This window comes from Methyloceanibacter superfactus, assembly GCF_001723305.1.
Lineage (GTDB): Bacteria > Pseudomonadota > Alphaproteobacteria > Rhizobiales > Methyloligellaceae > Methyloceanibacter > Methyloceanibacter superfactus.
The window spans coordinates 56429-111983 of sequence record NZ_LPWF01000027.1 but is presented as its reverse complement, the minus strand read 5'-3'; the positions used below and the strand labels follow the sequence as shown (position 1 = coordinate 111983).

General features: G+C 65.2%; 53 protein-coding genes, 2 tRNA genes and 13 pseudogenes (1 of these 68 only partly in view). 39 read left to right on the top strand and 29 right to left on the bottom strand.

Going from position 1 to position 55555, the window contains the following annotated elements:
• Positions 1 to 33: 33 nt before the first annotated feature.
• From AUC69_RS10330 to AUC69_RS10320, 4 genes and pseudogenes are all read left to right on the top strand, one after another.
• Positions 34 to 1267, top strand: a pseudogene (locus AUC69_RS10330) (cysteine desulfurase).
• Positions 1268 to 1281: 14 nt separating this feature from the next.
• Positions 1282 to 1428, top strand: a complete 147-nt coding sequence (locus AUC69_RS17485; RefSeq protein WP_158008082.1) for a hypothetical protein — start codon at positions 1282 to 1284, stop codon at positions 1426 to 1428.
• Entirely contained in the window at positions 1425 to 1772 is a 348-nt protein-coding gene (locus AUC69_RS10325) for an SUF system Fe-S cluster assembly protein (protein WP_069442084.1), read from the top strand. The genes AUC69_RS17485 and AUC69_RS10325 overlap by 4 nt, the downstream gene beginning before the upstream one ends.
• Positions 1773 to 1817: 45 nt before the next feature.
• Positions 1818 to 2198 carry a HesB/IscA family protein gene (locus AUC69_RS10320; RefSeq protein WP_069442083.1) on the top strand — a complete coding sequence of 127 codons (381 nt, stop codon included), beginning with the start codon at positions 1818 to 1820 and terminating at the stop codon, positions 2196 to 2198.
• Between the two features lie 68 nt (positions 2199 to 2266).
• Here AUC69_RS10320 and AUC69_RS10315 read toward each other — a convergent pair whose 3' ends face one another.
• Positions 2267 to 3853, bottom strand: a complete 1587-nt coding sequence (locus AUC69_RS10315) for a DEAD/DEAH box helicase (RefSeq protein ID WP_069442082.1) — start codon at positions 3851 to 3853, stop codon at positions 2267 to 2269.
• A 327-nt stretch (positions 3854 to 4180) separates the two neighbouring features.
• Here AUC69_RS10315 and AUC69_RS10310 point away from each other — a divergent pair, with 327 nt between their 5' ends.
• Positions 4181 to 4654, top strand: coding sequence for a methyltransferase family protein (locus AUC69_RS10310; protein ID WP_069442081.1), 474 nt, complete (start codon positions 4181 to 4183; stop codon positions 4652 to 4654).
• Positions 4655 to 4672: 18 nt separating this feature from the next.
• Here the strand turns inward: AUC69_RS10310 and parE are convergent.
• Positions 4673 to 6685 (bottom strand): annotated as a pseudogene (gene parE, locus AUC69_RS10305) (DNA topoisomerase IV subunit B).
• A 164-nt stretch (positions 6686 to 6849) separates the two neighbouring features.
• Positions 6850 to 8735, bottom strand: a pseudogene (locus AUC69_RS10300) (PhoX family protein).
• Positions 8736 to 8941: 206 nt separating this feature from the next.
• Between AUC69_RS10300 and AUC69_RS10295 the strand changes: the two are divergent.
• Together AUC69_RS10295 and AUC69_RS10290 are read left to right on the top strand one after the other, a co-directional pair.
• Positions 8942 to 9495: pseudogene (locus tag AUC69_RS10295) on the top strand (thioredoxin family protein).
• Between the two features lie 105 nt (positions 9496 to 9600).
• Positions 9601 to 9897, top strand: coding sequence for a hypothetical protein (locus tag AUC69_RS10290; RefSeq protein WP_141700734.1), 297 nt, complete (start codon positions 9601 to 9603; stop codon positions 9895 to 9897).
• Positions 9898 to 10072: 175 nt separating this feature from the next.
• Here the strand turns inward: AUC69_RS10290 and glnA are convergent, their stop codons facing one another.
• Positions 10073 to 11482: a type I glutamate--ammonia ligase gene (gene glnA / locus AUC69_RS10285; RefSeq protein WP_069442079.1), complete on the bottom strand. Its 1410-nt coding sequence runs from the start codon at positions 11480 to 11482 to the stop codon at positions 10073 to 10075.
• Between the two features lie 101 nt (positions 11483 to 11583).
• Complete coding sequence (locus AUC69_RS10280) at positions 11584 to 11922, bottom strand: P-II family nitrogen regulator (RefSeq protein WP_069442078.1); 339 nt, start codon at positions 11920 to 11922, stop codon at positions 11584 to 11586.
• Positions 11923 to 12373: 451 nt separating this feature from the next.
• Here AUC69_RS10280 and AUC69_RS19755 point away from each other — a divergent pair, with 451 nt between their 5' ends.
• The 11 genes and pseudogenes from AUC69_RS19755 (at position 12374) to AUC69_RS10235 (ending at position 20366) form a co-directional block, all read left to right on the top strand.
• Positions 12374 to 13210: an NAD(P)H-hydrate epimerase gene (locus tag AUC69_RS19755; protein WP_141700733.1), complete on the top strand. Its 837-nt coding sequence runs from the start codon at positions 12374 to 12376 to the stop codon at positions 13208 to 13210.
• Between the two features lie 154 nt (positions 13211 to 13364).
• Positions 13365 to 13727 carry an ADP-dependent NAD(P)H-hydrate dehydratase gene (locus AUC69_RS19750; RefSeq protein ID WP_425283527.1) on the top strand — a complete coding sequence of 121 codons (363 nt, stop codon included), beginning with the start codon at positions 13365 to 13367 and terminating at the stop codon, positions 13725 to 13727.
• A gap of 231 nt (positions 13728 to 13958) precedes the next feature.
• The gene (locus tag AUC69_RS10270; RefSeq protein WP_069442077.1) at positions 13959 to 14915 is read left to right on the top strand and encodes a tetratricopeptide repeat protein; all 957 of its coding nucleotides are present in this window, start codon (positions 13959 to 13961) and stop codon (positions 14913 to 14915) included.
• Positions 14821 to 15531, top strand: a complete 711-nt coding sequence (locus AUC69_RS17480; RefSeq protein ID WP_069442076.1) for a tetratricopeptide repeat protein — start codon at positions 14821 to 14823, stop codon at positions 15529 to 15531. Before AUC69_RS10270 ends, AUC69_RS17480 begins: the two co-directional genes overlap by 95 nt.
• A gap of 27 nt (positions 15532 to 15558) precedes the next feature.
• Entirely contained in the window at positions 15559 to 16287 is a 729-nt protein-coding gene (locus AUC69_RS10260; protein WP_069442075.1) for a (5-formylfuran-3-yl)methyl phosphate synthase, read from the top strand.
• A 37-nt stretch (positions 16288 to 16324) separates the two neighbouring features.
• On the top strand, positions 16325 to 16732 hold the full coding sequence (locus tag AUC69_RS10255; RefSeq protein WP_069442074.1) for a dihydroneopterin aldolase: 408 nt from the start codon (positions 16325 to 16327) through the stop codon (positions 16730 to 16732).
• A gap of 3 nt (positions 16733 to 16735) precedes the next feature.
• A pseudogene (locus AUC69_RS19745) lies at positions 16736 to 17209 on the top strand (amino acid kinase family protein); the annotation flags it as partial.
• A 199-nt stretch (positions 17210 to 17408) separates the two neighbouring features.
• Positions 17409 to 18809, top strand: coding sequence for a DUF6513 domain-containing protein (locus tag AUC69_RS10250; protein ID WP_069442073.1), 1401 nt, complete (start codon positions 17409 to 17411; stop codon positions 18807 to 18809).
• A 19-nt stretch (positions 18810 to 18828) separates the two neighbouring features.
• Complete coding sequence (locus AUC69_RS10245; protein WP_069442072.1) at positions 18829 to 19398, top strand: DUF447 domain-containing protein; 570 nt, start codon at positions 18829 to 18831, stop codon at positions 19396 to 19398.
• A gap of 122 nt (positions 19399 to 19520) precedes the next feature.
• Positions 19521 to 19841: a c-type cytochrome gene (locus tag AUC69_RS10240; protein ID WP_069442071.1), complete on the top strand. Its 321-nt coding sequence runs from the start codon at positions 19521 to 19523 to the stop codon at positions 19839 to 19841.
• Positions 19842 to 19946: 105 nt separating this feature from the next.
• Complete coding sequence (locus tag AUC69_RS10235; RefSeq protein ID WP_069442070.1) at positions 19947 to 20366, top strand: CBS domain-containing protein; 420 nt, start codon at positions 19947 to 19949, stop codon at positions 20364 to 20366.
• A gap of 91 nt (positions 20367 to 20457) precedes the next feature.
• Here AUC69_RS10235 and AUC69_RS10230 read toward each other — a convergent pair whose 3' ends face one another.
• The gene (locus AUC69_RS10230) at positions 20458 to 21519 is read right to left on the bottom strand and encodes a GlxA family transcriptional regulator (RefSeq protein WP_204377314.1); all 1062 of its coding nucleotides are present in this window, start codon (positions 21517 to 21519) and stop codon (positions 20458 to 20460) included.
• A gap of 114 nt (positions 21520 to 21633) precedes the next feature.
• On the opposite strand from AUC69_RS10230, the gene AUC69_RS10225 reads away from it, so the two are divergent.
• Positions 21634 to 22212: an OsmC family protein gene (locus AUC69_RS10225; RefSeq protein ID WP_069442068.1), complete on the top strand. Its 579-nt coding sequence runs from the start codon at positions 21634 to 21636 to the stop codon at positions 22210 to 22212.
• Positions 22213 to 22338: 126 nt separating this feature from the next.
• Here the strand turns inward: AUC69_RS10225 and AUC69_RS17475 are convergent, their stop codons facing one another.
• The 3 genes and pseudogenes from AUC69_RS17475 to AUC69_RS10210 form a co-directional block, all read right to left on the bottom strand.
• Complete coding sequence (locus tag AUC69_RS17475) at positions 22339 to 22476, bottom strand: hypothetical protein (protein ID WP_158008081.1); 138 nt, start codon at positions 22474 to 22476, stop codon at positions 22339 to 22341.
• Positions 22477 to 22832: 356 nt separating this feature from the next.
• A pseudogene (locus AUC69_RS10215) lies at positions 22833 to 23997 on the bottom strand (acyl-CoA desaturase).
• A gap of 98 nt (positions 23998 to 24095) precedes the next feature.
• On the bottom strand, positions 24096 to 25112 hold the full coding sequence (locus AUC69_RS10210) for a hydantoinase/oxoprolinase family protein (RefSeq protein WP_158008080.1): 1017 nt from the start codon (positions 25110 to 25112) through the stop codon (positions 24096 to 24098).
• An 84-nt stretch (positions 25113 to 25196) separates the two neighbouring features.
• Here AUC69_RS10210 and AUC69_RS10205 point away from each other — a divergent pair, with 84 nt between their 5' ends.
• The gene (locus tag AUC69_RS10205) at positions 25197 to 26000 is read left to right on the top strand and encodes a HisA/HisF-related TIM barrel protein (protein WP_083239317.1); all 804 of its coding nucleotides are present in this window, start codon (positions 25197 to 25199) and stop codon (positions 25998 to 26000) included.
• A 74-nt stretch (positions 26001 to 26074) separates the two neighbouring features.
• On the opposite strand, the gene fae is transcribed toward AUC69_RS10205, so the two are convergent.
• From fae to AUC69_RS10160, 9 genes and pseudogenes are all read right to left on the bottom strand, one after another.
• On the bottom strand, positions 26075 to 26584 hold the full coding sequence (gene fae / locus AUC69_RS10200; RefSeq protein ID WP_069442065.1) for a formaldehyde-activating enzyme: 510 nt from the start codon (positions 26582 to 26584) through the stop codon (positions 26075 to 26077).
• 207 nt (positions 26585 to 26791) lie between these two features.
• Positions 26792 to 27648, bottom strand: a pseudogene (locus AUC69_RS10195) (triphosphoribosyl-dephospho-CoA synthase).
• 103 nt (positions 27649 to 27751) lie between these two features.
• Positions 27752 to 28288, bottom strand: coding sequence for an ATP-grasp domain-containing protein (locus tag AUC69_RS17990; protein WP_204377313.1), 537 nt, complete (start codon positions 28286 to 28288; stop codon positions 27752 to 27754).
• Between the two features lie 49 nt (positions 28289 to 28337).
• Positions 28338 to 28577, bottom strand: a complete 240-nt coding sequence (locus AUC69_RS17985) for a hypothetical protein (RefSeq protein ID WP_204377312.1) — start codon at positions 28575 to 28577, stop codon at positions 28338 to 28340.
• 18 nt (positions 28578 to 28595) lie between these two features.
• On the bottom strand, positions 28596 to 29558 hold the full coding sequence (gene mch, locus AUC69_RS10185; RefSeq protein ID WP_069442064.1) for a methenyltetrahydromethanopterin cyclohydrolase: 963 nt from the start codon (positions 29556 to 29558) through the stop codon (positions 28596 to 28598).
• A complete protein-coding gene (locus AUC69_RS10180) occupies positions 29500 to 30585 on the bottom strand; it encodes an ATP-grasp domain-containing protein (RefSeq protein ID WP_141700732.1) in 1086 nt (361 codons plus the stop codon). Before AUC69_RS10180 ends, mch begins: the two co-directional genes overlap by 59 nt.
• 165 nt (positions 30586 to 30750) lie before the next feature.
• On the bottom strand, positions 30751 to 31647 hold the full coding sequence (locus AUC69_RS10175) for an NAD(P)-dependent methylenetetrahydromethanopterin dehydrogenase (RefSeq protein WP_069442062.1): 897 nt from the start codon (positions 31645 to 31647) through the stop codon (positions 30751 to 30753).
• A 125-nt stretch (positions 31648 to 31772) separates the two neighbouring features.
• On the bottom strand, positions 31773 to 32126 hold the full coding sequence (locus AUC69_RS17470; protein WP_342018572.1) for a hypothetical protein: 354 nt from the start codon (positions 32124 to 32126) through the stop codon (positions 31773 to 31775).
• A 652-nt stretch (positions 32127 to 32778) separates the two neighbouring features.
• Positions 32779 to 33129 (bottom strand): nuclear transport factor 2 family protein, encoded by a 351-nt coding sequence (locus AUC69_RS10160; protein WP_280136640.1) that lies wholly within the window; start codon positions 33127 to 33129, stop codon positions 32779 to 32781.
• Between the two features lie 145 nt (positions 33130 to 33274).
• Between AUC69_RS10160 and AUC69_RS10155 the strand changes: the two are divergent.
• The 6 genes and pseudogenes from AUC69_RS10155 (at position 33275) to pabB (ending at position 40049) form a co-directional block, all read left to right on the top strand.
• Positions 33275 to 33660 (top strand): annotated as a pseudogene (locus AUC69_RS10155) (4a-hydroxytetrahydrobiopterin dehydratase).
• Between the two features lie 108 nt (positions 33661 to 33768).
• Positions 33769 to 34833: a molybdopterin-binding domain-containing protein gene (locus AUC69_RS10150; protein ID WP_141700731.1), complete on the top strand. Its 1065-nt coding sequence runs from the start codon at positions 33769 to 33771 to the stop codon at positions 34831 to 34833.
• Positions 34833 to 35342, top strand: a pseudogene (locus AUC69_RS19030) (amidohydrolase family protein); the annotation flags it as partial. The gene AUC69_RS10150 and the pseudogene AUC69_RS19030, both read left to right, overlap by 1 nt.
• 107 nt (positions 35343 to 35449) lie before the next feature.
• On the top strand, positions 35450 to 37378 hold the full coding sequence (fhcD, locus tag AUC69_RS19375) for a formylmethanofuran--tetrahydromethanopterin N-formyltransferase (RefSeq protein ID WP_342018569.1): 1929 nt from the start codon (positions 35450 to 35452) through the stop codon (positions 37376 to 37378).
• A complete protein-coding gene (locus AUC69_RS10135; RefSeq protein WP_083239315.1) occupies positions 37375 to 38178 on the top strand; it encodes a formylmethanofuran dehydrogenase subunit C in 804 nt (267 codons plus the stop codon). Before fhcD ends, AUC69_RS10135 begins: the two co-directional genes overlap by 4 nt.
• A gap of 323 nt (positions 38179 to 38501) precedes the next feature.
• On the top strand, positions 38502 to 40049 hold the full coding sequence (gene pabB, locus AUC69_RS10130; protein ID WP_083239314.1) for an aminodeoxychorismate synthase component I: 1548 nt from the start codon (positions 38502 to 38504) through the stop codon (positions 40047 to 40049).
• Between the two features lie 140 nt (positions 40050 to 40189).
• Here pabB and AUC69_RS10125 read toward each other — a convergent pair whose 3' ends face one another.
• The 4 genes from AUC69_RS10125 to AUC69_RS10115 all read right to left on the bottom strand — a co-directional run bounded on the left by AUC69_RS10125 (position 40190) and on the right by AUC69_RS10115 (position 41798).
• Complete coding sequence (locus tag AUC69_RS10125; RefSeq protein ID WP_069442057.1) at positions 40190 to 40654, bottom strand: hypothetical protein; 465 nt, start codon at positions 40652 to 40654, stop codon at positions 40190 to 40192.
• Between the two features lie 23 nt (positions 40655 to 40677).
• Entirely contained in the window at positions 40678 to 41196 is a 519-nt protein-coding gene (locus tag AUC69_RS10120) for a hypothetical protein (protein ID WP_069442056.1), read from the bottom strand.
• Between the two features lie 68 nt (positions 41197 to 41264).
• Positions 41265 to 41441 carry a hypothetical protein gene (locus AUC69_RS17465; protein WP_158008079.1) on the bottom strand — a complete coding sequence of 59 codons (177 nt, stop codon included), beginning with the start codon at positions 41439 to 41441 and terminating at the stop codon, positions 41265 to 41267.
• Positions 41442 to 41543: 102 nt separating this feature from the next.
• Positions 41544 to 41798, bottom strand: coding sequence for a hypothetical protein (locus AUC69_RS10115; RefSeq protein WP_141700730.1), 255 nt, complete (start codon positions 41796 to 41798; stop codon positions 41544 to 41546).
• An 82-nt stretch (positions 41799 to 41880) separates the two neighbouring features.
• Between AUC69_RS10115 and AUC69_RS10110 the strand changes: the two genes are divergently transcribed.
• Complete coding sequence (locus AUC69_RS10110; protein WP_069442054.1) at positions 41881 to 42846, top strand: AEC family transporter; 966 nt, start codon at positions 41881 to 41883, stop codon at positions 42844 to 42846.
• Between the two features lie 12 nt (positions 42847 to 42858).
• Here AUC69_RS10110 and AUC69_RS10105 read toward each other — a convergent pair whose 3' ends face one another.
• Both AUC69_RS10105 and AUC69_RS18540 read right to left on the bottom strand, forming a co-directional pair.
• Positions 42859 to 43389, bottom strand: a complete 531-nt coding sequence (locus tag AUC69_RS10105; protein ID WP_069442053.1) for a sigma-70 family RNA polymerase sigma factor — start codon at positions 43387 to 43389, stop codon at positions 42859 to 42861.
• Between the two features lies 1 nt (position 43390).
• Positions 43391 to 43519, bottom strand: coding sequence for a NepR family anti-sigma factor (locus tag AUC69_RS18540; protein ID WP_158008078.1), 129 nt, complete (start codon positions 43517 to 43519; stop codon positions 43391 to 43393).
• 346 nt (positions 43520 to 43865) lie between these two features.
• Here AUC69_RS18540 and AUC69_RS10100 point away from each other — a divergent pair.
• Positions 43866 to 44674 (top strand): annotated as a pseudogene (locus AUC69_RS10100) (response regulator).
• 16 nt (positions 44675 to 44690) lie between these two features.
• Here AUC69_RS10100 and AUC69_RS16335 read toward each other — a convergent pair.
• Both AUC69_RS16335 and AUC69_RS10095 read right to left on the bottom strand, forming a co-directional pair.
• Positions 44691 to 44843 (bottom strand): annotated as a pseudogene (locus AUC69_RS16335) (DUF3309 family protein); the annotation flags it as partial.
• Positions 44844 to 44980: 137 nt separating this feature from the next.
• Positions 44981 to 45178: a CsbD family protein gene (locus AUC69_RS10095; RefSeq protein ID WP_069442052.1), complete on the bottom strand. Its 198-nt coding sequence runs from the start codon at positions 45176 to 45178 to the stop codon at positions 44981 to 44983.
• Positions 45179 to 45367: 189 nt separating this feature from the next.
• Between AUC69_RS10095 and AUC69_RS10090 the strand changes: the two genes are divergently transcribed.
• The 3 genes and pseudogenes from AUC69_RS10090 (at position 45368) to AUC69_RS10080 (ending at position 47490) form a co-directional block, all read left to right on the top strand.
• Complete coding sequence (locus AUC69_RS10090) at positions 45368 to 45712, top strand: response regulator (protein ID WP_069442051.1); 345 nt, start codon at positions 45368 to 45370, stop codon at positions 45710 to 45712.
• Between the two features lie 118 nt (positions 45713 to 45830).
• A pseudogene (locus tag AUC69_RS10085) lies at positions 45831 to 45985 on the top strand (DUF1328 domain-containing protein).
• A gap of 68 nt (positions 45986 to 46053) precedes the next feature.
• Positions 46054 to 47490 carry a sensor histidine kinase gene (locus tag AUC69_RS10080; RefSeq protein WP_069442050.1) on the top strand — a complete coding sequence of 479 codons (1437 nt, stop codon included), beginning with the start codon at positions 46054 to 46056 and terminating at the stop codon, positions 47488 to 47490.
• Between the two features lie 5 nt (positions 47491 to 47495).
• Here AUC69_RS10080 and AUC69_RS10075 read toward each other — a convergent pair whose 3' ends face one another.
• The gene (locus AUC69_RS10075; RefSeq protein WP_158008077.1) at positions 47496 to 48398 is read right to left on the bottom strand and encodes a YegS/Rv2252/BmrU family lipid kinase; all 903 of its coding nucleotides are present in this window, start codon (positions 48396 to 48398) and stop codon (positions 47496 to 47498) included.
• Between the two features lie 188 nt (positions 48399 to 48586).
• Between AUC69_RS10075 and msrB the strand changes: the two genes are divergently transcribed.
• Positions 48587 to 49090, top strand: a complete 504-nt coding sequence (gene msrB / locus AUC69_RS10070) for a peptide-methionine (R)-S-oxide reductase MsrB (RefSeq protein ID WP_069442048.1) — start codon at positions 48587 to 48589, stop codon at positions 49088 to 49090.
• A gap of 228 nt (positions 49091 to 49318) precedes the next feature.
• On the opposite strand, the gene AUC69_RS10065 is transcribed toward msrB, so the two are convergent.
• Positions 49319 to 49394, bottom strand: a tRNA-Asn gene (locus AUC69_RS10065).
• A 167-nt stretch (positions 49395 to 49561) separates the two neighbouring features.
• Here AUC69_RS10065 and AUC69_RS17085 point away from each other — a divergent pair.
• Both AUC69_RS17085 and AUC69_RS10055 read left to right on the top strand, forming a co-directional pair.
• Complete coding sequence (locus AUC69_RS17085; protein ID WP_244500201.1) at positions 49562 to 49834, top strand: hypothetical protein; 273 nt, start codon at positions 49562 to 49564, stop codon at positions 49832 to 49834.
• Positions 49835 to 49886: 52 nt separating this feature from the next.
• Positions 49887 to 50378: a DUF6790 family protein gene (locus AUC69_RS10055; protein WP_069442047.1), complete on the top strand. Its 492-nt coding sequence runs from the start codon at positions 49887 to 49889 to the stop codon at positions 50376 to 50378.
• Positions 50379 to 50400: 22 nt separating this feature from the next.
• Here AUC69_RS10055 and AUC69_RS10050 read toward each other — a convergent pair.
• Positions 50401 to 50474: transfer RNA gene (locus AUC69_RS10050), tRNA-Cys, on the bottom strand.
• A gap of 207 nt (positions 50475 to 50681) precedes the next feature.
• Between AUC69_RS10050 and AUC69_RS10045 the strand changes: the two genes are divergently transcribed.
• From AUC69_RS10045 to AUC69_RS10030, 5 genes and pseudogenes are all read left to right on the top strand, one after another.
• A complete protein-coding gene (locus tag AUC69_RS10045; protein ID WP_069442046.1) occupies positions 50682 to 51362 on the top strand; it encodes a protein-L-isoaspartate O-methyltransferase family protein in 681 nt (226 codons plus the stop codon).
• A 167-nt stretch (positions 51363 to 51529) separates the two neighbouring features.
• Positions 51530 to 52999 carry a TolC family outer membrane protein gene (locus AUC69_RS10040; RefSeq protein ID WP_158008076.1) on the top strand — a complete coding sequence of 490 codons (1470 nt, stop codon included), beginning with the start codon at positions 51530 to 51532 and terminating at the stop codon, positions 52997 to 52999.
• A gap of 735 nt (positions 53000 to 53734) precedes the next feature.
• On the top strand, positions 53735 to 54307 hold the full coding sequence (locus AUC69_RS10035) for a hypothetical protein (RefSeq protein ID WP_069442044.1): 573 nt from the start codon (positions 53735 to 53737) through the stop codon (positions 54305 to 54307).
• Entirely contained in the window at positions 54304 to 54438 is a 135-nt protein-coding gene (locus AUC69_RS16325) for a DUF2497 domain-containing protein (protein WP_083239307.1), read from the top strand. The genes AUC69_RS10035 and AUC69_RS16325 overlap by 4 nt, the downstream gene beginning before the upstream one ends.
• A 76-nt stretch (positions 54439 to 54514) precedes the next feature.
• A pseudogene (locus AUC69_RS10030) lies at positions 54515 to 55555 on the top strand (valine--tRNA ligase); it runs 1689 nt beyond the window's last position.

Here is a 55555-nt window from a genome sequence, read left to right as displayed (position 1 = left end):
TACGCCACCGGTCAACACCAAAGCGGCCAAGACATCCGCGCCGTCGATGCGCCGTTCGACCTCGACGCTATCCGCGCCGACTTTCCCATTCTGGCCGAGACGGTCCACGGCAAACCGCTGACCTATCTCGCAACGGCGCCTCGGCGCAAAAGCCGCAAAGCGTGATCGATGCCGTCAGCAACGCTTACGGCCACGAATACGCCAACGTCCATCGCGGGCTCCACCATCTGTCGAATCTCGCCACCGCCAATTTCGAGAAGGCGCGCGAGACGGTGAGGGGCTTTCTCACGCGCGGTCGGACGAGGAGATCGTCTTCACCCGCAACGCCACCGAGGCGATCAATCTCGTGGCCTCGTCGTTCGGGCGCCCGCGCATCGGCGCCGGCGACGAGATCCTGCTCACCATCATGGAGCACCACTCCAACATCGTGCCTTGGCATTTCATCCGCGAGCGGCAAGGCGCGGTACTGAAATGGGCGCCGGTCTCCGACGACGGCGACTTCCTGCTCGACGAGTTCGAGAAGCTGATCACGCCGCGCACCAAAATGATCGCCGTCACCCAGATGTCGAACGTGCTGGGCACGATCGTGCCGGTGAAGGAGATCGTGCGCATCGCCCATGCCCACGGCATCCCCGTGCTCATCGACGGCGCCCAAGGCGCGGTGCACATGCCCGTCGACGTGCAGGACCTCGATTGCGATTTCTACGTCTTCACCGGCCACAAGCTTTATGGTCCGACTGGCATCGGCGTGCTCTACGGCAAGAAGGCGCTGCTGGAGGCCATGCCGCCGTATCAGGGCGGGGGCGAGATGATCGGCTATGTCACCACCGACGAGGTGACCTACGGCAAACCGCCGCACCGCTTCGAGGCGGGGACGCCGGCCATCGTCCAGGCCATCGGGCTCGGCGCGGCGATCGACTATGTCGAAGGCATCGGCCGCGAGGCCATCAAGGCTCATGAGGATGCGCTGCTGGCCTATGCCATGGAGCGCCTCGGCGAGTTGAATTGGTTGCGGATTTTCGGCCGGGCCAAGGACAAGGGCAGCATCATCTCCTTCGAGGTGGAGGGCGCCCATGCTCACGATGTGAGCACAATTCTCGACCGGCACGGCGTCGCGGTGCGCGCCGGCACCCATTGCTGCGAGCCTCTGCTGGCCCGCTTTGGCGTAACCTCGACATGCCGTGCCTCATTCGCCATGTATAATAGCTTCGAGGAAATCGACCGGCTCGTGGACGCACTGCGCAAGACCCGTGAGATGTTCGCTTAAACTCGGTGACTGACATGATTGAAAAGACTCAGAGAAACGAGACGGCGGAGACGCCCGACGAGATGTCGCCGGGGATCGCCCAGTCCGTGCCGGGCGAGGTGCAGTCAGCCGCCGAGGCGCGGACCCTGGCGAGCCTGGCGCGTCGCCAACGCCCGGGATGATCGTGGAGAGTGCGCCGTCGTCCATTCCGCCGGAGGAGCTTGAGCAGCTTCATTCTGATCTCGTGTCGGCGCTGAAGACCGTGTTCGACCCTGAAATTCCGGTCGACATCTACGAACTCGGCCTCATCTACAAGATCGATGTCGACGACGACCGCAATATCGACGTGGTCATGACGCTCACGGCGCCCGGCTGTCCGGTGGCGGGCGAGATGCCCGGTGGGGTGGAGAACGCCGTCAGCGCGGTGCCCGGCGTGGGCCAGGTGAAGGTCAATCTGGTGTTCGATCCGCCCTGGGACATGTCGCGCATGTCCGACGAGGCCCGCCTCGAGCTCAATATGTTCTAGAGCCAAGCTCTTGAACAAACCGTCAAATCAACCCAACTTGTAGCCATGACCACGCCCCGACCCCAAGTGATGCGCCTGACCGCCGCCGCCGCGGAGCGGATTCGCAAGCTTTCCGCCGCCTCCGGCCGGGAAATCGAGGGCGTGCGGATCGGCGTGAAGAATGGCGGCTGCGCCGGCATGGAATACACCATGGAATATGCCGAGAGCCGCGGCCCCCATGACGAGGTGGTCGAGGATAAGGGGGTCAAGCTCCTGATCGATCCGACGGCGGTGATGTTCCTGCTCGGCACCGAGATGGATTATCAGGCGGACCGCATGCATTCTGGCTTCGTGTTCAACAACCCGAACCAGACGAGCGCCTGCGGCTGTGGCGAGTCGGTGATGCTGACGCCCGCAGGCGGACAAGCGGCCGAGCCCGCCGAGTAGTTTCCAGACAGCTGAATTATCGTTGGGAGAAGGTTGAGCGCCCTCGGGCGCTCAGAAGCGTGGGAGCCCTACGGCACCCGCACCGGGCGCATCATGAAGGCCGGGACATGGTCGCCCATGCCGCGCGCCTGTTGCGAACCCTTATTCCGGTCCTGAGACCGGTCCTGGCCGCCCCGGCCTTGCTTGCGCTCGCCTTGCTTACCCCGATCGCGGCCGCCCTCCCGGCGCTCGTCGTCCCGCGCCTTGGCGCGGGGCTTGGCCTGACGGCCATTGCCGGAGTCTTGCTCGGCGCTTTGGGGCTTGGCGGCGGCCTCTTTCGGCTTGGGAGCCTCGGCTTGCGCCATCACCGGCTTGTCGGCGCCATTGGGGCTCGCCGCCTCGGCAGGGGCGCCTCTGGCGCTCGTGTGCTTGGGGCCTGTGTCCTTGCCTGTATCCTTGGGGCCTGCGTCCTTTGAGCGCCGCGAACGGCCACCGCGCCGGCGCCGTCCATCGCTTCGCTCGGAACTCTCGGCTTGCGCCCGCTCTTCCTGGGTAGGGGGGCCGTCGACCCAGGCAATCTCCTGGCCCAACATCTTCTCGATGGCCTTGAGCGCCTTGGTGTCTTTCGGCGTCACCAGCATGGCGGCGAAGCCTTCGCGTCCCGCCCGGCCCGTGCGGCCGATGCGGTGGACATAGTCTTCCGGATGGACCGGCACGTCGTAATTGAAGATGTGGCTCACGTCGGGAATATCGAGCCCGCGCGCCGCCACGTCGCTGGCCGCGAGGAAGGCGATCGTGCCGTTGCGGAAGGCGTCCAGGGTCGCCGTACGTTCGCGCTGGTCGAGGTCGCCATGGAGCGCCCCGACATTAAACCCGTGCCGCTGCAACGACCGGAACACGACACCGACATCTTTCTTGCGATTGCAGAAGATGATGGCGTTTCTGACGTCCACCTCTTGCATCAGCTCCCGTAAGGCCAGCCGCTTGCCGGCCGGATCGTCAGGAGCCTTCTTCAGGCGCTGCACGATGGTCGTTGCGGCGGTGGCCGGCGGGGAGACTTCGATACGTTCGGGGTTGTGCAGGAAATTGTCGGCGAGGCGCTGGATTTCCGGCGGCATCGTCGCCGAGAAGAACAGGGTCTGGCGGGTGAAGGGGAGTTTCTTGCAGATGCGCTCGATGTCGGGAATGAAACCCATGTCGAGCATGCGGTCGGCTTCGTCGACCACGAGAATCTCGATCGCGTTCAACAGCAGCTTGCCGCGCTCGAAATGATCGAGCAGGCGGCCCGGGGTGGCGATCACCACATCGGCGCCGCGATCGAGCTTCTTGTCCTGTTCGACATAGGACACGCCGCCGATGAGGAGCGCCATGGTCAGCTTGTGGTTCTTGCCGAGGAGCTCGAAGGACTCCGCCACTTGGGCGGCGAGCTCGCGGGTCGGCTCAAGGATCAGCGTTCGCGGCATGCGCGCCCGGGCGCGTCCGCGTTCCAGCCGCGTCAGCATGGGCAGCACGAAGGATGCCGTCTTGCCGGTACCGGTCTGGGCAATGCCGAGCACGTCGCGGCCCATGACCGCTACGGGAATGGCATTGGCTTGAATTGGGGTCGGGGTCTCAAATCCAGCCGCAGTGACGGCGGAGACAACTTTGGGGCTTAGGCCAAGATCAGAAAAGCTCATGCGTTAGCAAAAATACCGCGCGGCCTTTGGGCGGCGCGCATCTTCTTTCTTTCGGCGCAAAGGTTTGCTGCTACGATTCGTGGTCTCTGCGCAAGACACCACTGGAGCGTTACGGCCTGATGACCGTCTTTCGCTAGCATTCAAATAGGCGGCATGACGCATGGGCGCAAGGGGCAAAAATAGGCAGAAAGAAGGTAAATCAAGTGAAATCGCGCTCTCCGCCCCTTCGGAGGCCGCGTCAGAGGATCGCGCCCTTTTGAACCGTCCCGCGATGGGCACGTTCTATAAGATGCGCGCGGGGGAGAGGAAGTTGAGGGCAGGGCATCCATGAATACGGTCGACTACGCCGATGTGGCGATCAAGCCGCCGCTTCTGTTTGTGGCGGCGCTGGCGCTCGGCTGCGTGTTGTCCCTCATTCTGCCGATCGGCCCTGGCCTGGCCCAGCCCAACGGGCTTGGCCTCACGGTCGGCTTTGTCTGCATGGGCCTCGGCTTCGCCTTGGCGATCCTCGCCGCCCGCGCTTTCCACCGTGCCGGCACCCATGTCGTGCCTGGGCTGCCGGCCACGGCTCTCGTGACCGCCGGCCCATATCACCTGACGCGCAATCCGATTTATATCGGCCTCGTGCTCGTCTATTTCGGCCTATCGATCATCCTGACGAGCGTCTGGGTGCTTCTCCTCCTCATGCCGGCGCTGATGATCTTGCAGCGCGGCGTAGTCGAGCCGGAGGAGGCCTATCTGGAGCGGAAGTTCGGCGACGCCTATACGCGCTACAAAACCCGCGTGCCGCGCTGGCTCTAAGCGCCGCGGGCGCCTCGCCTAGATGTCGAGCGCCTCGGGTTCGGCGAATTCGGCGCGATCCTGAATGAATTTGAACCGCGCCTCGGGCTTATTGCCCATGAGCTGATCGACCAGCATCGTGGTGCTGCTGGGGTCCTCGTCGATCTCGACGCGCAGCAGTGTGCGCACCGAGCGATCCATGGTCGTCTCTTTGAGCTGCTTCGGAAGCATCTCACCCAAACCTTTGAAACGACTCACATCGATCTTGCCGCGGCCGTTGAACTCCGTGGCCATGAGCTCGTCCTTGTGGGCGGGATCGCGGGCGTAGAGCGTCTTGGCACCTTGGCTGATGCGGAACAGCGGCGGCACGGCGAGGTAGAGATGCCCGCCCGCGATGAGCCCGCGCATCTCGCGGTAGAAGAAGGTGATGAGCAGCGAGGCGATATGCGCGCCGTCCACGTCGCGTCGGTCATGATCACCACTTTCTCGTAACGCAGATCCTCGTCGCGATAGCGCGTGCCCGTGCCGCAGCCGAGCGCCTGGATGAGATCGCTCAAGAGCTGGTTGTCGGCGAGCTTGGAGGAACTGGCGCTCGCCACGTTGAGGATCTTGCCGCGCAAGGGCAGCACGGCTTGTGTCGCGCGGTCACGCGCCTGCTTGGCCGAGCCGCCGGCGGAATCGCCCTCGACGATGAAGATCTCCGTGCCTTGCGCCCCCGTGGAGGCGCAATCGGCGAGCTTGCCGGGAAGGCGCAAGCGGCGGGTCGCCGTCTGCCGGCCGATCTCTTTCTCTTTGCGGCGCCGCAAGCGCTCCTCGGAGCGGTCGACCACCCAATCGAGGAGGCGGTTGGCTTGGGTCGGATTGCCGGTCAGCCAATGGTCAAAGGCGTCGCGGATAGCGCTCTCGACGATGCGCGCGGCTTCCTGGGTCGCCAGCCGGTCCTTGGTCTGGCCTTGGAACTCCGGCTCGCGGATGAACACCGACAGCATGGCCGCCGCCGTGCCGAGCACGTCGTCGGCGGTCACTTGCGCCACGCGCTTGTTGCCGGTGAGCTCGCCATAGGCGCGCAAGGCCTTGGTAAGTGCGGCGCGCAAGCCCGCTTCATGGGTGCCGCCGTCCGGCGTCGGCACGGTGTTGCAATAGGAGCTGAGAAAGCCGTCGGCGTCACCCAGCGATCGCCCATTCGACCGAGCCGTGACCTTGTGCCTTCTCGATGCGTCCGGCGAATACGTCGTTGGTGACCGTGGTGAGGCCTTCGATGCGGGTGGCGAGAAAGTCCTTCAAGCCGCCGGGGAAATGCAGAACGGCGGTCTCGGGTGTCTCGGCGTCGTTGCCGAGCAGCGCCTTGGCGCAGGACCAGCGGATCTCGACGCCGCGGAAGAGATAGGCCTTCGAGCGCGACATGCGGAACAGGCGCGACGGCTTGAACGCGGCGCCCTTGCCGAAGATCTTGGGGTCCGGCTTGAAGCTGATCTTGGTGCCGCGCCGGTTCTTGATGGCACCGAGATTTTTTATCGGGCCATCGGGGACCCCGCGCGTATAGCTCTGCCGGTAGAGCTTCTGGCCCCGTGCCACCTCGACGTCGAGCGTCTCCGACAGGGCGTTGGCCACCGAGACGCCGACGCCATGCAAGCCGCCGCTGGTGGCATAGACCTTGGAGTCGAACTTACCGCCCGCGTGCAGCGTGGTCATGATGACCTCGAGCGCCGACTTCTTCTTGAACTTGGGATGCGGATCGACCGGAATGCCGCGGCCGTTGTCGGTCACGGTGAGGGTGCCGTCCGCGGCGAGGTCGACCTCGATGCGGCTCGCATGGCCCTCGACCGCCTCGTCCATGGCGTTGTCGAGCACCTCGGCGAAGAGGTGATGCATCGCCTTCTCGTCGGTGCCGCCGATATACATGCCCGGGCGCCGGCGAACCGGCTCCAGGCCTTCCAGCACCTCGATATCGGCGGCGGTATAGGCATCGTCACCGCCGCGGCCGCCGGCGCTTTTCCGCGCGGGCGCCTTGGAGGCCGTGGCCGGCTTCCTTTTCGGCGCGGCATCGAACAGATCACTGGTCGAGGCAGGTTTGCGGGTGCGTGCTATGGGCGTGTCCTCATGCCAAAGGCGCTAATCGCGCTTCCGGATGTGGAAAGAATCAACGACGTGTGGAACCCGTCGATAGCTCGCACGCGCCCGGCGGATTTTCAAGAGCCAGCGGCGTGGCCGGGCGATCAGCCGATCTTGCCGCCGCCGTCCTTGGTGATGACCATGACCGAGGGGCGCGGCGGCATGCCGTCCTCGAAATCGGGCCAGCGCGTGACGGGATCGTTGAAGGTGGAGGCCCGGCCGAAGCCGATCATCGCCTCGGCCCCGTCGGCGCCCGGATGCTGCACCGAGACGAACAGCGTCTCGCCGTCCGGCGTGAAGCAAGGCCCGCACATTTCGGCGCCGATCGGCACGCGGAAGAAGAGCTTCGGCGTGCCCCGCGCGGCGCCTGCCGTCTCCAAGGCGAACAGGCCATCGGCGCGCCCGGTGCGCGGCCAGTTGTCGCCTTGGTCGGTGGCGACCCACAGCCGCCCGTCCTTGTCCACGGCGGCGTGTCGGGGCAGGCGAACCAGCCGCCGTCCTTCGAGGTTTCGGGACTCCACATGGCGCCAACGGCGGCGATCGCCGGGTCGCCGCATTTGACCAGCATGTCCCAGGCGAAGCTGTCGGCGGCGTGGTCGCCGTCGGGTGGCGTCATCTCGATGATATGGCCAAAGGCGTTGTCCGGCCGCGGGTTCGCCGCGTCGATGTCCTTCTCTTTACGCTTCGTGTTGTTGGTGAGGATGACATAGACCTTGCCGGTGACCTCGTTGGGCTGCACGTCCTCCGGACGGTCCATGCGGGTCGCGCCCAACAGATCCGCGGCGCGCGGCGTCGATCACCACCGTCGGCCTGGGACTCGAATCCGAGTCCGGCGTCAGCACGGGCGGCCGAACTCGAGCGGCAGCCAGTGGACCTTGCCGTCGGCGTCGAACCGCGCCACGGACATCAGGCCATGCGACAGCAGGCGTTTATTGGCAGCCCGGTCGTCGGGGTCGTAATGGCCGGCCGAGACGAAGCGATAGACATACTCGCCGCGCCCGTCATCGCCGCAATACACGACGATACGGCCGTCGGTGTTGACGACGCACTCCGCGCCCTCATGGCAGAAGCGTCCAAGGGCGGTGTGCTTCACCGGCTCGGAGTCCGGCTCGAACGGGTCGATCTCGACGATCCAGCCGAAGCGGTTCGGCTCGTTCGGCTCCGCATCCACATTGAAGCGGTCGATGAACTTGCCCCAGGCCTGCCACAGCCCCGGAATGCCGTAGCGCGCGTAGCTCTGGGCCTGGTCGCCGCCGAGGCCGGTGGGGGCGGCGCCACCCGGCTCGCAGTGATTGGTCCAGAAATAGCCGTGGAAGTTCTCTTCGGCCGTCAGATAGGTGTCCCAGGGTGTCTTGCCCCCCGCGCAATTGTTGAGCGTACCTTGGATGGTCTTGCCGGAAGGATCGCCGCTCGTTTGCAGACGCTTGTTGCCGACCGCCGGGCCGTCGACGGACATGACGGTGCTGGCCGGGCTGATGCGCCGGTTATAGGGACTGTCGAGCACGGCCTCCCAATCGGCGCCCTTGCGCACGATCTCGACCACGGTCACGCCATGCGCCGCCATCTCGACATCCACGATCTCCGCGGTCATGTCGCCGAAGCCGGAGGTGTCCTGGCGCTTCTTGATGCCCGGAAACATCAGCTCTTCATTGGTGTATTCGTGATTGATGCAGAGCAGCCCGTGAGTGCTGCTTCCGTCGATCGGGAAATAGGCGATGTAGTCGTTGTTGTAGCCGAAGCGCTTGAGCTGATCGGCGGCGCTCTGGTTGTTGGGATTGAACGGAGGCAGCCCGGGCGCCAGGGGATCGCCCCACCGCAGCAGCGGCTTGGCCTGGTAGCCCGCCGCGACGTGATGCGTGGTGTCGATGCCGGGCTCGACACCGTCGAAGTCGAAGCGGTCGGCGGTGGTCGCGGCGGCTGCGGTGCTGGCCCTGAAGGCGGCCGGGCCGAACAACGCCGCGGCGGCGGTGACGCCCAGCGTGCCGCGCATGACGTCCCGGCGGCTATAGCGCCGGATGATGACCTCGCCGATTGTTTCGCCGTCCTCGGGGCTGCGCGGGATATCGTCATGGGCCTCGCAGGCCGCGGCCCGGTTGCGGAAGATGTCGTTATTGGTCATATGCCTGCCCAGCGGAACAATTGGTTTGCCCCGAAATTAGAGGGCTGCGGTGACAGATTTGCGAAGAGGAATGGCTCATGGCCGAACATACACCCGTCTGCGATTTTGGCTGGAAGGCGCCTGATTTCGAGCTTCCCGGCGTCGACGGCAAGACCTACAGCCTGGCCGACCTCAAGGGCCCGAACGGCACCCTCGTCATGTTCATCTGCAACCACTGCCCCTATGTAAAGGCGGTGATCGACCGCATCGTGCGTGACGCCAAGGCGCTCGCGCCGCTCGGCGTCAGCGCGATCGCCATCTGCGCCAACGACGCCACCACCCACCCAGACGATTCCTTCGACAACATGAGGCCTTCGCCCGGGAGCACGGCTTCACCTTTCCCTATCTCCATGACGAGACTCAACAGGTCGCCCGCGCCTATGACGCCGTCTGTACGCCCGACTTCTACGGCTTTAACGGCGATCTCGAACTGCAATATCGTGGGCGCCTCGACGCAAGCGGCCGGGAGCCCGCCTCCGCCGATGTCCGCCGCGACCTGTTCGAGGCGATGAAAGAGATTGCCGAGACGGGTAAGGGCCCGCGCGAGCAGGTTTCGTCCATCGGCTGCTCCATCAAGTGGAAGGCCGCCTGAGGCGCGCGTAGCGTCGCCGTTAACGCGCGCTTAAGTCTAACGCTTTCCCGTTTCTTTACCCTCTCGTCCCTAAAATTCTCGGCAAAGACGAGGGGATTTCGAGCGGTGTTGATGCGTTACGCCATGCTGGTGGGGTTGGCTGCGGTGTCCGTATGGGGCGCGGTCAATCTCGGCACGACGAATGCAGCCATGATCCTGGTGGATGCCGGGCAGGGCGGCCAGCCGGCCAACCTGTCGCTCTGGGTGCTCGGCATGATCGCCGCGTTCATCACGCTATCGCTGTTCCGCTTTGTGATCTTCGGTCTGCCGTCGATGTTCGACGACTGGTACCGGGACAACAAGTCGTGGCTCTACGTGACCGTGGGCGGGGCCCTGATCTACGGAGCGATCTATCTGATGTAGGCGCGCGCGCCGAGAAAAGTTTGGGGGAGCCTGGCAAGAACTATTGGCCTCCCGCGTCCGACGGGGGAACGCGGGACATAAGGGCCCAAGGTTCGGCAGGCCGGGCGAAAGAGGGGGCGACCGCAAATCTTGCGGCCGCCCCCATCTTGTCTCGAGCGTCTGGATCCGGAACCGGCTAGACGCTGTAATACATGTCGAACTCGATCGGGTGCGGCATCATCTCGTACCGCTCCACCTCTTCCATCTTAAGTTCGAGATACGCGTCGATGGCGTCGTCGGAGAACACGTTGCCCTTCTTGAGGAAGGCGCGGTCGGCGTCCAGCGACTCGCAAGCTTCGCGCAGCGAACCACAGACGGTCGGCACCTTCTCGAGCTCCTCCGGCGGCAGATCGTAGAGGTTCTTGTCGATCGGATCGCCCGGGTTGAGCTTGTTCTCGATCCCGTCAAGGCCCGCCATCAGCATCGCCGCGAAGGCGAGGTAGGGATTGGCGGTCGGATCGGGGAAGCGCACCTCGACGCGCTTCGACTTCGGACCGGTGCCGAGCGGAATGCGGCACGAGGCTGAGCGGTTGCGCGACGAATAGGCGAGAAGCACCGGTGCCTCATAGCCCGGCACCAGACGCTTGTAGGAGTTTGGTGCTGGGGTTGGTGAAGGCGTTGAGCGCTTGGCATGCTTCAGGATGCCGGCGATGTAGTGCAGCGCCGTGTCCGACAGGTCGGCATATTTGTCCCCGGCGAAGATCGGCGTCGAGCCCTTCCAGATCGACTGGTGGGTATGCATGCCCGAGCCGTTGTCGCCGAACACCGGCTTCGGCATGAAGGTTGCCGTCTTGCCGTAGACATGGGCGACGTTGTGGATCACGTATTTGTAGATCTGCATGTCGTCGCCGGTCTTGACGATCGGTCCGTACTTGATGCCGAGCTCGTGCTGGGCGGCGCCCACCTCATGGTGATGCTTCTCGGTGGTGACGCCCATTTCGGCCATCACCGACAGCATCTCAGAGCGCAGGTCCTGCGCGGAGTCGATCGGCGGCACCGGGAAATAGCCGCCCTTGGTGCGCGGACGGTGGCCGAGATTGCCCATCTCGTACTCGGTGTCCATGTTGGATGGCAGCTCCGTGCAGTCCAGCCTGTAGCCGCAGTTGTAGGGCTCGGCCGCGAAGCGCACGTCGTCGAACACGAAGAACTCGGCTTCGGGTCCGAACACGGCCACGTCGCCGATGCCGGTCTGCTGCATATAGGCTTGCGCCTTGCCGGCGATGGAGCGCGGATCGCGCTCATAGGGCTCGTTGGTGAGCGGCTCGAGCACGTCGCAGAACACGGCCAGCGTGCTCTGCGCGAAGAACGGGTCGATGACCGCCGAGTCGCAGTCCGGCATGAGCTTCATGTCGGACTCGTTGATCGCCTTCCAGCCCGCGATCGACGAGCCGTCGAACATGACGCCTTCGGCAAATGCCTCTTCGTCCATGAGGGACGAGTCCATCGTCACGTGCTGCATCTTCCCGCGTGGGTCGGTGAAGCGCAGATCGACGAATTTGATCTCCTCGTCCTTGAGTTTCTTAGCAATACTCTTTGCGTCTGCCATTTCCACTCCCTGTCATGCATGATTGAGCCGCCCATTCAAAAAGGGCAGCCATTAGGTGTTGCTTCCAATTACACTCTAGTCGTTCAGCAGGCGGTCAGTCGTCAGATGGCATCGTTCCCCGTCTCGCCCGTGCGAATGCGCACGGCTTCCTCCACGTTCGACACGAAGATCTTTCCATCCCCGATGCGGCCTGTCTTGGCCGAGGCGATAATGGCCTCGATCGCCTTCTCCACCATGTTATCGCCAAGCACGAGCTCAAGCTTTACCTTTGGCAGGAAATCAACCACGTACTCGGCACCGCGATAAAGCTCGGTATGGCCCTTTTGACGTCCGAACCCCTTGGCCTCGGTCACCGTGATACCCTGGAGTCCGATTTCTTGCAGGGCCTCTTTTACCTCATCCAGCTTGAAGGGCTTGATGATCGCTTCGATCTTTTTCATTGTTCGTCCTAAACCTCCCGAGCGGCACAAGGCGGCACCGACGTCGCGTCGTCGTCTCCGCCATCCAAAAGCACTATGCGCCAGCCAAAGCACGCCCTGTGCCAATCTCTTGTGCGAAACTTTTGGCTGCTATTCCAGTCGTCTAACGCTATCTCGCAAATTTCTCAGGCGACTGCTAGTGCAAGCGTGCCTAAAGGGTAGGCGCTATGCTTAAAAAACATGCAAGTGCGGGCCGATCCCAGCTTTTGCCCGCCACGATGGCCGCCGCATGCAACAGGCAAACGACGGATCGGATGACCGCACACCATGCTTGAGCTCTTGACCGCGGAGGAAATGGGACGCGCCGACAGCCTCACCATCGAGGGTGGAGTGCCCGGCGCGTGCTCATGGAAAATGCAGGGCGCGGCGTCGCCGATGAAGTCTTCGCGCGGTTCCGATCGCGGCGACCGTCGTGGTGCTCTGCGGTCCCGGCAACAATGGCGGCGATGGGTTCGTTGCCGCGCGCTACCTGACGGAGCACGGCTATGCGGTGCGGCTCGGCTTCGATGGCGATCCGGCGAAGCTGCCCGCGGATGCCGCCACCATGGCCGCGCGCTGCGGAAAGACGCCCGAGCCCCTGAGCTCGGAATTGCTGGCGAGCGCCGACGTCATCGTCGATGCGCTGTTCGGCGCAGGCCTCGCCCGACCCATCGAGGGCAAGCTCGCCGATCTGATCGACGCCGCCAATGCCTGCGGCGCCCCCATCGTGGCGGTCGACGTGCCGAGCGGCGTCGATGGCACCACGGGAGCGGTGCGCGGCACCGCCATCCACGCCGATGCCACGGTGACCTTCTTCCGCCTGAAGCCGGGACATCTTCTGCTACCGGGACGGCTCCACTGCGGCGCGGTCGGCCTCGTCGATATCGGCATTCCCGACAGCGTGCTCGCCACGGTCAAGCCGAACACCTTTGCCAACGAGCCGGGGTTGTGGCTTCCGGAGTTCCCCTGGCCGACGGAGGAGGGACATAAATATCTGCGCGGTCATGCGCTGGTGGCCTCGGGGCCGATGGACGCGACCGGCGCCGCGCGCATGGCGGCACGCGGGGCGTTGAGAGCCGGTGCCGGGCTTGTCACCGTCGCCTCGCCGCGGAATGCGCTCGCCGTGAATGCCTCCCAGCTCACGGCGATCATGGTGCGCGAAGCCGATGGTCCACAAGGGATCGCCGCGCTGCTGTCCGATCCGCGCAAGAACGCCTTTCTCATCGGGCCCGGCCACGGCTCGGCGAAGAGACCAAGGCCACGGTGCTGACCGCGCTCAAGGCCGGTCCGAGCGTGGTGCTCGATGCCGACGCCTTGACCTCGTTTGCCGACGACAGGGAAACGCTGTTCAAGGCCATCCACGGCCGCGAGGCGCCCGTGGTGATCACGCCGCATGAGGCGAGTTCGCCAAGCTGTTCGGCGATGTGCCGGGGACCTCCAAGGTCGACAAGACGCGCACCGCCGCCGCACGCGCCGGCGCCATCGTGGTGCTCAAGGGGGCCGACACGGTGATCGCCGCGCCGGACGGGCTGGCCGTGATCGACGCCAACGGCACGCCCTGGCTGGCCACGGCAGGGTCCGGCGATGTGCTCGGCGGCATGATCCTCGGCATGCTGGCCCAAGGCATGAGCGCGGTCTGGGGGGCGAGCGCCGCCGTATGGCTTCATGGCGAGGCCGCCAAGGCCTTCGGGCCCGGCCTGATCGCCGAGGATTTACCGGAGATGCTGCCCGAGGTGCTGCGCGGCCTCGAATCCCTGTCGCTCGATGGTTGGTCGCTCGACGGCTGAGCGCCGCCGCTTGGGTCAGGGAAGCCCCGGGCGACCCTTTGTTGACACACTCCAACCTTATGGGAGACATGAAGGGAAGACGCCGCTCAAGGGAAAGCCGCTCATCGCCGCCATGGCATTCTTTCGCGCCAATTTCCGTCTGATTCTCGCCGCCGGCCTCGTTCTCGGGGCGGCCGCCCGGCGCATGCCGAGGACCAGATTCTGCTACGCGCCCGCGAAGGCGCGGCCGCCATGATCCGCGGTCAGTTCGACCGGGCCGTCACCCTTTATGACGAGGCCCTGGCGACCCCTGACGTCTCCACCTTCGTGCAGGCGAGCATCTATAGCGACCGGGGCGTCGCCAAATGGCGCATGAAGCAGACCAGGGAGGCGATCGACGACTTCAACGCCTCGATCCAACTCTCGCCCGAGAGCGCCACGGTCTACAACAATCGCGGCAATGCCTTGATGGATCTCGGCCACCCCGAGGAGGCCGTCAAAGACTTCGACCGCGCCATTCAGCTCCAGCCCGCCTACGGCGCCGCCTACAACAATCGCGGCAACGCCTATGCCGCTCTCGGCCAATATGAAGAGGCCTTTCAGTCCTTCCGCAAGGCGGCCGAGCTGCTGCCGCAAAGCCCGGTGCCGTTCAACGGACGCGGGCGGACCCATGAGGAGCTGGCCCGCTATCATGCGGCCGTGCGCGATCTCACCCGGGCCATCAGCCTCGATCAGAAATATGCCGCCGCCTATCGCAATCGCGCCGAGGCGAATTTTGCCATCGATAATTTCAGCGAAGCTGCCGAGGACGCCACCCAAGCGCTAGACCTCGAGCCCAACGTGCCCCAGCCCAAGCTCGTCCTGCTGCGCGCGGAGGCCTATGCGGCGGAGAACAGATTCAAGGAAGCCATCGCCGATTTCGATACGGCGCTCGAGCTCAATCCCGATTTGGTCGAGGCCTATGTGGAGCGGGGCGTGCTCTTCGCCAACAACAAGCGCTACGACGATGCCATCGGCGACTACACCCGCGCATCCAGATGGATCCGAACAACGCCAAGCTTACGCCATGCGCGCCGAGGCGAAGCTCAAGTCCGACTCCCTCGACGAGGCGCTGATGGACGTGAACCGGGCGCTGGAGCTCAGCCTGGGCGATCCGCTGGCTTTGCGCATACGCGGCGGCGTCTACGAGGCGCAAGAGCGCGTCGATGACGCCATCTACGACTACCAGCGCGCGCTCGCCAAGGATCCGTTCCAGGCCGAAAGCCGCGCCGCGCTTCTCCGCCTCAATCAGGAGGTGCCGGTGGCTACGGGCCAGCCTCTCGGCGAGGCGATGGACGGCTGGGTCGTGACCGAGCCGTCGCCGGGCCGCTACATGGCGAGCAATCCGGATTACGGAGCGCTGCGGGTCGAGCTCGAGATGTTCGGCGCCGGCAAGCCAAAGATCTTGGAATGGAAGCTGATGCGCGGCGCGCTGTCCGGCATCGGTCTGCTGAAATATTACGCTGGCGATTTCGGCGGCGGCGACGAGCTGGAATATGTGGCCATCGTCGACACGCGGGCCAACAAGGTCGTGTCCATCGAGCCGCAGCGCTGGGGCGAGCGGGCGGCCCAATGGAACTGGCAGGCGGTCTCGGTGGTCGTCACGGACCCGGACGGCCATGCCAACGAGATTAAGCTCCGCAAGGAGCGCCGGGCGCCGGTGGCGCGCGGCCGCGATACCGATTCGTGGGGTTTCGGCGGGCAGCCGCGCAACGAGCGCCGGCGGGCGCGTGGTGGCGGCGGCGGTGGCGGCGGTGGCGGCGCCTTCGACTGGCTTTTCCGCTGATGCTTGGGCGGACCGAAGGGGGCGCGCATGACGCGCTTCCTCGCCAGCGTGCGCGATGCCGACGAGGCGCAAATCGTGCTCGATGCCGGCGCCGATATCGTCGATCTCAAGGATCCCGGCAAAGGCGCGCTCGGTGCCGTAGACCTCGTCACCATCGAGGCCTGCGTGAGCGTGGTCGCCGGCCGGGTGCCGGTCAGCGCCACGGTGGGCGATCTTCCCATGGATCCCGGCCTTGTCGCCGGCGCGGTGAGGGCCACGGCGGCGTGCGCCGTCGATGACGTCAAGCTCGGCGTGCTGCCTGGCGGCGACCCGCAAGCCTGCTTCAAGATCTTGCAGGCCGAACGCTGCCGCGCGGGCATCATCCTGGTGTTCTTTGCCGACGCCATGCCGGCGTTCGACCCGGTCGCCGCCGCGGTGGCGATGGGCGCTCGTGGCGTGATGCTCGACACCGCCGGCAAACGGACGGGATCGCTTCTGGACCATATGAGCATCCCCGACATCGCCCGCTTCGTGACGGCGGGTCAGCGCGAGGGGTTGATCGTGGGCGTGGCCGGCGCGCTGCGCATCGCGCATGTGGCGCCCTTGCTGGCGCTCTCCCCCGACGTCATCGGCTTTCGCGGCGCGCTGTGCCATGGGGCACGTCGGAGCGCGGGCCTCGATTCCGCCGCCTGCCGCCGCATTCGCAGCCTGATTCCGGCGGAGCCGGGCCGGTCCGAGACGGAAATGCGGGAGCCGCGCGCCGCGGCTTTGTGCTAGAGCTTCGACCGACAAAGCCGCCACAGGACCGGGACCGATGACGGACAAGCGACTGGGACGCATCTCTTCCACGCGCGACACGGGCAAGCCCCACGACCGCATCTTCGTGCACGACTACGTGCTCGACGTGGAGATCGGCGTGTTCACCAACGAGAAGGGCGTCACCCAGCGCGTGGGCTTCTCCGTCGATGTCGACGTGATGCCCGCGACCGGCGCGCTCGACGACGATATCGGCAACGCCTTCGATTACGACTACATCACCAAGGGCATCAAATCGATCATCGCGCGCGGCCATATCAATTTGGTCGAGACCCTGGCCGAGGAAGTGGCCGACCATTGTCTCGCTCATCCCCGCGCGGCGCGCGTCATGGTCAGGATCGAGAAGCTCGACAAGGATCCCGGCGCCGTCGGTGTCGAGATCGTGCGGAGCAAGGCGGAGACCTGAGGCATGGATGGCCGGGCGCTGCAAAGGGGCGCACATGCGCCGCTCACTTGCGAGGCGCCGCGTACCGTCGTCAAGCTCGGCGGCAGCGTCATCCGCTCGCAAGCCCTGTCCGCTTGGCTGGATGCGATCGCCGCAAGTCCCGTTCCCGTCGTCATCGTGCCGGGGGGAGGGGCGCTCGCCGACGAGGTGCGCAACTGCCAGCAGCAGCTGGGCTTCGGCGATGCTGCCGCGCACCGCATGGCGCTGCTCGCCATGGATCAGCTCGCTTGGGCGGTGGCGGGCATGCGGCCGGGCTTCGAGGTCGGCCACGACGCGGAAGCGCTTAGAGGAATCCTCGGCCGGGACCATGTCGCGGTGTGGGCGCCATACACACTCGTCTCGGGCCGCGCCGACGTGGAAGCCACCTGGCGGCTGACCTCCGACAGCCTGGCTCTGTGGCTCGCGGGGCAACTGGGCGCCGAGACCTGCTATCTTATAAAGTCCGTCGAGCGGCGGCATGCGCCCTTGAGCGCCGCTCAGCTCGCCCGTGACGGCGTCGTGGACGAGGCCTTTCCCGCCATGCTGGCCGATACCGGCGTCGCGGCCGCCATCTTCGGCCAGGGCGATCAAGAGGCGCTTGCCGCGAGCCTCGCCGACAATACGCCGCGCGGCGCTGATCGAGTAGGCTCAGCCCGCGATGACCGAGAGCATCCTGTTTCTGACCGGACATTTGGCGCAAACCCGCCTCGAGGCCGTCCTTCAAGACATGGAGGCGGATTTCGACTGGAAGGTGCTCGACATCGGCGTGAAGGTGGCGGCGCTGATGACCGAGGAGATCATCATGCGCCGGCTTCCCGATCGGGGCGACGCGGACAAGATCATGCTGCCGGGCCGCTGCCGGGCCGATCTGGACCGCCTGAGCGAGCGCTACGGCGTGCCGGTCGTGCGCGGGCCGGACGAAATCAAGGATATTCCCGCCTTTTTCGGACGTGCGCGCAAAGCGTCCGACATGACGCAATACGACATTCAAATCTTCGGCGAGATCATCGACGCCACGGCCATGACCATCGAGGAGATTCTCGCGCTGGCGGAGGATTACTCCTTCAAGGGCGCCGATGTGATCGATCTCGGTTGCTTGCCCGACACGCCGTTTCCGCATCTCGAGGACGCGGTGCGGGCCCTCAAGACTCATGGCTACAAGGTCAGCATCGACTCCGCCGATCCCGACGAGTTGTTGCGCGGCGGCAAGGCCGGCGCCGATTACTTGCTGAGCCTCAATGAGTCCACGCTCCACATCGCCGACGCGGTGTCCTCGGTGCCCGTCCTCATTCCCAAGGATCACGGCGACATGGCCTCGCTCTACCGGGCCATGGACGCGCTCGATGCCAAGGGGCGGCCTTACCTCGCCGATCCCGTGCTCGATCCGATCAATTTCGGCTTCATGCAGTCGTTGGAGCGCTATGCGCGGCTACGCCGCGAGCGGCCCGACGTGGAGATCCTGCTGGGGACCGGCAATCTCACCGAGCTGACCGAGGCCGACACCACGGGCACCACGGCCATGCTGATCGGCATCGCATCCGAGCTCAAGATCAAGAACGTGCTCGTGGTGCAGGTCAGTCCCCATACGCGGCGCACCTACGAGGAGCATGACGTCGCCAGACGCCTGATGTTCGCCTCGCGCGCCGACGGCGAGCTGCCCAAAGGCTACACCGACGAGCTGCTATGCCTGCATGCGAAGCGGCCGTTTCCTCAGACGCCCGAGGAGATCGCCGAGAACGCCGCAGCGGTGCGGGACAAGAATTTCCGCATCGAGATCGCCGAGGACGGCGTCCACATCTATAACCGGGACGGCCATCACGTCGCGCAAGACGTCTTCGAGCTGTTTCCCAAGCTCGGGATCGACGAGGACGGTCCCCATGCGTTTTATCTCGGGGCCGAGCTGGCCAAGGCCGAGATCGCTTGGCGGCTTGCCAAACGCTACGCGCAAGACGACCCGCTCGATTGGGGTGTCGCCGCCGATACGCCGAGCGACGACAGAACGCGGCTCAAAGAGGCCGGCCACACATTGCTCGCCAAGAAGAAGGGCAAAACCTCATGACGCAGCCTAAGGTGCCATCATGCCGATGATCCGCGAATGTATCGTCACCACGCTCAACGACGACGGCAGCGCCTATATCGCGCCGCTCGGCCTCATTGAGGACGGCGACGGCTGGGTCATCGCGCCGTTCCGCCCGTCGACCACGCTGGACAATCTGCGGGCCAATCCGTTCGCCGTGGCGAGCTTCACCGACGACGTGCTCGTCTTTGCCGGTTGCCTGACCGGCACCAAGGAGTGGCCGGTGCGGCCGGCGACCCACATTCCCGGCGCCGTGCTCGAAGGCGCGCTGGCCCATATCGAGCTCACGGTCGACGAGATCGAGGAGGACGAGGTGCGGCCGCGCTTTCATTGCCGCGTCGTGCATGAGGCGACCCACGCCCCGTTCAAGGGCTTCAACCGGGCGCAAGCGGCGGTGATCGAGGCGGCGATCCTGGCCAGCCGCCTGAAGATGCTGCCGCGCGAGAAGGTCGAGCAGGAGCTCGCTTATCTTCAGATCGCCGTGGAGAAGACGGCCGGTCCCAAGGAGCACGAGGCTTGGCGGATCCTGGTCGAGAAGATCGAGGATCACTACAAGCACGCGCCAGAGTAGACTTGCGCTGACGACCCTGGTCAGCCGACCCTGTACCGTTCTCTGAAGGGAGTGACCATGACGCGCTTTGTCCACCTTCGCTTCGCCGCCGCATCCCTGGCGCTGCTGACGCTCGGCACGGGTTGCGCGGCGCGGGCGACGACTCGGCCGTCGAGGGCAAGGCTATTCTCGAGAAATATTGCGCGCGCTGTCATGCCATCGGCGCGGCAGACGAGAGCCCTCTGGAAAAGGCGCCGCCGCTACGGAAGATCTATCTCACCTATCCCATCGAGCAGCTTGAAGGCGGGTTCGCCGAAGGCATGGGCTCCAGGCATCGGGACATGCCGCAGATCCAATTCTCGACCGAGCAGGTCGATGCGATCCTGACCTATCTCGGCGGGATAACCGGCGTCGACCCAGCGACACGGCCACGCACGGAGGTGCCTGACGAAACACCTCCGTAGGGTGGGAGCCTCTGGGGCCGTGCGCTCGAGCGCCATCTGCGGTATAATTGTCAAACGGGGGCAACCGGCGCTGCACAGCTAAACGCCAGCAACGGAGGTCCAGCCATGAAAGTCAAAGAAGCAATGCACAAGGGCGTCAACTGGGTCGACCCAGGCACGTCTATTGTCGACCTCGCCAGACTGATGCGCCAGCATGATATCGGTGCCATCCCGATCGGCGAGGGGGACCAACTTATTGGCATGGTCACTGACCGTGACATCGTGTGCAAAGGGCTCGCGCAGCCAGGCTTTGATGCCAAGCGCGCCACCGCCCGCGATGTCATGACACCCGGCATCCATTGCTGTCGGGAGGACGATGATCTCGCCAAGGCAATCCATCACATGGAGGAACTGCAGGTCCGCAGGCTACCGGTCATCAATCGGAAAAAGAGGATGGTCGGTATCCTCAGTCTCGGCGATATCGGACAGACCACGTCCGGCGACCTGCTGTCCGAATGCGTAAGAGGCGTAGCGGCACACCATTGATTGGCTGAGGGGCGCCGCCCGTGCAGCGGTAGATCCGAGGCGTGTCAGCGCCACTCGGATCACGCCGCTGCCGTCGGCGTGCAAGGAGACGTTACGGCCCTCGAAGCGTGCCGCCGCCTGCTTCCATGAACGGGCGGAACATTCTTCTGTACTGACCTGGAGTCAGGCCGGTCGACCGCTTGAACAGCCTGCGGAAGAAGGCAAGGTTTTCATAGCCCAGGTCCGCGGCGATCTTCTCGAAGGAGACGGACCCGGCCTCGAGCTGTCGCTTCGCTTCCTCGATACGCAGGCTCTGCACATAATTGATGGGCGTCGTTCCGGTCGCGACCTTGAAGCGCCGCTTGGCACTACGCTCCGGAATGCCGGCAATCGCGGCCATCTTCGTCACAGCCTCGGCATCGCGATAGTGCTCGGCAAGCCATTCTTCGCATCGGCGCACGATTGCGTCGGCGTGGGGCTGTGGACGGACCAGGGCGGCGTAGGGAAGCTGCCCCTCGCTGTGCCACTTCAAGAGATAGACCTTGGCGATCCGCAAGGCCTCGCCGGGGCTGACATGGCGCGCGATGATATGGAGCGCCAGATCGTGCCAGGACGTCGTTCCGCCGGCGGTGACGATGCGCCCGGCAGGATCGGCGAATACGAGCGGCGGCTCGGGGCGGAAGCGCACTTTCGGGTAACGAGTCCGGAAGAGATCCTCATAACCCCAGTGGGAAGTGGCCTCCTTATTGTCGAGTAGGCCTGTGGCCGCGAGCATCACGGAGCCGGAACAAGCGGAGTAGATGCTGCTCCCGGCGTGGTAGCGCCGCCGCACCCAATCCAGGACGTCCGGATAGCGGCCCTTGAGATCGTCGTCAGGTGCGAGCCACAACTCCGGCAGGATGACGATATCGGCGGAGGGATCGTCGCCGACGAATTGGTCGGGCGTGACCGGCACGCGATTGCCGCAGACGAAGGGCGCATCGACCGGCGATACGATTCGCGGGCGGATGGGATGATACGGCGTATCGGTCCAGGCCAGTTCCTCCCAAAGATTGCCGGCGGAGGCCAGAACGTCGACCATGCCGTAGAGAGCCGAGCCCGCGGTTTCCGGCACGGCGACGATTAGGGCTTCGATCGGAGGGGCCGAGGTCTCCATGACGGGCGATCTTGGCACGAATCGACCCTTTCTGACGAATATCGATCTGAGGGGGTGGAAACGCCTTCCTTATCTTGATCCCTAGAAGCCGCCGCGATGGCGCGGGAGGCGAGATGCGAATGGAGATCAAGCATGAAAACGCAGCAAGCAATGACACAGCCAGTCATGGTCAATGGCCTGGATGTCCAGGCGGCCTTCGACACGATTGATGCCATCAAGGCCGATCCGGGCTTGGCCAGGTTCCAGTTCCGGGCCGCCAATACGTGGATCAGCGGAGGGACGAACCGCTCCACCATCCGCGACTTCTACGGAGCGGGGCGTGAGGACGACTCCCGGGAGGAGCCGTTCGAGTTCATGAACGGAGAGCCGCCTGTCCTGCTCGGCGACAACGAGGGCGCCAACCCCGTGGAGTTTCTCTTGCACGCCATGGCGGGATGCGCCACCACCACGCTCGTGCTGCACGCAGCGGCACGCGGCATCACGATCCGGCATCTCTCGACGAAGCTTGAGGGTGAGATCGACATGCGAGGCATGCTTGGACTCGATGAGAGCGTGTCACCGGGTTACGAACGGATCCGCATTCTCATGAAGATCGAGGCGGATTGCTCCGACGAGATGTTGGAAGATCTGTTGGACGTGGCGCGGACCCAATCTCCGGTTTGCAATACGGTCTGCCGCCCGGTGCCTGTCGTCATTGAGAGAGCGGCCTAGGCAGGCCGCGGGCGCTGATCGCGCTGCTATCCGGCTAAGGCACGTTTCGGCGCATCGCTAGGCAAATATCGCGGCGATCCGAGGGGCCCGCTAGGCCCCTCGGATCTTCATCGCGTCCTCAGCCGGTTATTTTGGGCCGATATAGGGATCGTTGAAGCGGGCGTCGACGCAGGCCACGCCGTTCCAATAATGGAACTCGCCACAGCTCGCGGGCCGCAGCGGCGCCACGACGACCACGTCGCCATCATCCGTTTCCACGACCACCCCTGGCTCCACCACGCGCCCGGGCCGGTGACCGGCGGCCAGACGCCATTGCGGCGGTAATAGCGGCGGCGCCAATCGACCTTTTGCACGGCGGTGGACGCCGCGTCCAAGGACGCCATTGAAGAGAGCGGCGCGGCCGGGGCGGCCGTCGTGCCGGCAGTGAGAAGGAGGGCGCCGGCGACCAGGGCGGCTGCCGAAGTCAGAATAACGCGCATGTGAGGCTCCGTTGGTTGTTTCGGGCTGTGTCTTCCTAACGGTCTTGAGCCCCGCGGGTTCAGATTGAGGTCCAGCACCATCAATAATTGGTTTCCGGCCGTTCCGGCCTGTGTGCCTGAAGTCCCGAAGGGGAGAGGCCGTTATGATGGCTGTTCGCTGGAGGCCGCGAGCCTCGGACCCACCGACGCGAGCAATAGCTCGTAGGCGCGGTCGGCGATCTCTTCCAGAGACTTGGTCTTGGCGAACATGGACCGCGCTTGGCGATGACCTCCTCGCGGCTCGGCATATGCGGCAGATGCACGGTGGCGAGCACCTCGGCGGTGCGGTCATGGGCCCGGTTGAGCCTCTCGCGCAGCGCCGTCAGCTCGGAGGCGTGCAGCGCCGAGGCGATGGAGTGGGCAATGCCTTCGGCATTGAAATGCGCCGCGAGCTGCTCGGCCGCGCGGTTGATGACCGATGCGCGCCGAGCCGCTGCTCGTTCCGCAACACCTGCTCGGGCGGCGAGCGCATATCCCACACGACGCCCATCCAGGAGAGCGCCTTCAGGATGTAGAAGGTCGGATCGATCTCCCACCAGCGGAAGCCTTGCCGCACGCTGCTCTGGAAAGCGTGGTGATTGTTGTGCCAGCCTTCGCCCATGGTGAAGACGGCGAGCAGCCAATTGTTGCGGGAGTCGTCGCCGGTCACGTAGCGCTTCCGGCCGCGCACATGGGCAAGCGAGTTGATGCAGAACGTGGCGTGATAGACGAGCACCGTGCTCCAGAAGAAGCCGACGAACAGGCCGGACCAGCCGGCGATGAGGAAGCAGAGCCCGGCGAGCACCACGGCCGGCACGAGCTGGTATTTGTGCAGCCACCTGAGTTCGGGATAGCGCATCAGGTCGGCGACCGCCGCCTCGTCGAACAGGTCGTGCCGCTTGGCGAAGATCCACCCCACATGGCTATAGAGAAAGCCTGTATGGCGGGGCGAATGCACATCGAGTTCGGTGTCGGAATGCAAATGATGGTGGCGGTGCTTGGCCGCCCACCACAACACGCTCTTCTGCGCGGTGCTCTGCGCGAGGATGGCGAGGATGAAGCGGAAGGTCCGGCTGGTCGTATAGGCGCGGTGCGAGAACAGCCGATGATAGCCGGCGCCGATAGCGAAGATGCGGATCCAGTAGAGCGCAACGCAGAGGATGACCGCCGGCCAGGTGACGCCCGACCAGATCGCCCCGAAACACGCGAGATGGACCAAGACGAAGGGAATGGCGGAGGGGTAGACGATGTCGTCATGGACGTCATCACGGGCAAATTCCGTGGGCATAGATTCGCGAGTCCTCTTGTCGTTGTTTGGCGCAATTTAGCGCATTTTGAGCAGAATGGGGGCAGAAGCAGTGCCCTTCGGCCGGCATATCTCAGCATTTAGGGGGCGGCGGGAGCCGATGCAAGCAGGGCTACGGCCACGGCCGGCGCGCAGACCGCCGCCAAATCGGCCATTTCCGGGTCGCAATCGATGAGATCCACAAAGTCGCGATAGGGCCGTTCGAGCCGCGTGGCGAGCGTTTGCGCAAGGAACCGCCCGCAGCCGGCGCCGATCACCGGCGCGTCCACGGGCAGGTCCTCCCGCTCCAAGAGCACACGTGCATCCGCTTCGATCTGCTCCAGCTGGCGGCGGGCGAGATAATGCGCCAGCGCCTTCCAGGCGATGAACTCCGCGTCGTCGGCGTCCCGCCCGAGCATGCGGGCGAGCCGGCCGGCGCTCTCCGTGACGCTCTTGCCGCGCTGATCGGCGGCCGGGTAGGGGTCGGCGTTGTCGGGCAATTCGCCGGTGATGCGGTAGACGTCGGCCATGGTGGCGAAGCGTTCGGCGGCGATGCCTTGCATGCGGCCCTTGAACGGTGCGGTTTGCGCGATGGCCATCACCGGCGTGCGGACCACCCCGCCATAGATGAGCTCTCCTTCCGTCATCCTCTCGCCGTCGGTGAGACCGATGGCGGCCGCCGTGCCGTCCTTCAACGGAATGAGATCCGTGGTCGTGGTGCCCACATCCACCAGCAAGCCGTTGGTGCAGAGTTGGGCGGCGAGGGTGGCGCTCGCATGCCAATTGGCCGAAGCCACATCCGGCCAGTGCGCGCGCACGGCATCGCCGCCGACGAGGCCGTCCTTCAGGCTGTAGAACAGCGTTGCCGGGCCCGTCGTCTTGATCATCAGGCCGGTGAGATAGGCGACGCCCGCGGCGCGTGACGGGAACACGTCGGAGAGTTCCCCGGTCATGGTCACGGCGTGCCGCCCCTCGGCCGGGCAGGCCTCCAGTGCCACGGCCACCGCCTGGTTGAATTTCCCCGGGTCGGCGATCGCGGGGCAGGGGATCTGCGTCACCGCGGTGACGCGCCCGTCCTCCACTTGCGCCAGCTTGACGTTGGCGCGCCCAAATCCCACCCAAATGAAGCTGCCATTCAGCCCTCAATTTGCCAGCACCGTGTTTAACGTCATGATAGGGTCAGCACTGCAGGAGCGCTCGCCATGACGCTTCAGTCTGAAGCCATCTCCAGGGAGACGTCCGGCGATTTCGCCGTCATCCCCGTCATCGATCTCAAGGATGGGTTAGTCGTCCATGCCCGCGCCGGCAAGCATGCCCGTGCCGGCAAGCGCGCCGAATACCGCCCGCTCGCGAGCCCCTTCGGCCCGCCCCACGATCCCGTGGTCATTGCCCGGGCCCTCCTAGCGATCACCGGATCGCCAATCCTCTATGTCGCCGACCTCGACGCCATTCTGGGCCGCGGCGACAATTTCGCCCTTTGCCGGGAGCTCGCCGACGCCTTTCCCGGCACGGCGCTGTGGATCGATGCCGGTTTCTCCGACGTCTCCGACTGCGCCTTCTGGCTGCCGCTGGGCGCCACCCTGGTCATCGGCAGCGAGACCCTTGCCGGCCTCGAGGCCTGGGAGAATATTCGTGCCAGCTTCGGCAACAATGTCGTCCTGTCTCTCGACTTCGACGAGCAGGGCTTGCGTGGGCCCGACGCGGTGATCGCCGATCCGGCGCTGTGGCCCAACCGGCTCATCTTGATGAGCCTCGGCCTTGTCGGCCGTGAGCAGGGCCCCGATTTCGGCCGTCTGAAGGACGCCTTGGGCTGCGAGGGAGACCGCGCCGTCTATGTCGCCGGCGGCGTCGGCAATCTGGACGACATTAAGCAAGCAGCCGAGCTCGCGCCCACGGGGTGCTCGCCGCCACGGCGCTCCATGCCGGTACGGTCACCCAAAAAGAAATCGCCGCCCTCTTGCGAGGACGGCGATCTCAAACCTAAGGGCTGTAAGCGCCGTTCTTAAAGACCGAGCTTCTGCAGCCACCGCCGAATCGGGCCCGGAGCACCCGGGTCGTCCCGACCTGGGGGTTCTCCCTTTCAGCCAGCGGCGAAGGGGTGAGCGGCAGTGTCCTTCTTCGCGGTCACTTCGGAGGCCTTGGGCTCGCCGGCGACGGCGCGGGCGATGGCTTCCTTGGTGGCGCGATAGTTGAAGTCCTGGATCTTCTTGTCGTCCTTGGCTTCCCAATGGATGAACACGCCGACGCAGACATAAAGGTCGTCTGCCTCGTTGGCGGGGATCACACCTTCGGCCACGGAGTCAGCCACGGCCTTGGCCACGGCGTACTGAGCAGGACCGAACATCTGCACGGCCTGACGCGCATCCTTGATGGTGACCTTGTTGTAAAGGATCGTTGCCGGCTTGCAGAGCAGGTTCGGCGCGACCACGGCGAGAAGCGTGGTGAAGCCGTCCTTGTTGTTCGTCAGCGCGTTGCAGAACGCCGTCTCCACGGCACTGCCGCGCGGGCCGAGCAACAGATCGATGTGAGCAACTTCGTTACCGTCGCCGACGAGCGACTCGCCGACACAAACACCAGTGATTTTGGCCATGAGGCAACCCCTCCCTAGTACTAGGATGATCAAAACAAAACGGCGGTCGCCGGCCCAGAGTCCGGCGACAAGCCGACGAAAGTGGCTCTGGGTGAACGCTCCTCCGTCCGCAACTCCCAGTCGGAGCTCCGCGGGGCCGAACATAAGCCGGGGTCGGAAGGCTGGGCAAGTCGATTATTACCCACTTTGGTGCGTCGGAGTTGTTCGTTATCCGGACGTTACCGGGTCACGCAAAGCCGCCGCGAACAGGGTCGCCACGGTGAGGTCGGCGGAAGTCCCCGGATTCAGCCCCCGTTCCTTCAAAGATCGGTCGAAAGCAGCCAACGGCGCCGCCATTTCCTCCGGAGCGGCCGATTGCGAAAGTCCCGCTTCGATCGGCCTCGCCTCATCGCGAACATCGCTGGCGACGTTCCCGCCGAACTTGCGCTCGATCAGCGTGTCGGGAATGTGGGCGAGGAATCCGAGATAAACATAGGTGGTGACCCAGGGCACGTCGCCCCAGCGCGCGAGCCCGCCATCGAGCCATTTCAGGCCGAGCTCGAAAATGTCGACGAAATCGTGCGTGTAGTTCCAGGCGATGCGGTCGCGGGTCTCCGCCGCGCGCATCGCCTCCAGCAGCGTGACCCTCGGTTCCGAGGCGACGTCATGGGCGGGGGCCTCTCCGAGCCCGCCGGGTGCGGCCTGACGGATGGCGCGATAAGCCGCTTTCGCATCCTCGATGGTGAGCGTTCCGAGCACGATGTCGAGCCGGTCGCGCAACCTGCCGCCCGAGGCGAGGGCGGCTTGGGCCAGGGGTGCGCCCAGCAAGACGATGCCGAGATTGGTGTTCTGTTTGACCGCCGCTTGCGTGGCGGCGACCGCACCTTCGATGCGCTGCCCGACCGAGAGGCCCGCGGCCCCATGAGGGGTGCCGCCGCGGCGGCGCTCACCTCGAAATCGCCGACACTCATGCTGTGGCCGTTGGCGAAGCGATGCACATTGCCGGGCTTCAGCGCGTCGAGTTCCGCCAGGCAGGCCTCGTGGAAGGCTGCCGCGATCGCCTCTGGCTTAAGCGGCGCGGTCAAGCGCCCTCGATGTCTTTGCGGCGGGCCGGGGGCAGGGCGGCGTCGAGAAATGCATCGACCACGTGATCGGAAATGCGCACACGACTCACCCGCTGGAGCCCGTTCATGCCGGCATGGAGTTCACCTCGAGCACCAGGAAGCGGCCGTCCGGGGCCTGGATGATGTCGACCCCGGCATAGTCGGCGCCGACCGAAGCCGCGGCCCGCACGGCGAGGTCGCCGAGCTCCTGGCTGGCGATGGCCGCCTTGGCGCGTGCGCCTTGCTTGATATTGGTGATCCAGTGGGTCCCGTGTCGGATCATGGAAGCCACAACGCGCCCCGCGCAGATAAAGATCCGCCAGTCCTGATGCTGGGCGTGCGCGGGCGGCACGAACTCTTGCAGATGGTAGACGCCGTTCACCTCGTCCGGCGGCGACAGATCGTCGATCTCCGCGATCAAGCGGAGGCCTTTGCCTTGCGCGCCGAACAGGGGCTTTTGCACGAGCTTGTGCCCTTCGGCGTATGCCTTGCGGACGATCTCCTCCGCGGCGCTCCGGCTGACCGAGGTGAAGGTCCGGGGCGTCGGCAGTCCCGCCCGCTGCAAGAAGAAGGTGGTGGTGGATTTGTCGACGCAGCGCTCGATGGCGCGGGCGCGTTCCACACGGTCACGCCGAGCTCCCGCAAGGCATGCAGCACGCCGAGATAGGTGGTCACCTGCTCGAAGCTGCCGCCAGGCACGAAGCGCACGAAGCCGCTTCCGGGCGATGATCGCCGAGGCCCGGAATGGCCAGGCCCGTGGCGGTCTCGGTCGAGAAGCCGCAGGTCGCCAGCGGCGCGACCAGCGGCTTGATGCCTCGCCGCTTGAACGCCCTGAGCAGGCTCCGCCCGTGCCAATCCCGTCCATCGCCGAACAGGAGGATGGCGGGATTGAGCGGGGCTGCGGGCGCCATGGGCGTGTCTTTGCGCGCTTAGCCGAAGGAGCGGGAGAGCACGGCGTCGTCGATATGACCGCTCTGGAAGCTTTCGCCCGTTTCGAGGGACGTCACCGTCACCTTGGCCGGGCTGAACAGCATGGGATCGATTTGATAGAAATCGCCCTTCACCGCCGCGAAGATCTCGGCGAATGGCTTGCCGTAGTCTTTCGACTGGATGCTCGGCAGCGCTTCGGCGAGCTTCTTGGCCGCCGCCGCTTCACCCGTGACGTAGAGCTGGGCGCGGCCGCCATAGATGATGGCATCGTTGGTGCGTCCCATGGCTTCGATGAAGCCGGGCGTCGGCGGTGGCACCGGCACGGTGGCCATGCCGTCGACGATGTCCTCCAGCGGGAAGTGCAGCTCATGCGCCTTATGCAGCGCCACCTCGAGGCAGCGCGCGGCGATCTGCACCGTGCCGGCGAGGCTGGACGTCGGGGCATAGAGGATGGTCAGCTGCTCGGGCTTGATCTTGCAGGCCTCGGCGATTTTCGCGACCATCGCCGCCGGGGGCGCCTTGTCCGCCTCGATCACGAGCGCGGCCGACTTCGCCTTGTCGCGATAGCCGAGCTCCTCGTAGAGCTTCTCCGACGAGCCCATGGCGCGGGCCGGGCCGGAACCGAGCACGTTGAATTTCTTGCCGTTGTCGTCAACCGACAGGCTCCACCCGGCATATTGCGAGCCGAGGCAGGCAATCACCGGCTGGCTCGTATGCACTGTCACGTTGAAGGGCCACGGGTCCTCGGTGTTGGTGGTCTCGAACGTCACCACGCCGAGCCCTCCGAGGCAGACCTCCGACAGGCGCCGGCCCGCTTCCAGACCGCCCACGGCGTTCACGCCGCAATCGATCAAGGTCTCGCCGAGCGAGCCCTTCGTCACGCTCACGCGCAAGGCGTCGGCATTATCGATGATGTCGCGCACCAGCGGTGCGACTTGGGTGTTGATGCTCGGCTGCTTCATCTGTTTCGCTGCACTTCCTTCGTTCTTTTTCTTGTTCACACTGCTCCCCCTGGGATTTTTGAATCTTGGCCAGCAGGCTGGCTTTCCGGGTCTCGACGAGGCGCTTGGCACGCCCTCTGGTCCCGGCGCGGGCCAGTAAAGTGCATATCGGACGCTGTTTGTCGATCTGCTCGCCGGGCTTTGGCAGGTCGGCCGCCCAGGAGGGCCAAATCATGCTGCGGGGCACAATGAGACGCTTCGGCGCATGGATGATCGTCGAGGCCGCAGCGCCCTCGAATGCCAGGCCTTCCCGGGGGAGCCTGCCGCGTTTCACCGCGTCCACATGAAGACCAAGCAGCGATTTTGCCGCGCCTGCGAAGACGTCGAGTGTGGCGCCGGGTCGCGGGTTGATCTCCAGCAACAGGGGCTGATTCTCCGTGAGCACGAAATCCGCGGAGCCGAGTCCCTTGAGGCCGAAGGCCGAGACCACGCGCGCCACGGCCCGCGTCATCTCCGCCTCCGCGGCTTTGGTCAAATTGGCCGGGCGCACCGCGCCCCCATAGCGCCAAGGCCGGCGAGGCGCCGGCGCGGGCCATTGCTCGCTGAAGCCGATGACGCGACAGCGACGCCCATTGGCGACGAACAGCGCCGAGATCGCACGTCCCGCGACCCATCTCTGGAAATAGATGTCGTCCGCGTCCTTCTGCAGCCGGCTCGGCACCACATGGCTGCCGCCGGCGCCGCCGCGCCGCTTGGCGATCCAGCCAGCGCCCTTGGCAGGACGCCCTTCGCGCGTCTCGGGGTGTGGGATGCCAAGCCGCTCCAGCGTGCCGAAGAATGTCTCCGGCGCCTTGATCGCCTTGACCGTTGCGGCGTCGTTGCCGAGGAGCGGCATGCGCGCCGCGATCCGGGCGAGGAGTTGCGGCCGGTCCTCGAACCCGGAGCCGTAGATCGCCCCGAGAACGGGCGAGGGTGCCTGCTTGGCGAGCGCTTCGAGCGCCGGCCGCAAACTCCGCCATTGGAAGCCGTGGGCGATGTCGCTCGGCAACTTGCGGCAGGCGGCGGTCAGCGCATGGGTGTCGGCATCGGCAAAGAAGTCGCAAACGAGCGCATCGTAGCCGGCCTCGACGGCGGCGGCGCGAGCGCGCGGCCCGAGATCGCCGCGATCAGGAGCGAGCCGCGCCGCGAACGTCCCCGTCCGGGCGGCGGCGCCTTAAGAGGCGAGCTTCTGAGCGAGTTTGTAAGCGGCACGGAAATCGAGATAGACCGGCTTCTCCGCCTCGATCATCTCCTTGAAGAGTCCACTTTCGGTTTTGTACTTCACGTCGCCGATGGCGAGCGCCCCGATGCCGACCGCGCTCGTGCCCTCGATGGGCGTGCCGTTGTCCTTGATGCCGACCCCTTCGACGCCATGCGGCGGCACCGCGTTGACGTCCGCCACGACCTTGAGGTCCTTCGCCGGCTTGATCTGATTTAGGCTCAAGAGCTGTCGGCCCGCCGGACCGGCGGTGAAGATGATGTCGGCCTCGCGCGCAAGCTCCGCCTTCTGCTCCTCGGTGGTGCCGTCGGCAAAACCGAGATCGACCTCGAATCGCGCATTGGCTTCCATCGTCAGCCGGCGCACGCGCTCCGGTCCGTCATACCCGACCAGCACCGCCTTGGCGCCGTCCATCGTGGCGATGACGGCGGACGCGAAGGCGACGACGCCGGTGCCGCCATAGACGACGACGCGCTTATCCTTGAGGTCGGTGGCGAACTTCTCCTTCAGCGCCACCTTGGCGCAAGCCACCATGGCGGCGGCGGTGGTGAAGGAGCCGGCCGGATCGGCGAATACCGAGATCTCGAACGGCGGCACCATCGCCTTCTTGGCGCGGTCCATCATGTCGAGCGCCTCGATGGCCTTCTTGCCGCCGATGAACATGCCGGTGCGCTTGATGCCGTCGGGGCTGCGCGAGAAGATCGCGTCCTGCACCAGTCCATACACGTCGTCGACCGTGACGTTGGTGTAGGGGATGGCGTGGTCGTAGCCGGCGTCCAGCCCCATGTTGACGTCGAACGGGCTCATATGTTTGAGCGGCGTGATCATGTGCAGAATGCGCGGCGGCGCCATCGTAAATCTCCCGTCATTTGGCTCGCGGGTTCGCCGCGGCCCGCGCGCCAGGCACGGGTGGCAAACGCCGATGGCCTCGCTTTAGCATAATCGGCGCGGCGTCAAAGCGCCTCAATCGGCGAGTGTTACCGATTTCCTCGCTCAGCCGATGGCGATCTCGGCGCCTTCGTTGCGCCGCGCGCCAGCACCAGGCGCAGGCCCGCGCCGAGCCCCCGCTGGCGCAGCGCCGATAGCATCTCCTGGCCTTCGTGCTCGCTGGCGGCGAAAGCGAAGCCGGTCGGCCCCCACGAGCTCTGCCCGAGCCCGGTCACGCCGTCGGCGCGCAAGCCTTCAAGCACGGCTGCCACGCGCGGGCTCGTGAAGATGCCGCCCTGTAGAGAGGCAAAATAGGCGCCCATGCGCGCCTGCAGGTGCCCCACCTCGGCGCAGAAGCTGGCGAAGTCGAGTGCGGCGAGGGCGGGGAGCGCCCGCTCGACGATCCGTTGCTGGAGATCCGTCGTCTCGGCTTCCGGGAAATCCGCCAGCGCCTCGAGGCCGCCACCTCGCTCGCCCCGTCCAGGCCTTTGGCGCTGTCGTCGAAGATGAGCAGCGCCCGCCAGTCTTCCGGAAAGGGGACGCGGGCGACGAGTTGGGGCAGAGCGCCATCGGCGGGGCCGCTATCCAGCACCGCGCCGCCGGTCTCGAAGGTGGCAATGCCGATGCCCGACCGCGCCCCGCGGCCGAGCCGGCCGGCGATCTCGAGTGGCGACAGGTCGAGACCTTCGGCGGCGGCGAAAGCGGTGCGACCGCGAGCGCCAGCTGGGTGCCGGAGCCGAGGCCCGCATGGGAGGGAATGACCCGCTCCATCCGCAGGCGATAGCCCGGGAGATGCCGCAGCTTTCGGCGATCGCCGCCAGGTAGCGCGCGCACGTTCGCTCTCCGGTCCGCTCACGTCGGAGGTCTCGGCGCGCTGGAGCCTGAGCCGCGTGCACGGGCGGTCCAGCGACAGTCCGAAACTGCCGAAGGGCCGGGTCCCGCGTCCGCTCGGGTCGAGGAACCCGAAATGCAGACGCGCGGTCGTGGTCACCGCCACGGCAGGGGAAGGGGGCATGGAATCGGACTCAAGCAAAACGGACCGCGAACCAGTGGACGTCAAAACATGCCGTTGGGGTTTGCCGATGTCTTCGGCGCGACCTGCAACACGTCCCAGTGCTCTACAATCTTTCCGGCGTCATCCAACCGGAAAATGTCGATGGCAATCCAATCTTCGTCGCCGGGCCATTCCTGCAAGCAATGAATCGCCACGTGATTGCCCTCGGCGATGACGCGCTTGAAATGAACGCGCTTGCCTGGATAGCGGCGGTCCATCTCTTCGAAATATTCGATGAACCCGTCCTTGCCGGTTTTCACGCCGGGATTGTGCTGGATGTAATCGGCCCCGGCATAGAGCGCCATGGCCTCGCGCGGCCGCGACTGATTGAAGGCCAAATCGTAGAACGCCATTACGGCAGTCTTATTACGCTCCAGGTCTGACATGAGGTCTGACATGAGGTCGCCTCGAAAGGCCTCCTTTGAACGTCTCGGTGCCTCTGATATGCTCTCGCGCAAACTGCGGAAATGCGGCCCACTTTTTCAAAAGACGGTGGATATGGCAACGTCAGAGCGGACCTATAGCGACGCCGAGGTCGAAGCGCGGCTCAAGAAGGAGCTGCCGCACTGGCATCTCGAAGGCGGCTGGATCCGGCGTAAATACAAGACCAATAGCTGGAAGGGCACGCTGATGGTGATCAACACCATCGGCCATCTCGCCGAGGCCGCCTGGCACCATCCCGATATTACCGCGTCCTATGCCTGGGTTGAGGTGCGTCTGATGAATCACGCGGCCAAGGGCATCTCGGACAAGGACTTCGAGCTCGCCAAGAAGATCGAGGATGTGGTGTGCTGGCAGCCGGGCGCGAAGGCGGCGCGCTCGAAGGCACGCCCGCCGACGACATGCGCTTTTCGTATATCAAATACGACAAGCCGAAAAGCTGACCGAAAAGCTGATTCTGGCTGGCTGAGCGTATTCGCGCGCTTGCGCCATTGGGGTCACCTGTTTAATTGTGCGCCGCTATGGCGAAGATGAGGGGGGAGGAGGCCGAGTTGGACAGCGCGCTCGAACGTGCAGCGGACTTGCTGGATCGCGCGCGATTCCCGGTCTTCGGCGGACTTCTCACCGACATCGGCGGCGCCGCGGCCGCGCTGAGCCTCGCCGAGAAGCTCGGTGGCGTCATCGATCATGCGGCCAGCGCCGGCCTCATGCGCGCCTCCAAGGTCATGCGCGAGACGGGCGGCACACCGGCAAGCTTCGGCGAGATCCGCAATCGCGCCGATACCGTCGTGGTGATCGGCAAGGCGCCGCTCGCCCGCGACCCCGATCTCGTGGAGAAGCTGTTTCCCGCAAAGCCGGGACTGCCGCGCCCCGGTGACAACAAGCGCGAGTTGATTCTTCTCGGGGCCGACAAGGCCAAGACGCCGAAACATGTGAGCGCGACCGCGGTGGACAGCCGGGCGTCGCTGCCCGAGCTCGTCGCGCTCCTCGCCGCCAGCTTGCGCGAAGGCCGCTTCGACCTGCGCGACACGGCGTTGCGAGCGAAGATCGACGCCGCCGCGGCGCGCTTGCGTAAATCCGCCTTCGCCGTCTTCGTCTACGATCCGGCCGAGATCGAGGAACCGGTGATGCACACTGTCTTGGAGATGGTGCGCCATCTGGTGCTCACCACCCGCGCGGCAATTCTTTCGATGGCCGCGCCCGGCAATGGCGATGGCGTCAATCTGTGCTCCACTTGGACGTGCGGGTTGCCCATACGCACGAGTTTTGCCGGTGACGTGCCGCAGCATGATGCGTGGGCTTACGACACCGACCGGCTGCTCAAATCGGCCGAGGCCGACGCGCTGGTGTGGATCGACGCGCTGGCGGGCGACACTGCGGCGCGACCGAAAGGCGCTGCCGCCATCGTGCTGTCGGCCAATCCCACGCGCGCGGCCAAGGACGACATCGTCATCGAGGTGGCGAGCGCCGCCGCCGATCACGACGCGGCTCTCTTTCTGCCGCCCCTCTCGGGCATCGGCATGGTCAAGGCCGGCAAAGCGGATAAGGGCAAGCCGACCGTCGCCGCCGTGCTGACCCGCATCGCCGAGTTGATCGACGAGAGAAGGGCGGCCTGATGCTCATCGAGCTGAGAGGCGGCCGCATCATCGATCCGGCCAACAACCGCGACAGCGTCGGCGATCTCTTCATCGAGGACGGCCGCATCGTCGCCGCGCCGGAAGGCCGCACGCCGGACGAGGTCTACGATATCCGCGGCAAGATCGTCATGGCCGGCGCCATCGACGTGCACTCCCATATCGCCGGTTCCAACGTCACCCTTGGCCGCCAGCTGATGCCCGAGCTGCCGGCGCTCGCCGCCCAAGACGGGCAGCCGATCGCGCCGTCGCCGGCCTCATGGGGGGCCTATGCCACCGGCATTCGCTATGCCGAGATGGGCTACACCACAGTCATCGAGCCGGCGATGATCCCGACCCACGCCATCGAGGCGCAGATCGCGCTCGCCGCGATCCCGATCATCGACGTGGCCGGGCTCGTCATTCTCGGCAATGACGACTACACGCTCGAGCTGTTGCGCGACGGACGCGGCGGCGGCGACGAGCTGAAGGATTATGTCGCCTGGACCCTGCATCACTCCAAGGCGCTCGGCCTCAAGGTCATCAATGCCGGCGGCTCGGAGGCCTCAAGTTCAACGACCGCAAATTCGGTCTCGACGACGAGGTGCCGGACTACGGCGTGTCATCCCGCGCCATCGTCGAGGCGATGCAGAACGCGGTGGCCGGTCTCGGCGTGCCGCATCCGCCCCATGTTCACTGCAACAATCTCGGCATCGCCGGCAACGTGGAGACTGCGGTCGCCACGCTCGAGGCGACGCAAAGCCTGCCCATTCACTTCGCCCACATCCAGTTCTACGGGTATGGCGACGGCGGCGATCGCGGCTTCTCATCCGGCGCGCCGCGTCTCATGGAGGCGGTGAACAAGCACAAGAACGCCTCCGTCGACGTCGGCCAGGTGATGTTCGGCCAGACCATCACCATCTCCGGCGACATTCTGCGCCAGTTCGACGGACGCCACGCCGCGAGCCCGAAGAAATGGGCGCTCAATCAGGGCGACGGCAACGGCACCGGCGTGGTGCCTTACAACTACAAGCCCAAGAGCTTCGTCAACGCGCTGCAATGGGCCATCGGTCTCGAGATCTTCCTCATGGCCGAAGATCCCTGGCGCGTGCTGTTCTCGACCGACCATCCGAACGGCGCGCTGTTCGTGCGCTATCCGGAAATCTTTCACCTGCTCATGGACAAGGACGAGCGCGCCCGCTGGCTCGACGATCTACCCGAGGCCTCGCGGGAGGTATCCAATCTCGCCGGGATCACCCGCGAGCTGACCCTGTCCGAGCTCGCCGTCATCACCCGCGCCGCGCCGGCCAAGCTGCTTGGCCTCACCGACCGCGGTCATTTGGCGCCCGGCGCCATCGCCGACATTGCCGTCTATGCTGAGCAGAAAAACAAGACGGCGATGTTCTCCGCCGCCGATTTGGTGTTCAAGTCGGGCGAGCTCGTGGTGCGCAAAGGCAAGGTCGTGCGCGTAACCTATGGCCGCTGTTATCACGTCGAGCCTGGTTTTGACGCGCAGATTGAGAAGCGCGTAAAAACCTTCTACGACCGCTATTATGGCGTCGATCCGTCCTGGTTCGGCGTTTCCGACGCCGTCACCACCCGCCGCGACGCTTCGCGGCGATCCCAACGTCGAGATGACATGGCAGAGCTAAAAGTCAAAGGCGTCACCATTATCGAAACGTTTGCCGAGGCCTTTCCCATGGTCGGCACGCGGATCATCATCACGGCGCCCACCATGGAATGGGCGCTGATCTCGGCGCGCACCATGACCGGTTTCGCCACCTCGGTGATCGCCTGCGGAGCCGAGGCCGGCATCGAGCGCACGCTGTCGCGGAAAGAAACCCCCGACGGGCGCCCCGGCGTCGCCGTGCTGCTGTTCACCATGAATGCCGACAAGCTCCAGACGCAGCTCAGGAACCGCGTCGGCCAATGCGTGCTGACCAGTCCCGGCTCGGCCTGCTTTGCCGGGCTCGAAGGCGAGAAATCGCTGAAGCTAGGTTCGTCGCTCCGGTTCTTCGGCGACGGCTGGCAGATGTCGAAAGTGCTCGGCGGCAAGCGTTATTGGCGCATTCCCGTCATGGACGGTGAGTTCGTCTGCGAGGACAAGACGGGGCTGACCAAGAAAGCGGTCGGCGGCGGCAATCTTCTGGTGCTCGGCAAGACTCATGCGGCCGTGCTCGCTGCCTGCACCCGCGCGGTGAAGGCCATGGCCGAACTGCCCGACGTCATTACCCCGTTCCCCGGCGGCATCGTGCGCTCCGGCTCTAAGGTCGGCTCGAAATATAAGGGCCAGATCGCCTCGACCAACGACGCCTATTGCCCGAGCCTGAAGGGCGCGGTGAAATCGGAGCTGCCGCTCAACGTGGAAGCGGTGCTGGAGATCGTCATCGACGGCCTGACCGCCGAGGCCATCCACAAGGCGATGCATGCGGGCATTCACGCCATCGCCAAGGGCGGTGCGCGGGAAGGTGTCACCCATATCACCGCCGGCAATTACGGCGGCAATCTTGGCCCCCATCACTTCCACCTGAAGGAGATCGTCGGGTGAGCGCGCTGATCTTCGAGCTGAAAGACACGCCCGGCCAGCGGCTCGACCTGTCGCCGCTGGTGCCCGCGCGGCTAGCTGGCATGAGCCGCAAGGACATCGAGGCGGTGTCGATCGGCACCACGCGCGAAACGCTCACCGTGGGCGACGCCTTCAAGGTGAAGGGCAAGGACGCGCAGAACATCCACTTCGTCGGCACCGACGAGCGTTGCGACAAGATCGGCGCCGAGCTCGAGGGCGGCGCGATTTTCGTCGACGGCGACGCGGGCGCCTCTCTCGGCGCGCGCATGAAGTCCGGCAAGATCGGCGTGACCGGAAGCGCCGGCGTGCTTGCCGCCGCCAGCATGGCCGGCGGCGAGATCACCATTCGCCGCAATGTGGGCGCGCAAGCCTGCGGCGTGGCCTTGGGCGAGACCATGGGCATGAAGGGCGGCTTCGTCACCGTCGGCGGCGATACTGGCGCGCTGCTCGGCGAACGCATGCGTCGCGGGCCTCGTGGTCGTCGGCGGCAAGGCGGGCGACTATGCCGGCGGCCGCATGATTGCCGGCACGCTCGTGCTCAGCGCGGCGCCGGCCGCTACGCCGGCTATGGCAACCGCCGCGGCAGCCTCATCTTCATGGAGAAGCCCAAGGACATCCTGCCCACCTTCAGCGATTGCGGCGTCATGGAGTTCGATTATCTCCGCCTGCTGGAGAAATGGCTCCGCGACCAAGACATCCGCATCCGGCTCGGCGACCGCGCCCGCCGTCTCATGGGCGACATGGCCGTGCTCGGCAAAGGCGAGATGCTGATCCTCGCCTAAACGGCCAAAGTGGGCTCGTCAGGGGCCTCGCGGGCCTCGATGTTGACGCGCCCCCCGCCCATATCCTCTATGCTTGATCTTTGATCCCTCAAGCGGCGCCTTTCGATGACTGATCTGCCATATGTGCTTCTCGACGATAGCCTGACGCCGGGCGGCCGCAGCCTGCTCTTCGCCGCGCCGGAAGAGGTCGTCACCGTCAACGATCCCGCCGAGGTCGAATCAGCACTCCAGAAGGTCTCAGACGGTCTCGCGCGCGGCTCCATGCCGCCGGCTACTTCGCCTACGAGCTCGGCTATTGCCTCGAGCCCAAGCTGCGGCACCTGTTGCCCGAGACGCGCCGCACGCCGTTATTCTGGATCGGCCTGTTCAAGGCGCCGCGTTCCTTCAACGACGGCGAGACTCGCACCTGGCTCGATGACAATGGCGGGGGCGAGCGCGCCAAGATCTCCAATCTCAGACTGTCCTGGTCGCGCGAGGAATATGCCGCCGCCTTCGCCGCGGTGAAGGACTTCATCACCGCGGGCGACGTCTACCAGATCAATCTCACCCAGAAATTCCACTTCGACTTCGAGGGCGATCCCACGGCGCTCTATGCCGGCTTGCGCCGCAAGCAGCGCGTCGCCTATGGCGGCCTCATCGCGACGCCGGACCTTCATGTGTTGTCGCTGTCGCCGGAGCTGTTCTTCCGCCGCGACGGCCAGCATATGTCGGCGCGGCCCATGAAGGGGACGGCGCCGCGCGGCCGCACGCCGCGCGAGGATGCCCGCCTCAAGACGTGGCTCGCTATGGACGAGAAGCAGCGCGCCGAGAATTTGATGATCGTCGATTTGCTGCGCAACGATCTCGGCCGGGTGTCGCGGATCGGCTCCGTCGAGGTCACCGATCTGTTCACCGTGGAGACCTACCGCTCGGTGCATCAGATGACCTCGGGGATCACCGCGGAGCTGCGCTCCGACATGGGGCTACGAGACATGCTCAGGGCGCTGTTCCCGTGCGGCTCGGTCACCGGGGCGCCGAAGGTGCGCGCCATGGAGATCATCCGCGAGCTCGAGGGCGAGGACCGTGGCATCTATACCGGCGCCATCGGCCATATCGCGCCGACGGGTGACGCCCAGTTCAACGTCGCCATCCGCACCGTGGTGCTCGACGAGACCGGCGGCGAGATGGGTATCGGCGGCGGCATCGTCGCCGACTCCAAGGAGGAGTCGGAATATGAGGAGTGTCTGCTCAAGGCGCACTTCCTTACCAAGATCGACGCGCCGTTCGAGCTGATCGAGACCTTGCGCTACGAAAAGGGGGAGGGGTTCCATCTCCTGGAGCGGCATTTGGCCCGGCTACAGGCCTCGGCCCATCATTTCGGCTATCCCTTCTCGCGCGAGGCGGTGATCGCCGCACTGGAGGCGCAAGCCGCCGCGATCGCCGCGCCGGTGGCGCTGGTCAGGCTGCTGCTCGCCGAGGACGGCGCCATCACCGTGACGTCGACCGAGATCACGCTGCCCACCAAGGACACGGTGTGGCGCTTCGTGATTTCCGATCAGCGCGTGGACGAGAAGGACCCGCTCTTCTACCACAAGACGACGCGGCGGCAGTTCTACGACAAGGAGATGGAGCGGCAAAAAGCGCTCACCGGATGCGACGAGGTCGTGTTCCTCAATCAGCGCGGCGAATTGACGGAAGGGACGCGCACGACGCTGTTCCTCGAGCAGGACGGCCGCTTGTTCACCCCGGCGCTGGCCTGCGGCCTCCTGCCCGGCACGCTCCGCGAGGAGCTGCTGGACCTGCCGCGCGCGGCGGCGAGCGAAGCGGTGCTGACGCCGGCCGATCTCGCCCGCGCCGACCGCCTCTATCTCGCAACTCGGTGCGCGGCCTGATCCGGGCCGAGCTGATGCAGCCGGCTGAAACGGACGCCTGCGCGCCGGCGCACGCGGGCTGACGGCAAAGAAAATGCCCGGGCCTTTCGACCCGGGCACTGTTCGGTGTGCGTTCTTTAAACGTGTTGCTCGAAAATGCCTTAGCCGGGCTTGTGGCCCTCTTCGCCGGGCTTCTCCGTCGACTGGATCTTGGTGGCGGCCTTGCCGAACGAGGCGGCGAGCTCGGACCAAGCGCGGACGAAGCCCTTGCCGACCTCCTGCGCGCCTTGACGCAACGGCTCGGCCCGTTCCCACGCCTGGCGCGTGGTTTCCTTGGCCATCTCGGCGGACTTCATGGCCGTCTCCGTCAACGTGCTCTGGGTGGCTGCCGCCTGCTCCAGTGCCATCTGACGAATGGCCTCGAACTGCGCCTCGGTGGCGTTGCGGTAGCTCAGGCTCTTGTTTCTCACGTCCTGATAGCGCGCTTCCAGATTGGCGATCATCGTGTCGCCGAGGGCGGCGGTGTGCTCGCGCAGGCTGCCGAGCTGATCGCCCAGCGTGTCGAGATCGCGCTGCAGGTCGGCCCACTCTTTGTCGGCCTGTTCAGTCTTGGGGGTGTCGGTCATCTCGGGTCTCTTTCCAAGGGAGTTCAAACGGGGGTCTCAGTATAATCGTCGCTCTTAGGCTGATCGGCGATCCAGTCACGGAACCGGTCGAGCGCTTCGGTGGCCGCGCGGCGGAACTCGGTCCAGGACTGGGTAAAAGTTTGAGTCCAAGACTTGGTCCGCGTGTCGGACCATATCTCGGACCAAGAGTCCGTGGCCGCTTGCTTCCACGCGTCGAAGCGGTCAACCGCGTCCTCGCCGATCATGGCCAGCTTGGCTTTCTGGTCGTTTAACATTTGACGGAAAGTTTCGAGCCGCGGGCCGAGATCGGTTTCCGTCTCGGCGATGGCGCCCTTGCTTGCATCCACGGCGCGGGCCGCGGCGTCGCTGGCCGCATCTAGCGCCCGCTCGGTTCCGGCCTTCAATCTAGAAGCCAGGCTCTCGAACTGGGAAGACGCGGGATCCTCTTGCGAGTCCGCCGGCTTGGCCAACGCGGAGCCCGCGCTCAACGCAAGCGTGGCCGCGACGAGCACGGCGCTGAAATGGCCAAGACGGAATCCCACGGTTCATCCCCATCATGTCGGGAACCAGAACCTTAGAGATTTGTCTTCCGGGCCCGAACATCAAGGGGTCAGGCGGCCCAGGGGAGCGTAATCCAGCCGAATCCCAACGCCAGACCGGCGGCGACGGCGAGCGCCAGAGAGATGCCGAGCACCCAAATCATCCCGGCATGGGTTGCCTGACGGGCTTCTGTGGTCGTGACCTCGGTGTGCGGCTCGCCGGCCACGTCGAACTTGGTCGTTGCCATGGGTAACCTCCGTTCTTTTGGGAATGTTCGGATGTGTTATTGGCAAACGCACAAAGACCGGAAGGGTTCCGCAGTAACCTAAGGATTTGCAAAGATAAATTTCTAAGCAGCGGCAAGCTGCGCCAAGGCCGCCTGCACCGCGCGCAGCAGCTCCGCCGGCGTGCGGCGATTGTCCTCAGGCGGCATGCCTTCCCCCGTGGCCCGCATCAGATCCTCGGCGTCCTCTTCCCAGCGCAGCAAGATGGTTTTCTTGTCGTCCGCAGTCAAAGACGCGGCGAGGACCTCGTCCGGTCGCTCGAACACGGAGCCCGGATCGAGTTTGGCTTGATCGAGCTCGGCGGGTGAGAGCGTCTTCATGGCTGTGTCGGCCTCCACATCGGTTTATCGGTTCAGTCGGGTCTCGTATGGTGGCTTCGCGGAAAGCCCCGAAGGAGCAGCGATGCTTGAGAAAATTCTAGGAGCGCTGCTGCCTGCGGTCATCACCATTCTGCTCGGCTACTTCGCCGCGCGGCACCACGATTTCGAGCAGAAGGAGGTGCCGACCCTCAACCGCATGGTGATGAGCTATGCCCTGCCGCTCTCACTTTTCGTCGGCGTGGTGAGTGCGGGGCGGGAGGATCTCCTAAGGGATCTGCCTCTCGGGATCATCCTGGCGATCGCCATCATCGGCATGTATGCGGCCATCTTCCTGCTCGCCCGCTTCGGCCTTCGCTACTCCGCAAGCCTGAGCGCGCTCGGCGCGCTGACCGCCTCCGCCCCCAGCACCGCCTTCGTCGGCTCGGCGGTTCTTGGCTATCTTTACGGCGCCAAGGCGGACATCCCCGTGGCGCTCGGCAGCATCATCATCGTGGTGGCCCTGGTGCCGGTAACGCTCATCATCCTGTCTTTGGGAGCGACCGAGGCGCCGACCCATCGCCGTGGGGACACAGCCCAGACCGCGCCGCCCAGCGCAGACGTCTGGGGCAAGATCCTGTCCGCGTTGAAGCAGCCGGTGGTGTGGCTGCCGCTCCTCGGCTTCGTCATCGTGCTGATGGATGTCAAGCTGCCGGCCGTCGCGTTCAACTCGCTCTCGTTGCTGGGGAATGCCTCGGCCGGTGTCGCCTTGTTCACCTCGGGGATCATTCTCGCCGGCTTCCAGGTGGTCGTGAACCGTCCCGTGCTGTTCCTCGTCTTCGTGAAGAACATTCTCCAGCCGTCGCTCGTCTTGGCCGCGATGCTATCGCTCGGCTACCGCAACCCGATCTTGGGCGAGGCGGTGTTGACCACCGCGCTTCCTCCCATCGTGCTGGTCGTGATGCTATCCGTTCAATATAAAGTCGCCGCCCGCGAGACGGCCTCGGCGCTGCTCATCAGCACTCTCGGCTCGCTGCTCACCATGAGCGTCTTCATGTCGCTTTTGCTCTGAGCGTGCGGAGCTTCAAGCGATCTTGGCTTTGGGCGTCCCGTCCTCGGCCGCTTCGAGCTCGAGCATATCGGCGAGACGGTTTCGGGCGCGATTGACCCGGCTCTTGATGGTGCCCACGGCACAACCGGACACTTCCGCCGCTTCCTCGTAGGAGAAGCCTGCCGCGCCGACAAGGACTAAGGCCTCGCGCTGATCGTCCGGCAATTGCACCAGCGCGGCCTGGAAGTCCTGCATGTCCATGTGGCCGGGCTGCGCCGGACGACTGGCGAGGCGGGCGGCATATTTGCCGTCGGCATCCTCGACCTCGCGCTTCCGTTTGCGCCGTTCGGAGAAATAAGTGTTGCGCAGGATGGTGAACAGCCACGCCTTCAGGTTCGTGCCTTCCTTGAAGGAATCCAGGTGGTTCCACGCCTTGAACAGGGTTTCCTGAACGAGATCGTCGGCGCGGTCCCGGTCGCCGCACAAGGACACGGCGAACGCCCGAAGGCTGCCGATCTGTGCCACGAGGGACTCTCTCAGGTTTTGGGAGACGTTCCGCGGCAAATCACTTCTCTCCGCTTTGGTCGAGTTCCTTGAGCAAGCGCAGCAGGTGATCGGGAATTGGCTCTTCGGCCACTTCATCGAACATCGCGCGAACTTGGCGTCCGATATGGGCCTGCAGGGCAGGGGACATGCCGTCCGCTGCCGCGCCACCCGGTCTCGCCTTGGGGGCGGGGGATGTGGCGCGCTCTTTACTGGCGTTAGCGTCATTCGCCTGCTGGCCTTCTTTTTATCGTTTCGTTCCACAGCGGCTCCTGATTGGCTTGCTACCCGGCAAGACCTCAGTTTAACGGATTCCGCCGCGCCTTTGGGCTACAAAAGCACTTGGAGGTTCAATTGGTTCCACAGCGGACGGAACTTTTGCCGGAGTTTCGGCATTTGACCGACGCTCACGCTCATTCCTAAATAGCTCCCTCGCACCCGATTTGTGAGACACTGGGAGTTGCGGGGTGCTGCCCCAATAAGAGAAAGTCACATCGATGTCGTTGTCGAAAACGATCGCGCCTCATCTGCCCTACCTTCGCCGGTTTGCCCGTGCCCTGGCGGGAACCCAAGCCGCCGGCGACGCCTATGTGGCGGCCACCTTAGAGGTCCTGGCCGAGGATTCGTCGCTGTTTGACGACAATCTCGATCCGCGCATCGCGCTCTACCGGACCTTCCTGGGACTTTGGAATTCCGTCGGCATCAACCTGAAACCGGAAGCGTTCCAGGGCGGTACGACGCCCGTGGACCGCAAGCTCGAGCAGATCACGCCGTTGCCCCGGCAGGCCTTCCTGCTCAGCTCCGTGGAAGGCTTCACCCCGGACGAGACCGCCATCATTCTCAACACCACGGTGGACAATGCCGAAGCGCTGATCGATGCCGCGGGGCGGGAGATTGCCGCGCAGGTCGCCACCGATGTGCTCATCATCGAGGATGAGCCGATGATCGCCATGGATCTCGAAAGCATCGTGGAGGGGCTCGGCCATCGCGTGGCCGGTGTCGCGCGCACGCATAAGGAAGCTGTCCGCGCGGTGGAGAACAGCAAGCCCGGTCTGGTGCTCGCCGACATTCAGCTTGCCGATGGCAGCTCAGGCCTCGACGCCGTCAACGAGATGCTGGCGTTGTTCCAAGTGCCGGTGATCTTCATCACCGCCTATCCCGACCGGCTGTTGACGGGCGAGCGGCCCGAGCCGGCCTTTCTCATCACCAACCGTATCAGCCCGATACCGTGAAGGCGATCGTGTCCCAGGCGCTGTTCTTCGAGCGTCGCGCGAGCTTGCGCGATCAGCCCTCGGCGAGCGCCTGAGACCGACGACGGCGTAGATTTTTCCGAGCAGGAGCAGGATCAGCAGGATTACCAGGATCAGCCCGACGATACCGGACGGACCGTAGCCCCAACCGCGGCTATAGGGCCAAGCGGGAACCGCGCCGAGTAGGACGAGGATGAGGATGATAATGAGAATTGTCGTCAGCATGTTGGAGACCTCGGCGTCAGGAGGGGAGGGAAAAAGCGTTTGCCCCGCGCCACGGGGCTGGAATCGATATGGGAGCGCCGCGCGCCGGACAGGGCCTCATGGGGCGCCCGCCAGCAGCGCGGCATTCCGGCGTGTCGTTACATATTCTGGAGCCAGGTATCGACCTGCTTCTCGGCTTCGTCCTTGGCAACGCCGTAGCGCTCCTGGATCTTGCCCACCAGTTCCGTGCGGCGGCCTTCGACCTGGTCCAGGTCGTCGTTGGTGAGCTTGCCCCACTGCTGCTGCGCCTTGCCGGTAAGTTGCTTCCAATTGCCTTCGACTCGATCCCAATTCATGGAATGTTACTCCCTTTGTTGGCGGCCCCATAGCGGATGTACGGGCCTGACTTAGATGCGCAATGAAACGCGCGGACGTACACGCAAGTTCCGTAAGGGCCGGCGCGGCGGCAGTCTCCGCGGCGCAATAAAGAGTGCATGGGTTTCGTGTGACGACCGCGCGATAACCGAGAGAAAGGTGAAGGAGTGATGACCGCACACCCCATTCTCGTGGTCGAGGACGAGTTCCTCATCGCCCTCGACATCGTCGCCGCACTGGAGCAAGCGGGCGTCGCTGTGGCGGGCCCGGCGAGCACCGTGAGCGAGGCCCTCGCCACGATCGAGCGCGGACCTTTGCGCGGCGCGCTGCTCGACGCGCATCTCGCCGGCGAGCCGGCGGGGCGCATCGCCGATGCGCTGGCCGCCCGTCGCATCCCCTTCGCTTTCGTCAGCGGCTATGGACGGGAAAGCTTGCCGCCGGAGCACCGCCAGGCCCGGTTGGTTCGCAAGCCGTTCACCGACCAGGACCTTCTCGCCGCCATTGCGGGTTTTTGATGGACCGGAGGTGCAACGAAATCGCGAAACCGGACGTTTGCTGTACGCGGGGGGCGAAGGGCGCAGCCGCCGGCTTGAGGCGTAGACTTAAGAGACTTACCGGAGTGAGGAGCCAGAAATGTTGTTTTGGGCGATCATTTTCGCCGTTGTTGCGTTGGTGGCCGGCGTCTCGGATTTGGCGGCGTCGCGTCGGCCGCGGCCGGCGTCGCGCGTATTTTGTTCTTTATCTTTCTTGTCGTCTTCCTCGTCACCCTGATCGCCGCGATCGTTTGAGCTTGGGGCCGGGCCAGACGCACCATGTCGCCAGTGAGTGGCGTGCTGTGATGGATTGACGGTCAACCATGGGAATCTCGCTGACCTCACTTTTTGATACCGGGCAAGACGATTGGACCTCGGTCCTGGTGGTGCTCAACGCCGTCGCCGACGGGGTCATCGCCGCGGCCTTCCTGCTCGTGCCCGCGGTCCTGCTCTATCTCTACAAGCAGCGCGGCGAGAGCAGCCAAGGTGAAGCGGCGCTGGTGAAGCTCTTTTTGCTGTTCGTGTTCGCCGTCGGTCTCGTCCATTTCGCCGCGGTGTTCAGCCAGTGGATGCCGTCGCAGCAACTCGACGGCGCGTTGGAAGGCGTGTTGAAGGGCGCCGCGGCGCTGCTGGCGCTGGCCACGGGGCTCGGCCTGTGGTGGCTCGCCCCGTATTTGAGCAGCGTGCCGTCGCGCGACCGGCTGCAGTCGGAGATCGCCGCGCATCTGAAGACCCTCGAAGAGCTGAGCGAGACGCGCTTGCAGCTCGAGGAGCGGGTGGCGGCCCGCACCAAGGAATTGGCCGAAGCCAAGCAGCGCTTCGAGATTGCCCTGCGCGGTTCCCCCATCTCCGTGTTCAGCCAGGACAAGGATCTGCATTTCACCTGGGCGCATAATCTTCCGGCCGGTCTCGCTGACGATCAGGTGTTGGGCAAGACCGACGCCGGCATCGTCCCGGCCGAAGCCGCGGAGAAGCTGATGGCGGCTAAGCGCAAGGCTATGGAGACGGACTCTTCGCAAGAGCTCGAGGTCGACTTCGAGCTCTACGCCCGGGAGCGATCCTTCTACGTCGTCATCGAGCCGTTGCGCGGACCCGACGGAAGTGTCGTCGGCGCCGCGTCGGTTGCCGTCGACATCAGCGAGCGCAAAGCCAATGAGGACCACTTGCGCCTGCTGTTGCGCGAGCTGACCCACCGCTCGAAGAATCTCCTGGCGGTGATCCACGCCATCGCGCGCCAGACCGCCTCGCGCACGCGCTCGGTCGACGACTTCCTCGATCGCTTCAGCGCGCGGCTCTACGCCATCGGCTGCTCCCACGATCTCCTGATCGCTGACGACTGGCACGGCGCTTCGCTGCGCATGCTCGTGGAGCAGCAGCTCGAGGCCCACGCGGACGGCTTCGGCGCGCGCATCGCCATCGAAGGCGAGGACGTCATGCTGAAGCCGGAGGCCGTGCAAAATCTCGGCTTGGCCCTGCATGAGCTGACGGCCAACGCGGAGAAATACGGATCGCTGTCAGACCCCAAGGGCGAGATCCGCATAGAATGGAATTTCTGCGAGGACGCCGCTCAACTCAAGCTGGTGTGGCAGGAGGAGGGGGGCCCCGCGGTGACCCCGCCCGAGCGCTCCGGTTTCGGCCGGGCGATGATCGAGACTGTCGTCGGCCGGGCGCTCGAGGGTGACGTGACTCTGAGCTTCCCCGCCGAGGGCGTGCGCTGCGAGATGGTCATCCCGGCGGCGCAGGTGACGTCGCGCGGTTAGACGCCCTAGCCGATCCCGACCAACCCGCGATGCCCCGCGGGCAATGCATGCGGCACGATCACCGTCAGCCCTTGGCGCATCACCGAGAGTTCCGCCGGCGTCTGCGACCGGGTCTCGCCGTCGGCGTTGATCGGCTTGGGGCTACGGGTCGCGATCGTCACGTGCTCGGCGCAGCTGCGCTGCAACAGCGTCGGCTTGGCGAAGCCGAACTTCAGATGGGTGATGCACGCCACCAGCTCCCAGAACGGTCCCGGCGTGACCAGGTAGAGATCGAGCTTGCCGTCGTCGATGGCCGCATGTTCGGCGACCGTGAGGCCGCCGCCATGGAAGCGGCCGTTGCCGACGCTGACCTGGTAGACCGGACCCGACCACGTGGCCTGGCCGTCGGCGCTGATCTTGACGATGAACGGATTCGATTCCCGCGCGGCGTGGAGGAGGCTGATGACATAGGCGAACATCCGCCAGCGGCGCTTCAACTCGGCCGACTGCGCATGCGCCACGTTGGCCGCCACCCCGACGCTCGCCACGTTCACGAACGGTGTGCCGTTGACGAGGCCGACATCGATTTTATGGGTGCGTCCGCCAAGGGCGATCTCGGCGGCTTCATAGACGTCGGCCGGCATTCCGAGCGTGTTCGCGAAATCGTTGGCGGTGCCGAGCGGCAGAACGGCGAGCGGCTTGCCGAGCGCGAGAATCTCCGGCAGGGCGCTCGAGATGGTTCCGTCGCCGCCGCCGATGACGATCCGATCGGCGCTCGCGCCATGCTCCTTAAGGGTTTGCGCCATCTCGTCCCGCGAGCCGCAAGCCACGAACACCGAGTCCGCGCGCGCCGAGAGCCAGCCGGGAAGCGTGGGCAAGACGTCCGCGCATCTCGATGCGTTGGGGTTAACGGCGACAAGCACCCGCATTGGCGGTCGGTCTCCTGAAGCGCCCCGGGCCGGGGACGAGGTAAGCGCGAGAACAAAGGGTCGTGAACATCCGTGCGCGCAAGTTGATTTGAAGCATGGGGGAGAGTGCTTAGATTCCACTAGAGAAATTTTGCGAACGCCCGGTCGTTTGGCGCTGCCGGCATGGGCATAACGCATGAGGAGCCGACATGATCACGCGACGAGAGATTCTTTTGGGCACGGCCGGTGTCGCCGCCGTCGCGGCGGCCGGCATCGCCGCGCTCAAATGGCAGGGCGGCGAAGCCACGGCCGCCACCGACGGACATTTCGAGGTCACCAAGACTCCAGAGGAGTGGCGCAAGATTCTGACGCCCGAGCAATATGCCGTGCTGCGCGAGGAAGACACCGAGCGCGCCTGGACCAGCCCGCTCAACAAAGAGAAGCGCGCTGGCACCTTCGTTTGCGCCGGCTGCGATCTGCCGCTCTTCAGGTCGGAGACGAAGTTCGAATCCGGCACGGGCTGGCCGAGCTTCTATGCGCCCATCGAGGGCGCCGTCGAGACGAGCCAGGACTGGTCTTTCGGCCTGCTGCGCGACGAGGTCCATTGCCGCCGCTGCGGCGGCCATCTCGGTCATGTGTTCAACGACGGCCCGAAACCCACGGGCTTGCGCTACTGCATGAACGGCGTGGCCATGAAGTTCGTCCCCGCCTAGACGCCTCGCGCCGCTCCCAGACAGGGCCCGCGCCCCGCCGGTCGGCGTCCCTGATCTCCATCAGAATTTGGTGTGGAACCATCCTGGGACGGCCGCGTTCTGGACCCTTGGCGGGAGCTGTTTTGCGTATCCCGCCCGCCGTACGGGTACGGGGGTGAAGGGGTCGAGAATGACCCTTTCGCTCGCGGCGGCAGGGACTTCCATCACAAAAATTGAGCTTGGGTGAGTTGGCTCCCCGGGCCGGACTCGAACCAGCGACCCAGCGGTTAACAGCCGCTTGCTCTACCAACTGAGCTACCGGGGAGCAGGGCGCGCTTGGGCTCCCAAGCGGCGCTGACCCGCTAGATAGCAAAAGGTCGGCAGGCTTTCCAGCGCTTTACGCGCGCGCGAGCCGACCAAAATGCGCCCGCTTGCCGCGCCCGCTCGAACCGCCTATGTCCGGCATCCGCCCGCAAGAACCCCGGGAAGCGCATGGCCCCCAAGGTCCGCCTGTTCAACGGTCATCTGCATCTGCCGCGCTCGAAGCCCGTGCGGCTCGGCATGGGCATCCTGCTGGTGGCCGGCGGCCTCCTGGGCTTCCTGCCGGTGCTCGGCTTCTGGATGATCCCCCTCGGCTTTTTCGTTCTGTCGGTGGATCTGCCGGTCGTGCGCCGCTGGCGGCGTCAGCTCACCGTGTGGTGGCACCGCCGGAAAGAGCGCAAGGCCACGCCCGTTGACGCGGACTCCCCGCCGAAGGCAGAGTGAGCAAGCCTAGGGACTCAAAAAAAGGCGCGTCGGGGGACGGCAGGGGGCTCGCATGATCGGCTTTTTCATCGTCGCCCTGAGCATCGTGCTGCCCTTGGTCCATTTGGCGGTCACCAAGCGCCGCGCACCAGGCGCGCATCGTGCGCATCCTGCTGCTCTATGCGCTCCTCATCGCGTCGGCGTCATGGGCTTCCTCTTCGGCTTCATCCCCCATGTCTTCTTTCCGGACGAGGCCGCCAAGGCGATCGGCTGGTCGCCGAGCCCGTTCCAGTTCGAGGTCGGCGTCCATGACGGCGCCTGGGGTGTGCTCGGATTCTTGTGCCTGTGGATCGGCGGCCTGTTCTGGCTGGCCACGGGACTGGGCTGGTCCCTGTTCATGCTCGGCGCCGCTGGCGGACATGTCTATCAGACCGTCACCGCCGGCAATTACGCGCCGTATAATTTCCTGATGATCTTCACCGACGGCTTCGTCGCGCTATGGCTGCTGCTGCTGCTCTATCTTCACTACCGCTGTGGCGGCATGCGAGGGCAGGGGGAGTCGTGAGGATGAACGCGAAGTCAGGGTATGGAGGCCACGCCCGGAATCGAACCGGGGTATACGGATTTGCAGTCCGCTGCGTCACCACTCCGCCACGTGGCCAGTCGGGCAGGGTTCTAATCTCAAATGCGAGAATGTCCAAGCCTCTCGTGCGCGCGCGCCCGCGGCATGTTTGGCAATCGCATTCGTCACACGGTTGCAGGCATACTGATCGAAAGTTCCAATCAATTTGCACTGGCGCGCCCTGTGCGATCCTAATCGCGACACAGGCCCAAAAAGCGACACAGGCCCAAAGAGGATGACGCGAGCATGACCGGTTACGAGGCACGGCGCATGGCCATGGTGGAGTGCCAACTCCGCCCCAACCAAGTCACTGACAAAGGTCTGCTGGACGCCATGCGCACGCTGCCGCGCGAGCGCTTCGTGCCGCCGGCCTTCGAGCGGCTCGCCTATATGGACGAGGCCATCGAGGTTTTTCCGGCGCGGGAAGGGGCGCCGGCGCGTTTTCTCCTCGCCCCCATGGTCCAGGCACGGCTGATCCAGCTCGCGGAGGTCGAGGCTAAGGACAAGGTTCTCGATGTGGGCTGCGGGACGGGCTACTCGGCCGCGATCCTGGCGCGCCTCGCCGCCACCGTGATCGGGCTCGAGCCCGAGCCGGCGCTGGCCAAGGCGGCCGCGGCAAATCTTGTCGGCTTGGGTCTGCGCAATACCGAGATGGTGGAGGGCCCGTTCGCCGCCGGCTGGCCGGCCGCAGGGCCCTATGACGTGATCGTGCTCGAAGGCAGCGTGTCCGAGGTGCCGGACGCTCTCCTGTCCCAGCTGAAGGAAGGCGGCAGGCTCGTCGCCGTGATAACCGCCGCGCCTAACATGCAGCAGGGCAAAGCCAATCTGTTCGTCCGCGTCGATGGCGAGGCGCGCGGCGTGGCGCATTTCGACGCGGGTGCGAGCCCCTTGCCGGGTGTCGCGCCGGAGCCGGCCTTCGTCTTCTAGCTGTCGATATGGCCTTTCGCCACTGTTGCGCCGATCCCACAGTGCCTTGAGATTTTTGCCGAATCCTGTGGGCTGCGGCGTTCCTGGGTATCCCTTCGGCGGCGCGGTGCTCTATGCTTCAAGGTGCAGGAAGGGCGGGGGGCGTCGCTGACTGCGGGAGATTTGTAGTGCTGCTTGGTGTTCAGGGCAGGCGCGATCCGTCGTGCTGCGCGAGTTTTTCGCGGCGGCTGCGTGGTGGGGCTGCTGTTGCCGTTGCCATGCTCGCGGCTATGCTTCTCGGTGCTCCGGCGCAGGCCGAAACGCTGGAGCAGGCGCTGGCCGACGCCTATCTCGTCAATCCCGTTCTCAATGCCGAGCGTGCCCGCCTCAGGGCCATCGATGAGCAGGTGGCGCTCGCCAAGTCGGGCTTGCGCCCGAATATCGGCGGCAGCGCCGACACCAATTACGTCAATCAGAATAGCGACCGGGGCGGGCTCGGCGCGCTAGACATCGGCTCGGGCGGCCTCACCACCGACGGCGTGACCCATCCGCGCGGCTACGCCTTGCAGCTTTCCCAGCCGCTGTTCGAGGGCTTCCAGAATCTCAACGCCATCCGCGAGGCCAAGGCGCAAGTCCAGTCGCAACGCGAGGCCTTGCGCAGCGTGGAGCAGACTGTCTTGCTCGATGCGGCCACCGCCTATGTCAACGTGGTGCGCGACCAAGCCATCGTTCGGTTGCGCGAGAACGACGTGAACGTGCTGTCGGAGCAGTTGAAAGCCACGCGCGACCGCTTCGAGGTCGGCGAGGTGACGCGCACCGACACAGCCCAAGCCGAGGCACGCCGCTCCGAGGCGCTCGCCACGCTCGCCGGGGCGCAAGCCAATCTGAAGACGAGCCGCGCCGCCTATGAGCAAGTCGTCGGCCATCCGCCCGGCAATTTGCAGACGCCCCCGTCGATCCGCCATTTGCTTCCCCAGACTCTCGACGAGGCCATGACCCTCGGTGACGGTGAGAATCCGGTGATCCTCTCCACCGTCTACACCGAGGAGGCCTCGCTCTACGCCGTCGAGCAGATCATGGGCGAGCTGCTGCCCGAGGTGACGCTCGAGGCGCAATATGAGAAGCGCTTCGACCAGAGCTCGTCGCTGGACGAGATCGAGACGACGACGGTCACCGGGCGTCTCAACGTGCCCTTCTATCAGGGTGGCGGCGTCGCGGCCCGGGTGCGTCAGGCCAAGGAAACCAACAACCAGCTGAAGCGCGAGGTCGAGGATGCGCGCTTGCGCGTCCATGCCGATGTCATCGCCAACTGGGGCATTCTCCAGTCGTCGGGACCGGCCATCAGCTCCGCGGAATCCGCGGTCTCGGCCAACAAGATCGCCCTGACCGGCGTGCGCGAGGAGGAGAAGGTGGGCCAACGCACCACGCTCGACGTCCTCGACGCCCAGCGCGAACTGCTGAACTCGCAGATTGGCCTCGTCTCGGCCCTTCGTGACCGGGTGGTGGCGGAATATTCTCTCTACGCGGCGGTCGGCCGCATGGACGCACAAACGCTTGGGCTGCCAGTGCCTTATTACGATCCGATCGAGCACTTTGACATCGTCAAGAACAAGTGGTTCGGCCTGCGTCCGCCAGCCCCTCCGCTCGCCGATAACTGAACCCTTGCGGGGGCTTACGCGTTAACCATCGAGGGCAATGAGCCAGTCAAATCGAGACTTGGCTCTTAACATCGTGTTAAACTCTTGCCTAAGGGTGACCCTGGTGTACACCGCCGGGTGATTGTCAGTTAGAGGCGGCGAGGGACAAAGTCATGAGCAGCACCGAGCGCGCTCCTGAGCCGACAATGGAGGAAATTTTGGCCTCCATCCGTCGGATCATTACAGACGATGACGCGGGTCAGACACGGGGGCAGAACGCGACCCCGCAGGCCCAGCAGGACGAAGAGCCCCTCGAGGGCGAGGGCGAGGCGGACAGCCAGATCATCGATGACATTGCCCGCGTCCTGAGCGGCAGTGGTGGTGGCGCCATTGAGGTCGACGAGGAAGAAGAGATCCTCGACCTGACGGCCGAGCTTGGCGGTCTCGAGCTTGTCGATGAGGACGAGCCTCTGAGTGAGCCGGTGAACGCCGCGCCGATGGCCGAGGAGGCGAGCGCCGAACCGATGGTTCTGTCCGAGCGGCGCCCGAGCCTGTGCCGCAGGACGAAGCCCCAGCCTTTATTCCGCCGGCCCCGCCGGTCCAAGAGGCCGCGCCGCAGCCGCCGGCTCAGCCGGTGCCCCAGGCGGCTCCCATGCCGCCGCAGGCCCCGCCGGCAGCCGCGCCACAGCCTTCCGGCGAGGCCTCGAAGCCGCGACGGCCCTGGAGCGGGCCATTGCCGCGCTGCGGGCAGGCCAGGTGCCGACGTCGACCACGCCCCAGGCCGAGCCCTTCCAGTTTCAGGCGGCGCCTCAGCCGGAGGCTATGACTCCGGAAGCCATGACCCCGGAATCCATGCCGACTCCCACCTTCATGCCCGGCTCGGAGCCGGTGGCGGAGCCGGAGCCCGGGCCCACGGAAATTCCCATGGCGATCCCCATGGAAGCGCCCGAGGCGCATGCCGAGACTCATCCCGAGATGGAAGCGGAGCCCGAGGACGAGACCTTCGAGCTCATGGCCGATCAGGCACAAGAGCTCGAGGAGCCCGCCCAAGAGTTGGAGGCGGAGTCCGAGCCAGAGGCCGAGTTGGTGCTGACCGAGGTGGAGATGACCGTCGTCAGCGAAACCGAGGAGCTGGTCGAGTTCGAGGCGGCGAGCCCGAAGCCGAGCCGGAGCCCGAGAAGGCCGCTTTCTGGCCGAGCGACGAGCCGGCCTGGCAAGAGGACGAGGCCGCCGAGTCCGAGCAGGCCTATGAACCGGCCTATGAGCCGGAGCCCGTACCCGTCGCGGCGCACGCCAACGGCCATCACCAGCCCGAGGGCGCGTCCATGACGCTGGAAGACAGCGTCAAGGACATGCTGCGGCCCATGCTTCGTCAATGGCTTGACGAGAACATGCCGCGCATGGTCACCGCCGCGCTGAAGGACGAGCTCGACCCGAACGCGTTCCGCCAGCAGGACTGAAACCCAGCAAAAGTTGACAGTGCGGAGCGCTAGAGCGTAGGACGCGCGGCGACCCTTTCCGCCAACCGCCCGCGTCATGCTCGATAAGAATTACCAACCGCAGAATTTCGAAGGCGACGTTTATCGCGCCTGGGAAGACGCGCGCGCTTTCGCCGCCGGCCGCGGCGACCGCGAGGGCGCGCGGCCCTTCACCATCGTCATCCCGCCGCCGAACGTCACCGGCTCGCTCCATATGGGGCACGCGCTCAACAACACCGCTGCAAGACGTGCTCAGTGCGCTTCGAGCGCATGCGTGGCCGCGACGTGCTGTGGCAGCCGGGCACCGATCATGCCGGCATCGCCACGCAAATGGTGGTCGAGCGGCAATTGATGGAGCGGCAGGAGCCGAACCGCAGGGCGCTCGGCCGCGAAAAATTCATCAAGCGCATCTGGCAGTGGAAGGAAGAGTCCGGCAACACCATCGTCGGACAGTTGAAGCGCCTCGGCGCGTCATGCGACTGGTCGCGCTGCGCTTCACCATGGACGAGGGTCTGTCGAAGGCCGTGCGCAAGGTCTTCGTCGAATTGCACCGCGCTGGGCTCATCTACAAGGACAAGCGCCTCGTCAATTGGGACCCGGAGCTCTTGACCGCCATCTCCGATCTCGAGGTGGAGCAGATCGAGACCAAGGGGCATCTGTGGCATCTGCGCTATCCGATCGAGGGCGTGACCTTCGATCCGGAAGATCCGTCGACCTTCATCGTCGTCGCCACCACGCGGCCCGAGACCATGCTCGGCGACACCGCCGTCGCCGTGCATCCCGAGGACGAGCGCTACACCCATCTCGTCGGCAAGAACGTGATCCTGCCGATCGTGGGCCGCCGCATCCCGATCGTCGCCGACGAATATTCCGATCCCGAGAAGGGCTCTGGCGCGGTGAAGATCACGCCCGCGCACGACTTCAACGATTTCGAGGTCGGCAAGCGCCACGGCCTGCCCATGATCAACGTGCTGAGCAAGGATGCCCGGCTGATCTTGCAGCCCAATCCCGAGTTCATCCAGGGTGTCGACCTGACGCCGCAACTCCAAGCGACGATTCTGGAATTCAACGGCGTGTTCCGCTTCGCCGCGCGCAAGAT

Coding starts and splice junctions, on each gene's coding strand:
- AUC69_RS17480 (WP_069442076.1), top strand. CDS start 14,821: ATGGACGTGAACCGGGCGCTGGAGCTCAGCCTGGGCGATCCGCTGGCT.
- AUC69_RS10325 (WP_069442084.1), top strand. CDS start 1,425: ATGATCGTGGAGAGTGCGCCGTCGTCCATTCCGCCGGAGGAGCTTGAG.
- AUC69_RS10095 (WP_069442052.1), bottom strand. CDS start 45,178: ATGAATTGGGATCGAGTCGAAGGCAATTGGAAGCAACTTACCGGCAAG.
- AUC69_RS10090 (WP_069442051.1), top strand. CDS start 45,368: ATGACCGCACACCCCATTCTCGTGGTCGAGGACGAGTTCCTCATCGCC.
- AUC69_RS10115 (WP_141700730.1), bottom strand. CDS start 41,798: ATGAAGACGCTCTCACCCGCCGAGCTCGATCAAGCCAAACTCGATCCG.
- AUC69_RS17465 (WP_158008079.1), bottom strand. CDS start 41,441: ATGGCAACGACCAAGTTCGACGTGGCCGGCGAGCCGCACACCGAGGTC.
- AUC69_RS17085 (WP_244500201.1), top strand. CDS start 49,562: ATGGCCCCCAAGGTCCGCCTGTTCAACGGTCATCTGCATCTGCCGCGC.
- AUC69_RS10080 (WP_069442050.1), top strand. CDS start 46,054: ATGGGAATCTCGCTGACCTCACTTTTTGATACCGGGCAAGACGATTGG.
- AUC69_RS10250 (WP_069442073.1), top strand. CDS start 17,409: ATGACCGAGAGCATCCTGTTTCTGACCGGACATTTGGCGCAAACCCGC.
- AUC69_RS10260 (WP_069442075.1), top strand. CDS start 15,559: ATGACGCGCTTCCTCGCCAGCGTGCGCGATGCCGACGAGGCGCAAATC.
- AUC69_RS10045 (WP_069442046.1), top strand. CDS start 50,682: ATGACCGGTTACGAGGCACGGCGCATGGCCATGGTGGAGTGCCAACTC.
- fae (WP_069442065.1), bottom strand. CDS start 26,584: ATGGCCAAAATCACTGGTGTTTGTGTCGGCGAGTCGCTCGTCGGCGAC.
- AUC69_RS10270 (WP_069442077.1), top strand. CDS start 13,959: ATGATCCGCGGTCAGTTCGACCGGGCCGTCACCCTTTATGACGAGGCC.
- AUC69_RS10320 (WP_069442083.1), top strand. CDS start 1,818: ATGACCACGCCCCGACCCCAAGTGATGCGCCTGACCGCCGCCGCCGCG.
- AUC69_RS16325 (WP_083239307.1), top strand. CDS start 54,304: ATGACGCTGGAAGACAGCGTCAAGGACATGCTGCGGCCCATGCTTCGT.
- msrB (WP_069442048.1), top strand. CDS start 48,587: ATGATCACGCGACGAGAGATTCTTTTGGGCACGGCCGGTGTCGCCGCC.
- AUC69_RS10055 (WP_069442047.1), top strand. CDS start 49,887: ATGATCGGCTTTTTCATCGTCGCCCTGAGCATCGTGCTGCCCTTGGTC.
- AUC69_RS10225 (WP_069442068.1), top strand. CDS start 21,634: ATGAAAACGCAGCAAGCAATGACACAGCCAGTCATGGTCAATGGCCTG.
- AUC69_RS10310 (WP_069442081.1), top strand. CDS start 4,181: ATGAATACGGTCGACTACGCCGATGTGGCGATCAAGCCGCCGCTTCTG.
- AUC69_RS10110 (WP_069442054.1), top strand. CDS start 41,881: ATGCTTGAGAAAATTCTAGGAGCGCTGCTGCCTGCGGTCATCACCATT.
- AUC69_RS18540 (WP_158008078.1), bottom strand. CDS start 43,519: ATGTCCCCTGCCCTGCAGGCCCATATCGGACGCCAAGTTCGCGCGATG.
- AUC69_RS10175 (WP_069442062.1), bottom strand. CDS start 31,647: ATGGCGCCGCCGCGCATTCTGCACATGATCACGCCGCTCAAACATATG.
- AUC69_RS10235 (WP_069442070.1), top strand. CDS start 19,947: ATGAAAGTCAAAGAAGCAATGCACAAGGGCGTCAACTGGGTCGACCCA.
- mch (WP_069442064.1), bottom strand. CDS start 29,558: ATGAAGCAGCCGAGCATCAACACCCAAGTCGCACCGCTGGTGCGCGAC.
- AUC69_RS10160 (WP_280136640.1), bottom strand. CDS start 33,129: ATGGCGTTCTACGATTTGGCCTTCAATCAGTCGCGGCCGCGCGAGGCC.
- glnA (WP_069442079.1), bottom strand. CDS start 11,482: ATGGCAGACGCAAAGAGTATTGCTAAGAAACTCAAGGACGAGGAGATC.
- AUC69_RS10280 (WP_069442078.1), bottom strand. CDS start 11,922: ATGAAAAAGATCGAAGCGATCATCAAGCCCTTCAAGCTGGATGAGGTA.
- AUC69_RS17485 (WP_158008082.1), top strand. CDS start 1,282: ATGATTGAAAAGACTCAGAGAAACGAGACGGCGGAGACGCCCGACGAG.
- AUC69_RS10075 (WP_158008077.1), bottom strand. CDS start 48,398: ATGCGGGTGCTTGTCGCCGTTAACCCCAACGCATCGAGATGCGCGGAC.
- AUC69_RS10315 (WP_069442082.1), bottom strand. CDS start 3,853: ATGAGCTTTTCTGATCTTGGCCTAAGCCCCAAAGTTGTCTCCGCCGTC.
- AUC69_RS10125 (WP_069442057.1), bottom strand. CDS start 40,654: ATGACCGACACCCCCAAGACTGAACAGGCCGACAAAGAGTGGGCCGAC.
- AUC69_RS10245 (WP_069442072.1), top strand. CDS start 18,829: ATGCCGATGATCCGCGAATGTATCGTCACCACGCTCAACGACGACGGC.
- AUC69_RS10205 (WP_083239317.1), top strand. CDS start 25,197: ATGACGCTTCAGTCTGAAGCCATCTCCAGGGAGACGTCCGGCGATTTC.
- AUC69_RS17985 (WP_204377312.1), bottom strand. CDS start 28,577: ATGGCGCCCGCAGCCCCGCTCAATCCCGCCATCCTCCTGTTCGGCGAT.
- AUC69_RS10255 (WP_069442074.1), top strand. CDS start 16,325: ATGACGGACAAGCGACTGGGACGCATCTCTTCCACGCGCGACACGGGC.